This window comes from Paraburkholderia sp. J7, assembly GCF_905220155.1.
In the GTDB taxonomy this organism is placed as follows: domain Bacteria; phylum Pseudomonadota; class Gammaproteobacteria; order Burkholderiales; family Burkholderiaceae; genus Paraburkholderia.
On the sequence record NZ_CAJMYZ010000006.1, the window covers coordinates 346,029 to 402,137 of the forward strand.

Here is a 56,109-nt window from a genome sequence, read left to right on the forward strand (position 1 = left end):
CCGCGGCAATGCCGGTGAAGCCGAACACAGCGGCAATGATCGCGATGATGAAAAACACGATGGCGTAGTGAAGCATGGCGTAGTCCTCCTTGTGGCCGGATGTGCTGCGCTATGTCGCGCCTGCATCGGTGCTAGCGCAAGCAGCGGACCTGATGGCGGACACATAGGGAGGCACAAATGACCGGGCACGCGACGTGCTGGACAGTGGCCACCTTTGACACCGTGGAGGACTTCCTCATGAAACGCCTGATTGCCCTCTTTCTCGTTACCGCTTCGCTGGCAGCGCTTTCGGCCTGCAACACGATGGCGGGTGCCGGCGAGGACGTTTCCGCGGGCGGCCACGCCCTCACGAACTCCGCGGAAAAGGCCAAGTAATCGCGTCTGGCATCGATCGGTCAGCGACGAAGATGCGGCCGCTCCGAACCACACATGCGGGGCGGCCGCGCACGCCAATGTGGCGCGATGAGGCGAAGCGCGTCGCCGCGAAAGGATGAGCTTAGGAGGACGTGCGGCGGCGGTCGTCGAAGAGAAACGACAAACCCACGCTACCGAGAATCAGCACGGTCGCGACGACGGTGCCGCTCGTGACCGGCTCGCCGAGCAGCAGCGCGCCGAGCGCGACGGCAACAACGGGATTCACGTACATGCAACTGCTCGCCACGAGCGGGCTGGTATTGCGGATCAGATAGCCATACGCGACATAGGCCGCCATCGTGCCGATGAACATCAGGTAGAAGAACGCCACGAGCGGCAGAACGTGCAACTCGCCCATGCGCTCGCCGCTAATCCACGCGACCGAGGTTGAAATGGCGCCGCCGAGGCCGATTTGCAGCGCCGTCGCGATGAACAGATCGGTAGGCAACCTGAGCTTGCCCGCCAGATGTGCGCCGATCGCCCAGAAGAGCGCGCCACACAGAATCGCGAGGCTGCCGCCCGCCGAACCCGAAGCACCGCCGCCATGACTCAGGATCGCAATGCCGACGAGGCCGAGCGCGACCGCGGCCCATTCGGCCTTCGCCACGCGCCGCCCGGTCACCGCCGAGATCACGGTCGCGAAGAGCGGCACTGTGGCGACCATCACGGCCGCCGTGCCAGTGCCCACGGTCCGCATGCCGTAGGCGAGCATGCCGCTCGACAGGCCCACGAGCAGCGTGCCCACCACGCCCGCGTTGCGCACTTCGAGGAGGGTCGGCATGACGGGTCGCCGGCGCATGGCAAAGACGAACAACCCGATCCCGGCAAGCAGATTGCGCAAACCGGAGAGCAGCAGCGGCGGGAACGATTCGAGCGCAACCTTCACGCCGAGATACGTCGAGCCCCAAACGAAGTAGACGACCGCGAGCGAGAGCGCGACGCGCCCGGCGCGCGACTGCGGCAACCGCACGCCGCGCACGAAACGCCATAGCGCGGCGGCGGCCTGAAGGACCGTTGACATGAAGGATTGGGGGTTCACGCGGGAAGGAAAACGGGGAGGCATCGTCATTTTGCCGCGGCACATGAAGGGCAGAACCGCGGGCGCCCCGGCGGCAAGGCGGCGGGACGGGTGAAGCTCGACGGCATGGTGCAGATGCGCAAGAACGCGAAAAAGGACGGAGTGCGAAGGACACCCGGGACGGGCGAACCGCATTATGCAACAACGCCGGTCGTCGCGGATGCTTTCAGGATGCTTTATGCGCGGTGTGTCGTTGTGTTCGCGTCACAGTGCGAAGCGCGAGCCGGAATGGCCGATCGCGCACCCTATCGCGGTGCTGCGACAGCGTCGCGCCAGGTTCGTGAGATCGTGCTAGCATGGTCGAATCTTTCGTTTAACTTTCATTTACTTCATTTCTAACACGCCGTTCGCCATGTTTTTGCTTGTTTCGCGTCCCGTCCCCGTCTTGCCGCCGCGCAGTTTGCGCAGCGCGCCGGCGCGTGCGCGAGCCGGCCGCGAGCGAACGGCGGCGCGGCCGCTGTCCACCCGAGCGCGCGCCCTGCCTCCTCTGTCCGCCCCGCTTTCCGCCGCCCGGCGTCCGCACTGAACCTGCCTCCCCAAGCCATCGGAGCCGTTCGGTCGGGCTCCGGGCCGATCCGTTGCGCCCCGCTGCGGCCCGCGCGCCATTGCGCGATTTCGCCCGCCAGCCCTCGCCCGTCCCTCGACTTTCATCTGGATCGCAAGGAGAACCGTCATGTCGAAAAAAATCCGCTACCTCACCGAACTCGACGTCGCCCGCCTCGAGAAATGCGCCGCTGAACCCGGCGCCGCACTGGCCCGTCAAACCATGCTCGACGACCTGCTCGAACACGCCGTAATCGTGGAGCCGCGCGACGTCGCCGCCAATGTCGTGACGATGAACTCGCAGGTGACGCTCGTGGACGAGCGCAACGGCGAAGCCCTCACGTACACCGTCGTCTATCCCCATGAGGCGAACGTCGACGCCGGGCGGCTGAACGTGTTTTCGCCAGCGGGTCTCGCGCTGCTCGGCGCCAAACGGGGCAACGCCGTGCGCTTCACGACGCCGGGCGGCGCGGTCGAAACACTGAAAATCGAACGCATCCTGTTTCAGCCAGAAGCCTCGAAGGATTTCACGCTGTAAGTTCCGCGCGCGTGACACATCTCGCGCGCGAAGGCACTTGCCAGATCGTCGCAGCGCGGTGTATCGTTTGGCCTTGCTTACGCGGGGGTCCTGCGTTATGCGCCGCATCGAACGAAAGTCGTGCTGCGTATTTCGCGGGTGAGAAATACCCTTTGAACCTGATCTGGATAATGCCAGCGCAGGGAAGCGTCCGGACTTCGCAACATCGCTCAACGCCTCATCCATCACAGCGAAGTCCGTCCACGTTCCGTCTCGTCTCCTGCTAAGCCGCTGTTCCCACTTTGCATTGCATGGAGAGAGAGACGCATGAACGCGAATCCGAAGTTCATTTCCGCCAACGCGCACGTCGACGAAGCCGCGATCGCGCCGCTGCCCAATTCCCGCAAGATCTACGTGACCGGATCGCAGCCCGATATCCGCGTGCCGATGCGCGAAATCACGCAGGCGGATACGCCCACGGGCTTCGGCGGCGAGAAGAACCCGCCGATCTACGTCTACGACACCTCGGGTCCGTACACCGACCCGGAAGCGAAGATCGACATTCGCGCGGGCCTGCCCGCGCTGCGCCAGAGCTGGATCGAAACGCGCGGCGACACCGAAGCCCTGCCGGGCCTCTCCTCCGAATACGGCCGCGAGCGCGCCGCCGACCCCGCAACGGCGGAGCTGCGTTTCCCGGGCCTGCATCGCACGCCGCGCCGCGCGAAGGCCGGCAAGAACGTCACGCAGATGCACTACGCGCGCCAAGGCATCATCACGCCGGAAATGGAGTACATCGCGATTCGCGAGAACCAGCGCCGCGCCGAGTATCTGGAAAGCCTCAAGGCCAGCGGCCCGAACGGCGCGAAGCTCGCGGCGATGATGGGCCGCCAGCATCCGGGCCAGGCGTTCGGCGCAGCGGCTTTCGGCGCGAACGCCCTTCAGGAGATCACGCCCGAGTTCGTGCGCGAGGAAATCGCGCGGGGCCGAGCAATCATCCCGGCGAACATCAACCACCCGGAAAGCGAGCCGATGATCATCGGCCGCAACTTCCTCGTGAAGATCAACGCCAACATCGGCAATTCCGCGGTCACGTCGTCGATCGGCGAGGAAGTCGACAAGATGACGTGGGCGATCCGCTGGGGCGGCGACACGGTCATGGATCTTTCGACCGGCAAGCACATTCACGAAACGCGCGAGTGGATCATCCGCAACTCGCCGGTGCCGATCGGTACGGTGCCGATTTACCAGGCGCTCGAAAAGGTCAACGGCAAAGCCGAAGACCTCACGTGGGAAATGTTCCGCGACACGCTCATCGAACAGGCCGAGCAAGGCGTGGACTACTTCACGATCCACGCGGGCGTGCGCCTGCAATACGTGCCGCTCACCGCGAACCGCATGACGGGCATCGTCTCGCGCGGCGGCTCGATCATGGCCAAGTGGTGCCTCGCGCATCACAAGGAGTCCTTCATTTATGAGCATTTCGAAGAGATCTGCGAAATCATGAAGGAATACGACGTGAGCTTCTCGCTCGGCGACGGCCTGCGCCCCGGCTCGATCTACGACGCCAACGACGAAGCGCAACTCGGCGAACTGAAGACGCTCGGCGAACTCACGCAGATCGCGTGGAAGCACGACGTGCAGGTGATGATCGAAGGCCCGGGCCACGTGCCGATGCAGCTCATCAAGGAGAACATGGATCTCCAGCTCGACTGGTGCAAGGAAGCGCCCTTCTACACGCTCGGGCCGCTCACCACCGACATCGCGCCGGGCTACGACCACATCACTTCGGGCATCGGCGCCGCGATGATCGGCTGGTTCGGCACGGCCATGCTTTGCTACGTCACGCCGAAGGAACACCTGGGCTTGCCGAACAAGGACGACGTGAAGGAAGGCATCATCACGTACAAGCTCGCGGCGCATGCGGCCGATCTTGCGAAGGGTCATCCGGGCGCGCAGGTGCGCGACAACGCGTTGTCGAAGGCGCGCTTCGAGTTCCGCTGGGAAGACCAGTTCAACCTCGGTCTCGATCCGGACAAGGCGCGCGAGTTCCACGACGAAACGCTGCCGAAGGACTCGGCCAAGGTCGCGCACTTCTGCTCGATGTGCGGCCCGCACTTCTGCTCGATGAAGATCACCCAGGACGTGCGCGACTTCGCCGCGAAGCAGGGCGTGAGCGATGACGAAGCCCTGAAAAAAGGCATGGAAGTGAAGGCGGTCGAGTTCATCAAGCAAGGCGCCGAGATTTATCAGCGCCAGTAAGCTCACCGCGTCCCAGGCGGGCCCTTGCGGCCCGCCGATACATTTTCTAACGACTCCCACAACTCTCTGACAAGCGCACACACCCGGATACGGGTCGGCTGCCTAGGATGAGGGTATTGGAGGCGCGGCGTGTGCGCGAAGCGCAAGTCGCACCTCACACTCAAACGCACTATGCGTAGGGAGTCGACCCATGACAACACTCAAACGCGCAGGCATGCTGCTCACGGTAACGACACTCGTCGCCGTGCTGGGCAGCCTGACTGCATGCGACAACATGTCGAGACGCGACCGCGATACGGTCATCGGTGCGGGCGTGGGCGGTGTGGCCGGCGCTGCGATTGGCGGCAATGCACTCTCCACCGTGGGCGGCGCGGCAGTCGGCGGCTTGATCGGCAATCAGGTTGGCAAGTAAGCATCAAGGCAAGCACTAAGGCCTTAAGGCCGGACGAACCGACGATGCGGCTACGCGTTTAGCCTCACGATCGGTGCGACGGCACGCAACAGTAACGACATGACAGGCAACACGCCATTCAAGGCGTGCATCAGGGAAGGATGCGCGGCGCAGACCCTCACGGGCTGCGCCGCGTTTGCGTGGGTCAAGCGTCAACGCACGCGCGAAGTGAAACATGCGCTTGAACGATTGGCTTGAAACATTCCGTTAACGAGCCGCAACGCAAAACCCACAGGTACGGCGTAAGCTCGAACGATCAAACGGCCTGAGCCTGAACGCGATAACCCTGCGCGGCCGTTCGCCATTCGCGGAGCCCGCCATGAAACGTCCGTTAGTGCTTGTGATCGCCGCCGCGACCCTGCTCCCCGCGCTTTCCGGCTGCTACTACTACGCCCCCTACGGCTACCCGCCCTACTACTACGGCACCGTGCCCGTAGCCGCCACCCAGCAGGAAACCGCAGTCGTGCAAACCGCGCCGAACCCCGCGCCACTCGCCGTGCCCGACGCACAGTATCCCGGTCCGCTCTATTCCACGCAGCCCGTTGCGATCGCCGTGCCTGCGTGGACCGCTTATCCGGCTTATCCGGCCGCCTACCCCGCGTATTACCCTTACCCCGCGTACGGCTGGGGCTGGGGCGCGCCCGCCGTCTCATTCGGCTTCGGCTACTGGAGCGGCGGCGGCGGACACTGGCATCACTGACACTCACGCGCGATACTGCGCTGCGACACGCACCGCAAAACGGTGCCGGACCGTACTTTCCCTCCTTGACGCTCCCGTCTCGTTATCTATCCTCCAAGTGGGCTAGCGGGGATTGAAGCACCGCCTTAACTCGGCCGCCTGGCCGGGCACCGAACTCCACAGCCGACGACGCGCCCCGGCGCACGCTGCCGCATTGCTGCGCCGATAACGAACCAGCATAAAGGAGACGTGATGTTCCACCAGCTGCTGACCCCTATCGGCAATTCGCTGCTGTTTTCGTTTCTCATCGCCGTGCTGCCCATTGTCACCGTGCTGGCCCTGCTGGGCTGGGCGCGGCGGCCCGCCTGGCAAGCCTCACTCGCAGGACTCGTAGTCGGTCTGATCGTCGCGATCGCCGGCTGGCAGTTTCCAGTCAATCTCGCGATCAGCTCGGTGCTCGCGGGCGTGGTATTCGCGCTATGGCCGGTGATGTGGATCGTCGTCACGGCGATCCTGCTCTACAACATCGCGCTGCGCTCAGGCCGTTTCGCGGCGTTTCGCATGTGGCTGCTCGACAATCTGCCCAACGACCGGCGCATCGTGCTCGTCGTGGTCGGTTTCTCGTTCGGCGCGCTGTTTGAAGGGATTTCCGGCTTCGGCACGCCCGTCGCCATTACGAGTTCGCTGCTCATCATGCTCGGCTTCCCGGCACTCGAAGCCCTGACCTTTACGCTCATCTTCAATACGGCGCCTGTCGCGTTCGGCGCGCTCGGCGTGCCGATCACCGTGCTCGGCGCCGTGACGCACCTGCCCGCCGATCTGCTCGGCCAGATGGTCGGCCGCCAGTTGCCGTTCTTCGCGTTGCTGCTGCCGTTCTACGTGATCGCGATCTATGCGGGCGTGAGCAGCATGCTGCGCATCTGGCCGGTGCTGCTCGTCGCGGGCGGCAGCTTCGCCCTCACGCAGTTCGTCACGGCCAACTTCATCAACTACAGCCTCACCGACGTGCTCTCGTCGCTCGTCTCGCTGATCCTCACCATCCTGTTCCTGCGCGTATGGAAGCCTGTGCCCGATCCGCGCTTCGCCATCAAGGTCGATCGCGCGAAGGAGACACGCGGCGCCGTGACGGGTGCACAGGGCTGGTATCCGTGGATCATCGTCGCGGCCGTGGTGATCATCTGGACCGTCGCGAAGATCTTTACGATCGGCGACGTGAAAGTGCCGTGGCCGGGCCTCGACAAGGCCGTGTTCATCACGCTCTACAACACGCCCTATGGCGCGATCTGGGACTTCCAGCCGCTCGCCACCGGCACGGCGATCCTCGTTGCGGCCATCATCACCGCGTTCGTCGTGCGCCTGAAGCCCGCCGATTTCGGCAGCGCGATCGTCGATACCTGGGGGCAGACGCGCATCGCCATCCTCACGGTCGCGACCATCGTCGGGCTCGCGTTCCTCATGAACTATTCGGGGCTCACCTATACGCTCGGTCTCGGCGTGGCTTCGGTCGGCGCGTTCTTCCCGCTGGTTTCAGCCTTTCTCGGCTGGGTCGCGGTGTTCCTCTCGGGCAGCGACACGTCGGGCAATGCGCTGTTCGGCAACCTGCAGGTGGTGGCCGCGAAACAGCTCAACCTCAATCCCATCCTGATGGCGGCGACGAACTCGTCGGGCGGCGTGATGGGCAAGATGATCTCGCCGCAAAACATCTCAACCGGCGTCGCCACCACGGACCTCAAGGGCCAGGAAGGCCATGTGTTCGCGAAGACCTTCAAGCACTCGATCCTGTTGACGGTGCTGCTCGGTATCCTCGTGTGGCTGCAGCAGAACGTATTCACCTGGATGATTCCGCACTGAGCCGAACTGCGCCCGCATGAAAAAACCCGCCTGCGCGGCGAAGCGCAGGCGGGTTTTTCTTTTGCCACACAAGCCAGCGGTTGCTGGCTTGAGCGCAAGGCTTAATGCAGTTCGTCGACCACGAGGCTCATGATCTCCTGCGCCGGGCGCGACGAGTCGATCTGGCCGCTGTCGTCAACGATCGCAATGCGCGTCTGGTTGTCCGTCACGGCGCGCACGTTGAGCTTGTACTGCTTGGCGATCTTTTCCTTGCGGCCGTGGAAGATCTGGTTCCAGAAACCCTGTTCGTCCGAGCTCAGATCCTTCGGATCGACGTAGCGCACGTAGTAGATGCCCTTCGTGCGATCGCGGTCGTCCACCGTGAAGTTGGCGCGATCGAGCGCAATGCCCACGCGCACCCAGGCGCGGTCGTACGGCTCGCCGAGCGTGAGTTCGGTCGACGTGTACTGACCCGACGTACCCTGTGCGCCCGATTTCGAGCCGCTGCCCGATTGCTGACCGACGGCGGCGACGTTTTGCGCGGCCACGGCGGCCGCGGCGGCATCCGGAGCCTTCGACTTCGCGTCGGTGCCCTTGCTGTTGGCCTTGGCGTCGGCTTCGGCTGCGACCTGCGCGTCGGGCACGCCCGGCTTCGCATTCGCGAGCGTCATCATGAGGCGCTTGAGGTACTCGGCTTCGAGCGCCGGGTCATTGGGCTTCGGCACCCACTTGCTGGAGTCGTTATTGGTGCCCGAAAGCTGTTCGCTCAGCCCCTTCTGGCTGATGAACACATAGGTGCCACCTGTAGGCGACGTTTCGAGGCGCGTGCGGTACTTGTTGCGCTCGGCGGTCACGTACGAGTTGCCCGTGGCCCACGACAGCGTGTTGCGGATCAGACCGTCGCTGATCTTCGGATGGGTTTCGTTCCAGTCCGTTTCCATCACGCCCTTGTCGCGCTGGTCAACGACGAGCAGGAAGCCCTGTTCCTGCCAGAAGCGGCGCACCTGCGCCCAGACCTGGTCGGGCGTGCGGCTGTCGATGACAAGCCAGCTTTCCGTGCCGTCACGCTGGATATGCATGCCCGGCACTTGCGGAACCACCTGGCTCTGGTCGGACTGCGGCGCCGCGGCCTGAGTCTCCTTGAGCGAGGACAGCGAGGTTTCGCCGCCCTGCGGCGCGAGCGAGCGCTGGTCAGACGCTTCGTCGAGCATGTTCGGCGGCACAGCGAGCGAGGACTGCTTCGCCTTGGCGTCACTACGGTAATCGATCTTGCCTGGCGTCGGCGAGCTGCAGCCGGCGACCAGCCCGCCCGCCATCAGAAGCGCAAGCGCGCGTGCGGCAAGACGTTGATGAAAATCACTCATGTTCGGGTAATCCCTTCGGCTACGCCACGGCCAGTTTCCGTGGATCAACCAAACATTTTACCGGTCCGGCGGCCCGATGTGCAAAAACCACGGAGTCGCACTGAATCCGGGTCCAGCTTCAGCCGCGGCGAAGCACGCGTGACCGTACCCGTGACAGCTAAAACCCGCCTATCCGTAACATTCATCCACATTCGATTCGGCACTACGAACCTGCTGAATCGCCAGCAATTCCCTTTTAGATCAATGCCCTAACTCGAAGCCACGTCAAGACGTCCTTTTGCGCTGCGCCGGCCTTCCGGTCTGAGACGCTTGCGAGAACGACCCCGGTGCTAATTTCACAGCGAAATCTCAAAAAAGAAATTCATAAAAAGCGGGACCGGAGAGCGTCATGAAAACTTGCAGCCTCACCCAGGCGGGCCGCGCCGCGGCCCTCGCCTGCGCGCTCAGTTGCCTGAGCTTCGCCGCCACACCCGCTCGCGCCGCGCTCGGCGACACCGCAGCGGTGCCGGCCGGCGCCACGCAGCGCGTTGTCGGCGGCGGCGCGGCGCGCGTCGTCAGCGATGTCGACGACGGCGGCACGACCATCAACGAATACGTGGGGAACGCCACCGGCACGGTCTTCGCGTACACGTGGCAGGGGCCGGCTCAGCCTAACGTGGAAACGCTGCTGGGCCGTTACGCAGCGGACTGGCGCAGCGCCGCCGCGGCGCTTCACGCCGCCGGCCGCGACGGCCTGCATGCCGCGCGCGTGGACGGCGCGCAGGTCGTGGTGGAGACGGCCGGCCACATGCGCGCCTACGTGGGGCGCATGTGGCTGCCCGCCGCGCTGCCCGTGGGCGTAAGCGTTGGGGACCTGCAATGAAGGCCCGCACCCAGCGCCGATCGCGCGCGCGCGGCATCGGGCAGAACGTCGCCATCATCGTGCTTTGCACCTTGCTGACGGCTTGCGGCGGCGGCGGAAGCAGTGGCACCGCTGCCGCGAGCACAGGCGCCAGCGCACCCACAAGCGCCCCGTCATCGGCAAGTGCGGCAGGCCCCGCGAGCACGCCGTCTGCCACGAGCACGAGCGGCACGGTCCCGCAATCGACCACGCCCAACGTCGTGGCCGTCACGGTCGGCCCGACGGCCACCTCGACGCGCAACATGCTGATGGCGAGCGTCACGGTTTGCCTGCCGGGCACCACGAACTGCGCGAGCGTCGCCAACGTGCAGGTCGATACTGGCTCGCAGGGCCTGCGCCTGCTGGCTACCGCGCTGCCAGCTGGCTTCGTGTTGCCCGCCGTGCCAGCCGGCACGAGCGCCGACATCGCGGGTGAATGCGCCGTGTTCGGTACGGGCTACACGTGGGGGGCGGTGCGCAGCGCCGACGTGAAACTCGCGGGCGAAGTGGCCGCCGCCCTGCCGATCCAGCTGATTGCCGACCCGGCCGTGCCCGCCTCCGCACCGGCCGGCTGCGCCGGCAGCGGTCTCGCGATGAACAGCGCCACCACGCTGCGCTCGAACGGCATCCTCGGCGTGGGACCGTTCAGCGCCGACTGCGGCGCGACCTGCGTGACGGCGGCAGCCACGCCGTGGTACTACGCGTGCCCGGCGAGCGGCTGCACGGCGAGCGCGCAACCGCTCGCGCAGCAGGTCAGCAACCCGGTGGCGGCCTTTGCCACCGACAACAACGGCGTGGTCATCGACCTGCCTGGCGTGGCGGACAGCGGCGCCTCCGAAGTAAGCGGGTCGATGATCTTCGGCATAGGCTCGCAGGCGAACAATGCGCTCGGCAGCGCGAGCGTACTGCGCGCGAACTCGGGCACCGGCTACGTGAAAACGACGACATCGGACGGCACCGTCTACTCGCTGAGCTATCTCGACACCGGCTCGAACGCGCTCTACTTCAACAGCACGACGATGACGCGCTGCGGCTTCTGGTATTGCCCGAGTTCGCCCGCAAGCTTCGGCGCGACGATAGCCGGTATCGACGGCGTGGGCGCTTCGGTGACCTTCTCCGTGGCGAGTTCGACCACGCTGTTCGCCACCGGCAACTGGGCATTCGGCAATCTGGCTGGCTACAACGCGAGCGCGTTCGGCTGGGGGCTGCCCTTCTTCTTCGGACGGCGCGTGTTCACGGCGATCGCCTCGCAGGTCACGCCTGCCGGCAATGGTCCGTTCTTCGCGTTCTGAGCGCGACGGCGGCGGCAACGGCCGTCACAAACGACGAAGGCCTCTCGCGAGGCCTTCATGCGCGCAGATTTCGCGGACGGCGAAACGGCACGGCAAACAGCGTGAATTCGCCTTAGTCGTTCGCGGCGTTCGGGTCGGGCGTGGTCTTTGCGAGCCGCGCCGGCGCGAGCCAGCGGAACGTCGCGAGGCCCGATTCGTTGAAGGTGCACTCCGCTGCCGTCGGTGTGACCGCGGCCTTCTTGATGCCGAGCTTTGCAGCCAGCGCCGCAACCGGCGTGGTCGGCTTGCCCCCCGCGACGCCGTCCTGAGCGACGGGAGCCGTGGGAACCGAAATCGTGCCGGGCAGCGCCCCCGCCTGCACCGACGGTACCGCGATCAGCGGCGCCGCCTGGGCGGTCTGCCCGGTCGCTGACACGGCTGCCGATGCAGCCGAAGCCGCCGACGCAGATGGCGCCGACGCAGCCACAGCGGCCGACGCCGCGCCGTTCTCGAGCCGCCCTTCGATCACCACGCGCGCGCCACGATACGTCGTCGCGCTATGCGTCACCTTCAGGTCGCCGAGCGTCGTATCGGCAAGGCGGTTACGCATCTCCTCTTCGCAGGTGCTGGTGTTGCGGTACTGCGCCGCGCATCCCGCGAGCAGGGTGACGGCGGCCGCGAGGCCGACGAAGCATGCGTTACGTTTGTTCATTGCTCATCCGTTTTTCAGGCTGCGGCAATTGTAGCGTACGGGGCGGGGAATCCCTTACGGCGCTCGCCCCCGCGCGCGACCCTGCTATCATCGCCGCTGTATATCCGTACAGTGCCGCGCGTGCTTCCCGATTCTCCCGATCCGTTTTACTACCTCGCGAACTTCGAGCGCGCGCTAGCGTGGCTCGAGGCACGCTGCGCCGACCTGTTCGACGCCGCCGAGCGCCGCTTCGCCGACGATTTCGCCCGCATGCCCCAGGCGTCGCGTGCGCTCTTCGTGCGCATGCTGATGCGCAAGGGGCCCCATTTCCGCGCAAGCCGTCTCGCGTACGACGAAATCGGCTGCCCGCGCGACGCAGCGGCCCCGCTCGTTGCGGCGGGTTGGCTCGACGCAGCGCCCGCGCTCGATCTCGAATCGCTCGCCGCGCTCGTGACGAAAGCCGAACTGCAGGCGCTCGCGGCGCGCCTCGGTGTCGCGCTGGCACCGCGCGCCACACGCACGGCCGCGCTCGAAGCGCTCGAGGCGCACTACGCCGCCGCACCCGACCCGCGCGACTGGCATGGGTGGTTTCCGTCCTCGCCCGACACCGTGCTGCTGTTCGCGAGCGCCCCGCTCTGCGAGCGCCTGCGCCTCATGTTCTTCGGCAACCTGCACCAGGACTGGTCGGAGTTCGTGCTTGCCGACCTCGGCGTCTATCGCTACGAAAGCGTGCCCTTCGATCGTGACTCGCGCGCGTTCCAGCGACGTGAAGACATCGACACATATCTCGCGCTGCGCGATTGCCGCGACGGCCTCGACAGCACCACCCAGGCCTTGGACTTCGACGCCGCCGTCGCTATCGGCACGACACTCGATGCGCTCGACGCGCTGGCCCCGCGCACGCATGCCAACGCCTGGCTGCGCGCTCGCCACGACAAGCTGCGTCACGCCATAGGGCTCGCGGCCGAGCGGGCGGGCGAACCCGAACTCGCGTGGCGCGCTTATCTGGACTGCGGCCATCCTGAATCGCGCTACCGCCGCGTGCGCGTGCTCGAACAGCTAAGCCGCCGCGAGGAAGCGCTCGCGCTCGCGCAGACCATTGCCGATGCGCCGGAAAGCGAAGAGGAAGCGCAGCGCGCCGCGCGCACACTCGGGCGTCTCGCGCGCACGCGAGCGAAGTCGAAACCGAGCACCGAGCCGGGCTTCGTGCAGCTTGAACTCACGCTGCCGGCGGCGCCCGGGGAACTCCGTGTGGAGGAAGCCGCACGCCTCTCGCTCGCTACGCCGCAGGCGCCGGTGTTTTACGTCGAGAACACGCTGATCAACGCCCTCTTCGGCCTGCTCTGCTGGCCCGCGCTGTTCGCGCCGCTGCCCGGCGCGTTCTTCCATCCGTTCCAGCGCGGGCCCGCCGATCTGCACGCCGCCGATTTCGTCGCACGCCGTGCTTCGCACTTCGAAGCATGTCTCGCCGAACTCGAAACGCACACCTACCGCGACTCGATCCAGCGGCGCTATGCACAAAAGGCCGGCATCCAGTCGCCCTTCGTCGCGTGGCCCGCACTGAGCGACGAACTGCTCGCACTGGCGCTCGATTGTTTTCCCGCCGCGCATCTGCGCTTGTGGTTCGAGCGGCTGCTGCGCGAACCCGTTGTCAACCGTTCGGGCCTGCCCGATCTCGTGCGCTTCTGGCCGCACGAACGGCGCTATGAACTGATCGAGGTGAAAGGCCCCGGCGACCGCCTGCAGGACAACCAGCGTCGCTGGCTTGCCTATTGTGTGCAGCACGACATGCCGGTTTCCGTGTTGCAGGTGCGCTGGCCCGATCTGGCTGACGAGACCGACGAAAACGCTGCATCGGCGTTGCGCGCGCCATGAGCTACACCGTCGCCGTGCGCACGCTGTGCGAGTTCACCGCGAAGCGCGGCGACCTCGACTTGCGCTTCACGCCCTCGCCCGATGCAAGCGACGGTCGCGCCGGCCACGCGGCCATCGCCGCGAGGCGTGCGCCCGGCTACGAAACCGAGATCGCGCTCTCCGGCACGTTCGAATCGCTTACCGTGCGCGGCCGCGCCGACGGCTACGATCCCGCGCGCCGCAGGCTCGAAGAATTCAAGACCTATCGCGGCGACCTCGAAGCGATGCGCGAAAATCAGCGTGCGCTTCACTGGGCGCAGTTGCGCGTCTACGGCGCGCTCCTCTGCGACACGCTCGGCCTCGAGGCGCTCGAACTCGCTTTGGTGTACTACGACATCGGTTCGGGGCGCGAGACGGCGCTGGTCGAGCAGGCGAGCGCGTCGGAACTGCGCGCCGCGTTCGAAACGCAATGCCGCCGCTTCGTCGCATGGGCCGAGCAGGAAAGCGCGCACCGCACCGCGCGCGACGCCGCGCTGGCCGCGCTGTGCCTACCGCACCCGCAATTTCGCGCCGGCCAGCGCGATCTCGCCGAAGCCGTCTGGCGCGCGGCCACGCAGGGGCGATGTTTGCTCGCGCAGGCGCCGACCGGCATCGGCAAAACCATCGGCACGCTCTTTCCGCAGTTGAAGGCCTGCCCGCGCGCGGCCATCGACAAAGTCGTGTTTCTGAGCGCGAAAAGCTCGGGCCGCCAGTTGGCGCTCGATGCGCTCGCCACGCTGACCACCGCACCCGAGCAGGCCACCGACAATACGCAGCGAACGCCCCTCCCCTTGCGAGTGCTCGAACTCGTTGCGCGCGAGAAGGCTTGCGAGCATCCCGAAGCGGCATGTCATGGCGAATCCTGCCCGCTCGCGCGCGGCTTTTACGACCGCCTGCCGGCCGCGCGCGCGGCGGCGCTCGAACGCGTGCGGCTCGATCGCGCAGCACTGCGCGCGGTGGCGGGCGAGCACACCGTCTGCCCTTACTACCTTGGCCAGGAACTGGCGCGCTGGAGCGACGTGATCGTCGGCGACTACAACTACTGGTTCGACGCGAGCGCCATGCTGTTCATGCTCGGCGCGCACAACCATTGGCGCGCGAGCGTGCTCGTGGACGAAGCGCACAACCTGCCCGAGCGCGCCCGCGCAATGTACTCGGCGGAACTCGTGCAAACGCGCATCGACACCGTGCGCCGTGCCGCGAGCGCACCGCTCAAGCGCGCGCTCGCGCGGCTACAGAAGCTCTGGAATGCGCAAAACGCGGTACAGCCCAACGCCTGGCGCGCGAGCGACACCTTGCCCGAAGGCCTCGTCGCCGCGCTCGGCGAAGTAATCGGCGCGATTGGCGATCAGCTCGCCGAGCCCGCGCTCGTGCGCGACCCCGAGCTCGAACGCTTCTATTTCGACGCCCTGCACTTCACGCGCATTGCCGAACGCTTCGATACGCATTCGCTCTTCGACGTCACGCCGCTTGCGCAGCAGAGCGCGCGCCGCCCGCGCTCGACGATCGCGATCCGCAATATCGTGCCCGCAGACGCGCTGCGCCCGCGCATCGCCACGGCGCACAGCATGACGCTCTTTTCGGCCACGCTCTCGCCCACGCACTACTACAGCGACATGCTTGGCCTGCCCGCCAACACGGTGAGCATCGACATCGACACGCCGTTTCGCGCCGAGCAGCTCGACGTCCAGATCGCCCGCCATATCTCGACGCGTTTCAAGGACCGCGAGCGTTCGCTCGAAGCGCTGGTCGCACGCGTATCGCTGCAATACGCCGAGCGCCCCGGCAACTATCTATGCTTTTTCAGCAGCTACGACTATCTGCAGCAAGCCGCCGATGTGTTCATGGCGCGCCATCCGCAAGTGGACGTGTGGCTTCAGTCGCGCACGATGGACGAAGCGGGCCAGCAGGCCTTCGTCGCGCGCTTCGTGGAAGGCGGCTGCGGCATTGGCTTCGCGGTGCTCGGCGGCGCGTTCGGCGAAGGCATCGATCTGCCTGGCACGCGCCTCATCGGCACATTCATCGCCACGCTCGGCATGCCTCAGGTGAACGCCCTGAACGAGGCAATGCGCGCACGCATGGATACGCTTTACGGCGATGGCTTCGATTACACGTACCTGATTCCGGGCTTGCGCAAGGTCGTGCAAGCCGCGGGCCGCGTGATCCGTACCGAACACGATCGCGGTGTCGTGCATCTGCTGGACGACCGCTTTGCGCAGCCCGGGGTGCGTGCGCTGCTGCCGGCGTGGTGGCGCATCGCTTCCGGTTGATCTGGATTCCTTATCGTATCCGCATGAAGAAAGCTGGCGCACCTTTCGGTGCGCCAGCCGTTTTTCATACGATCAGGCAGGCTTCGCCTTTCCTCCTCCCTTCCCGCTCTTCTTCGGAGGCGGCGGTGGCGGATCGCCTTCCATGTCGTCTGCAGCGATCTCGCTCGCGACTTCATCAACCGGCGGTGACTCCGCTTTCTTCGTCTTCTTCGCGGGCTTGCTCTCCTTCACGTCGGGCGGCACGGCGACCTTGCTGATCGTCACTTCGTCGTTCGTCTTGTCGTAACCGATCTCGACGGTATCCCCCGTCTGCAGAGCGTCGCCGAGTATCTCCTTGGCAAGGCGCGTTTCCACTTCCTGGCGAATCTGCCGCTTGAGCTCGCGCGCGCCGAACTCCGGCTGATAGCCCGCCTCAACGAGGTGATCAATGAGCGTCTGCCCCATAATCAACGTGATGCCCTGTGCAGCCGCCGTGCGTGTGACGCGTTCGAGCTGGATCTGCACGATCGCGCGGATGTTGTCGCGCGAGAGCGCATGAAACACGATGATTTCGTCGATGCGATTGAGGAACTCGGGCCGGAAATGGCCCTTGAGCACCTTCATGAGTTCCGCGCGGATCGTCTTGTCGTCGAGGCGCGACTTCTCGGGGCGCTCGAGGTTGTCCATGATGATCGACGCGCCCAGGTTGCTCGTGGCGATCAGAATCGTGTTGCTGAAATCGACCACGCGGCCTTTGCCATCCGTCAGGCGCCCGTCGTCGAACACCTGCAGCAGCACGTTGTAGACATCGGCGTGCGCCTTCTCGATCTCGTCGAGCAGAATCACGCTGTACGGGCGTCGCCTCACGCGTTCGGTGAGCTGGCCGCCCTCGTCGTAGCCCACGTAGCCCGGCGGCGCGCCGATGAGCCGCGCCACCGCATGGCGCTCCATGTACTCGCTCATGTCGATGCGGATGATGGCCTGCTCGTCGCCGAACACGGTTTCCGCAAGCGCCTTCGCAAGCTCGGTCTTGCCCACGCCAGTCGGCCCGAGGAACAGGAAGGTCGCAATCGGCCGGTTCGACTGACCGAGGCCCGCGCGCGAAAGACGCACGGCGTCGCTCACCGCGACTACGGCGTCTTCCTGGCCTACCACGCGCTCGCGCAGCGTGGCTTCCATCTTGAGCAGCTTCTGGCGCTCTTCCTGAGTGAGGTCCGCGACCGGTATGCCGGTGAGCCGCGAGACGACCTCGGCAATCGAGGCCACCGTGACTTCAAGCGTTTCCGAACCCGTCTTGCGCTGCCACGCTTCGGTCAGTTCGTCGAGCTTCGCCTGCTTTTCGTTGATGCGCTCTTCGAACCCCTTCGCTTCGTCGAAGCGCTTGCGCGAAGCCGCGTAATCCTGCTCGCGCTTGAGCTGAGCGATCTCCGCTTCGAGCTCCTGCATGTCGGCGGGACGCGAGGTCGCGCCGATGCGCACGCGCGCCGCTGCCTGATCGATCAGATCGATCGCCTTGTCGGGCAAAAAGCGCGACGTGATGTAGCGATCCGACAGTTCGGCCGCGGCCACGAAGGCGTCGTCGGCGAACGTGACCTGGTGGTGCGCTTCGAGTTTGTCGCGCAGGCCGCGCAGGATCACAATGGTTTGCTCGACCGTGGGCTCGGGCACGAGCACGGGCTGAAAGCGCCGTTCGAGCGCCGCGTCTTTCTCGATGTACTTCTGGTACTCGTTGAGCGTCGTCGCGCCAATGAGGCTCAACTCGCCGCGCGCGAGCGCAGGCTTCAACACGTTGGCAATATCAAGGCCGCCTTCGCCGCCTCCTTGCCCCGCGCCCACGATCGTGTGCAATTCGTCGATGAAGAGAATCAGCTCGTCGTGCTTGGCGGTCACTTCGTCGATCAGTTGCTTTGCGCGTTCCTCGAACTCGCCACGGTATTTCGCGCCCGCGACCATCGAGTTGATGTTCACTTCCACGAGCCGCTTGCCGCGCAGCACCTCGGGCACGTCGCCGTTGACGATGCGCTGCGCAAGCCCCTCGACAATGGCGGTCTTGCCGACGCCCGGCTCACCGATCAGCACCGGGTTGTTCTTCTTGCGCCGCGCGAGCACCTCGATGGTGTTCTCGATTTCCAGCGCGCGCCCCAGCACCGGATCGAGCTTGCCCTGCCGCGCCATGGCCGTGAGGTCGCGGCCGAACTTGTCGAGCGTGGGCGTGCCCGTGGGCGCATCCACGCGGCCATCTTCCGCGCCCTTGCCCACGACCTTCACGACCTTCTGGCGCAGCGCCTCGGGCGTGACGCCGTATTTCTTGAGCAACGTGCCCGCAATGCTGTCGGGTACCGCAGCGAGACCGATCAGCAGATGCTCCGGGCCGACGTACGAGTGGCCGAGATCGCGCGACGCCTGGAACGCGAACTGAAACGCTTTTTTCAGGCGCGGCGAAATCGTCATCTTGTCGATGGGCGCGTCGGGCGCAGCCGTGCCCTTTTGCGCATGCTGATCGATATAGCCCTGGATGTCCTGCGGCGAGAGCTTCAACTCCTTCAGGAGTGCTGCGCAAACATCGGTGTCGGCAAGCACGTACAGCAGATGTTCGGTGTCGAGTTCATTCCGCTGCAATTCATGGGCTTTTTCCGCGGCGCGCTGCAGGATTTCGAGCGTCTGCTCGCTGAACGCATCGGTCGCGTCCACGGATTCGCGCGGCACCTCGGCGGCGAGATCGTGCTCGTCGTCATGTTCGTCGTCGCCGCCTTGTCCGCCGAAAAAGCGAGACAGGCCGCTGCCGCCCAGCAGCGAGTCGAACGGGTTGAGCATACTTTGGTGACGCATCAGTTGGCGGTAGTCGTAGTCGCAGATCGACATGGACTTGCGCTGCCCGTTTTGCACGACAGTCACGCGCGCGACTGCGGGCCGGGCATTACAGATTTCGCAAAGAGTGGGCATGGTCGGCTTGTCTCCGGAGGATCGGAATCGCGCCGTCGAAGTTGGCTAAACCCTGCCACAACCTTGCAGCGCGATTCGGTGCAACGCGGCCGCTAATGCAGCGGTTGCACCAGCAAAGCGACAAATCGGCGAGCACGCGCAGCAACGCAATTGCAGCGCAGTGCTGTGGCTGACGATGACCTTGCGGACGGATTGCGTTGTGCGCTTAGCGTAGCGTCACGCGAGTCTGCCGTCCGACACAGGTGCAAACGATTGTGGCAGGAAACGATTGCCAACGCGTCGAACCTGCTCCGCTCGGTGTGCGGTTGACGGTCGAATACATGAAAGAAAAAGGGCGGGACATCAGTCCCGCCCTGAGAACGCGCTCGGGGCGCGTGAGGAGAGCAACTGCGCGCGACGTCATCCGATGCGTTGCGATGTCACGCGCGGTGCAAGAACACTGTCATCAAACTCACTGCGCAAGCACGTTTGCAATCGTGTTCACCGCCTGTTTCTCAGCGGCGGTTCGACCCCGACACAACATCGATCCACACGGCGAGCACGAGAATGCCGCCCTTCACAATCATCTGCCAATACGCGTCCACGTCGAGCATCGACATGCCGTTATCGAGGCTCGCCATCACGAGCGCGCCGATCAGCGCGCCATACACGGTGCCGGAGCCGCCACGCATCGACGTGCCGCCGATAAAGCAGGCCGCGATCGCGTCGAGTTCGCCCATCGTGCCAGCCGAAGGCGAACCGGCCGCGAGACGCGCCGTATTGACGATGCCCGCAAACGCGCACATAAGACCCATGAGCGCAAAGATCGCGAGCTTCACGCGGTTCGTGTTGACGCCGGAAAGACGCGTGGCTTCGAGGTTCGAGCCCACCGCATAGATGCGGCGGCCGAACACGGTTTGCGTGGCGATCCATGTGAAGATACCGAGCAGCGCGAGCAGCAGCAGCACGGGCACCGGAATGCCGCCGTAGCTGTCGAGCATCAGCACGAACGCAAGCAGGATCGCGCCCGCGCCGACGATCTTCACGGCGTCCTGCCAGATCGGCACGACGCTCAGCTGATAGCGCCTGCGGTTCGCACGTTGGCGCACCGTGAGCACGGCAAGCAGCACGAAAAGTGCGAGCGCGAGCACGTCGCCGGCCGCGCGCGGCAAATAGCCCTGGCCGAGAAACACGAAGTGATCGGACACCGGCGCGATGGTCGAACCACCCGTGATGCCGAGCAGCACGCCGCGAAACGCGAGCATGCCGCCGAGACCCACGATGAACGACGGCACGCGGCGGTAGGTCGACCACCAGCCGTTGAACAGGCCCACCAGCACGCCGAGCGCGAGCACCACCGGCACCGTCACACCGATGTGCCAGCCGCGGTTCACGTCGAGAATCGCGGCCACGCCGCCGAGGAGGCCCAGCAGCGAGCCCACCGAGAGATCGATCTCGCCCGCGATGATGACGAACACCATGCCGCACGCGAGCATCCCCGTGATCGACATCTGCCGCAACAGGTTCGACACGTTGCGCGGCGTGACGAACGCGCCATGCGTGAGCAGCGAGAAAAACAGCCAGATCACCGCCACTGCGAGCAGCAGCGCGAGGATCTTGTAGCGAGCGAAGAGTTGCTGAAAACGCATGGCGAAACCATTGCCGCCTGGCTGCTGTTCTTCGCGCGCGTTTTGGGTCGTGACGTCGGGGGTCATACTGCACTCGCTGTATCGGGTTGGGCGCGCACGCTCTGGATCGCCGCGCCAAGAATGTCTTCCTGCGTGAGGTCGTCATTGACGAAGTCGCCGCGCAACTCGCCTTCGCCGATCACGAGCACGCGGTCGCTGATGCCCAGCACCTCCGGCAACTCGGACGACACCATCACGACCGCCACGCCGCGTTTGGCGAGCTGGAAGATCAGCTTGTAGATCTCGTACTTCGCGCCGACGTCTACGCCACGAGTGGGTTCGTCGAGGATCAGCACCTTGGGGTCGGTGAGCAGCATCTTGGTGAGCACGGCCTTCTGCTGATTGCCGCCGGAAAGGCTCGCAATCGACAGCATCGGGTTCGCCGCGCGCACCGAAAGACGCTGCATCTCCGTGCGGATCGTGTCGAGTTCGGCTGCTGTGTCGATGCGTCCGTGCTTCGAGAAACGCTGCAGCACCGAGAGCGTGATGTTGTGGCCCACGCCCAGTTGCGGCACGATGCCGTGGCGCTTGCGGTCCTCGGGCACCATGGCAATGCCCGCATCGATTGCGTCGAGCGGCGAGCGGATTTTCAGCGGCTTGCCTTCGAGCAGCACCGTCGCCGTGCATGCGCCCGCATAGGCGCCGAAGATCGCCTGCATGGTCTCCGTGCGGCCCGCGCCCACGAGCCCGGCCACACCCACGATCTCGCCGCGCCGCACCGAGAACGACACGTCGTCCACGCGCTTGCGGCGCGGATTCGTCACGTCGTAGCAGGTCACGTTGCGGGCCTCGAACACGACCTCGCCAATGTCGTGCGGCTCGCGCGGAAAGAGATTGCGAATTTCGCGCCCCACCATCATCGCGATGATGCGGTCGGTAGTGAGCGTCGCCATGGGCTCGGTCGCCACGTGACGGCCGTCGCGGATCACGCTCACCGTATCGCACACGGCCTCGACCTCGTCGAGCTTGTGCGAGATGTAGACGCACGCCACGCCGCGGCGCTTCAGGTCGCGCACGATATCGAGCAGGATCTTCGTTTCGGCCGCGGTGAGCGAAGACGAAGGCTCGTCGAGGATCAGCAGCTTCGCGCGCTTGTTCAGCGCCTTTGCGATCTCGATGAGCTGCTGGTGGCCGCCGCCATAGTTCATCACCGGCTGCGCCACATTGATGGCGTCGATATTCAGCTCGCGCAGCAATTCGTCGGCGCGCTGATACATCGCCGCGTAGTTCATGCGGCCGCCCGGCAGCGTGATTTCGTTGCCGAGAAAGATGTTTTCGGCCACCGAAAGCTCGGGCACGAGCATCAGTTCCTGGTGGATGATGACGATGCCCGCCCGTTCGGTGTCGCGCACGCTGTGCGCTTCGAGCGGTGCGCCTTCCCAACGGATTTCGCCGCTCCAGGTGCCGTGCGGGTACACACCCGAAAGCACTTTCATGAGCGTCGATTTACCGGCGCCGTTCTCGCCGCACAGGCCCACGCATTCGCCGGGCTGCACCGTGAGGTCGATGCCGTCGAGCGCTTTCACGCCCGCAAAGGACTTGACGATGCCGCGCATCGTCAGCAAGGGTTCGGTCATACGCTGGTCACTCGCTGCGAAGGCCCGCGCGACGCCATCGCCACATTCGTGGCGCGCGCGGGCCGTCAGGCCATAGACGTTACTGGCTTGCCAGTTGCGCCTGCGTGTAGAAGCCGTCCTTCACGACGACATCCACGTTGGTCTTCGTGAGCAGCGTCGGCTGCAGCAGCACCGTATCGACCTTCTTCTTGCCGTTGTCGTACTGCGCGTTGTATGCCGGCTTCTGGCCCTTCGCGAGATCGACGGCGAGCTTCGCGGCTTCGCCCGCGATGAGCTTGAGCGGCTTGTAGACCGTCATGGTCTGCGTGCCGGCCACCACGCGCTTGACTGCCGCGAGGTCCGCGTCCTGGCCCGACACCGGCACCTTGCCCGCGAGATGCTGCGCGGCGAGCGCCTGGATCGCGCCGCCCGCCGTGCCGTCATTCGAAGCGACCACGGCGTCGATCTTGTTGTTGTTCGCGGTGAGCGCGTCTTCCATGATGCGCAGCGCCGTCGAAGCGCTCCATTCCGGCACCCACTGCTGGCCGACCACCTTGATGTCGCCACGGTCGATAGCGGGCTTGAGGACCTTCAGTTGTCCTTCACGCAGCATCTTCGCGTTGTTGTCTGTGGGCGCGCCGCCCAGCAGGAAGTAATTGCCCTTGGGCTGCGCATCGAAGACGCCCTTCGCCTGAAGCTCGCCCACCTTCTCGTTGTCGAACGAGATGTAGGCGTCGATATCGGCGTCGAGAATCAGGCGGTCATACGAAACGACCTTGATGCCCGCCTTCTTCGCTTCGGCGACGACGTTGCCGAGCGTTTTCGAGTTGAACGGCACGATCACGATGACGTCGACGCCACGCGAGATGAGGTTTTCGATCTGCGAGATCTGGCGTTCCTCGCTGGCGTCGGCCGACTGCACCGACACTTTCGCGCCAAGCTTTTCCGCGGCGGCGACGAAGTAATCGCGATCGCGCGACCAGCGCTCGACACGCAGGTCGTCGATACAGAAGCCGATCTCGGGGTGATCCTTGCTCGCGTGTGCGAGCGGTGCGGCGAGCGACAGGCTCGCGAGCACGGCCCCGCATACGAGCGAACTCAGAACCGAACGACGTTTGGCGAAATTCATGTCTCCATGCTCCTCTTGATGCCGTTGCGCAGGCGCGCGCGTACGCGTCGCCGCCGCGGCGATGGTTATCAGGCGGTTGCCGATGTAATTGCGGAACACACGCGAAAAGGCACGGCGTGCGGTATAACCGTAGGACTACCAATCGACTGCACGACTACACTGGCCGTGCAGCCTTTTCTGCACCGGCGCCCTCTCTCAGGCGCCGGTTGCGAAAACCGGTTCGAGCGCGCGGTACAGCGCGCTAAAGGTTGGACGGCGTGCCTCGCGATACCACGCGTGGCGTGCGGCGTCGGGCTCGCGTATTGCGAGCACAGGTGGCTGCGGGCACACCTGCTCGAGCGTCGCGCCCGGTTCAAGCGCGAGATGTGCGAGGCGCGCCGCGCCCAGCGCCGGGCCGACCTCGCCGCCGGCGCGCAGCGTAAGCGCGCGGCCGCTGATATCGGCGAGCATTTGCGTCCACCAGGCGCTGCGCGAGCCGCCGCCAATGACCGTGATCGTCTCCGGCACGAGCCCCGCCGCGTGCAGCGCATCCATACCGTCGAGCAGCGCGAAGCCTACGCCTTCCAGCGTCGCGTTGGCCAGATCGGCGCGCGCGGTCTGCGGCGTCATGCCATAAAACACGCCCTTCGCGTTCACGTTGTTGTGCGGCGTGCGCTCGCCGCTGAGGTACGGCAAAAACCACGGCCGGCGCGCGTCGCGCTCGGCGTTCGAGTTTGCTTCGGCGTCGGCGAGCAACGCGGCAACGCTTTCGTAACCGGTCAGTTGCGCGGTGAAGTCGAGGCAACTGGCCGCGTTCAGCATCACGGACATCAAGTGCCACGTGTGCGGTAAAGCATGGCAGAAGCTGTGCACGGCGGAGTCGGGATTGGCGAGAAAGCCGTCCGAGACCGCGAAATAAACGCCCGACGTGCCGAGCGAAAGCATGGCGTCGCCGGGCCGCACGATGCCCACGCCCACGGCGCCCGCCGCATTGTCGCCGCCGCCCGCCACGACCGGAATTTCGCGCAGGCCGAATTGCCGCGCGAGTTCGGGCCGAAGCCGGCCCGTTACCTGGTTGCCTTCGACTACGTCCGGCATCTGCGCACGCGTGAGACCGCACGCCTCAAGCAAGGTCTCGCTATAGTCGCGCTTCGCGATATCGAGCCACAGCGTGCCGGCGGCGTCGGACGGGTCGGTCGCGAACACGCCCGTGAGCAGCCAGCGCAAATAGTCCTTCGGCAACAGCACATGCGCAATGCGCGCGAAGATCTCCGGCTCGTGCTTGCGCACCCATAGCAGCTTAGGCGCCGTGAAGCCCGGCATTGCAAGATTCCCGGCAATGGCATGCAACTGCGGTACGGCGCGCTCCAGCTCGATACATTCGGCGTCCGAACGACCATCGTTCCACAAGATAGCGGGACGCAGCACCTGTCCACTCGCGTCGAGCAGCGTCGCGCCGTGCATCTGGCCGGTCAGGCCGAGGGCTTCAATCCGCGCCGGGTCGATACCGCGCCCACGCGCCTCGTCGATGAGCGCGCGCAATGCGGCCTGCGTGGCGAGCCACCAGTCTTGCGGCGCCTGCTCGGACCAGCGCGGCTGCGGCCGGCTCACGGTGAGCGGCGCGCTCGCGCTGCCGAGCACGTCGCCGGCGCGATCGAGCAGCACGGCCTTCACGCCCGACGTGCCGAGGTCGATACCGATAAACATGTCTCCGTCCTTCTTTTTTGCGCCAGTTTGCCTTGTGTGGGAAGCAGCGCAATTGCGAATTTGACGGCGCGCGCTAATGTTTTTTCAGGCGTTTCTTTTCGCGCGCCGTGGTACGGCTAGCGCTGGCCGTAGATGGCCTGGTTCACGACATTCTCGAGGCGCTCCTGTTGGCCGCTCGCGTGCTGCGGATTCATGCCGTGCGCGAGCGCGTCGGCGGCGAGCGACGAAAGCGAATAGCCGCCCGAGAGAATCTTGCGGCCGAACTCGCTGTCCCAGCCCGCGTAGCGCTGGCTGCGGAACTGTTCGAGCCGGTCGTTTTCCACGAGCGCCGCACCGCGCTCAAGCGCAAGCGCGAGCACGTCGATCGCGCCCACGTGGCCGTAGAACATGTCTTCCGGATCGGCGCTTGCGCGGCGCACCTTCGCGTCGAAGTTCATGCCGCCCGTCGTAAAGCCGCCGTGGCGCAGAATCTCGTAGAACGCGAGCGTGAGTTCTTCGACGCTGTTCGGGAACTGGTCGGTGTCCCAGCCGTTCTGCGGGTCGCCGCGATTCGCGTCGACGCTGCCGAACACGCCCAGCGCGAACGCCGTTGCGATTTCGTGATGGAACGAGTGGCCCGCGAGCGTCGCGTGATTCGCCTCGATATTCACGCGGATTTCGTTTTGCAACCCGTATTGCGTGAGGAAGCCGTGCACCGTGGCGACGTCGTAGTCGTACTGATGCTTGGTCGGCTCCTGCGGCTTCGGCTCGATCAGCAGTGTGCCGGTGAAACCGGTGCGGTGCTTGTGCTCGACCACCATCGCCAGGAAACGCGCGAACTGTTCGCGCTCGCGCTTGAGGTCGGTATTGAGCAGCGTGTCGTAGCCTTCTCGGCCGCCCCACAGCACGTAGTTCTCACCGCCGAGCTTGCGCGTCGCGTCGAGCGCATGGCAAACCTGAGTGGCGGCATACGCGAAGACTTCGGGGTTGGGGTTCGTGGCGGCGCCGCCCGCGTAGCGCGGATTCGAAAACAGGTTTGCGGTACCCCACAGCAGCTTCACGCCGCTCGCTTGCTGGCGCTCGCCGAGGTAGTCGACCATGCGCTTGAAGTTTTCCGTGTAGTCCTTCAGGTCCTTGCCTTCCGGAGCCACATCGGTGTCGTGGAACGTGTAATAAGGTGTGCCGAGCTTCGAGAAAAATTCGAATGCTGCGTCGGCCTTCTGGCGCGCGCGTTCCATGGCGTCGCCGGGCTGCTGCCACGGGCGGTGAAACGCGCCTTGCCCAAAAATATCGTTGCCGGGCCAGACAAACGAATGCCAGTAGCACACCGCGATGCGCAGATGCTCTTCGAGCGTCTTGCCGAGCACCTTTTTGGTCCGGTCGTAGTGATGGTACGCAAGCGGGTTGTCCGACTGCGGGCCTTCGTATCGAATAGCGGGGATATGTTCGAAATACGACATGATGTCTCCAATGTTGTTGCAGCGCAGCGGCGCGGCGTGCATCCCTCTGTGTGACGCCATACTGCCCGCGACGCGCAAAGCGCGGCAATTGCGAAATTGCGTGAGACCTTTAATGTTTCCTGCCGACTGGCGCGGCCGGCGCGCCCGCGCCCGCGAATCTGGGCCTAAAATAGCCGGACGCTTAAAACGACGCGCCAGAGGCGCGAAAGACATCGTAGCGCGGCGCTCATTTGCGCGCACCGCGCCCGAAATGGAGACATGGCGGTTTTTTCGCAGGCGTTGCGCGCCGGGCGACCAGCCGCCGACACGACATGACCCGTGCCCCCGCTTCCCAGACGCCCCACCGTATCGCGCTGCTTTTCAACGCGAACAAGGTGTACGACCGCGAGATCATTGCGGGGATCGGCCACTATCTGCGCTCCACACGCGTGGCGTGGGACCTCTTTCTCGAAGAGGACTTCCGCTGCCGGCTCGCGGGCATCGAGCGCTTCGACGGCGACGGCATCATCGCCGACTTCGACGACCCCGCCGTGGCCGACGCCCTGCGCGGCTGCCCGCTGCCGGTAGTCGCCGTGGGCTCGTCGTTCGAAGACGCCAGCCAGTACCCGGCCGACATACCCTATATCGCGACCGACAACCGCAAACTGGTCTCGCTCGCGTGGACGCACCTGATCGGCGCAGGCTTGCCGAATCTCGCGATGTACAGCCTGCCCGTCGCGCAGGAAAACCGCTGGGCGCAGGAGCGCGAGCTGGCATTCCAGGCGCTCGCCCGCGAAGAAGGCCTGCAGGCGCCGATCTATCGGGGTCAGGCCACCAGCGCCAGCGCCTGGAACCAGCACATCGAACAGTTGAGCGCGTGGCTGCACAGCCTGCCCAAGCCCGTGGGCGTGATCGCTGTGACCGACGCGCGGGCGAGGCATTTGCTTCAGGCATGCCTGATTCACGGTATTGCAGTGCCCGAGCAGGTGGCGATCATCGGCATCGACAACGACCCGCTCACCCGCACGCTCACGCGTATTCCGCTTTCGTCGGTCATTCAGGGCACGGAGGAAATGGGCAAGACGGCCGCCCACTTGCTGCACCAGATGCTGCGCGGCGCGCGCTTTCCGGGGCAGCGCATTCTGGTTCCGCCCGTCGGCATCAATGTGCTCGAATCGACCCGGCATGAACCGTTGTCGAGCCCGCACGTCATGCGCGCGCGCCATTTCATCCGCCAGTACGCGTGCCAGGGCATCAAGACCGAGCAGGTGGCCGACTATGTGGGCGTATCGCGCTCGTCGCTGGAAGAATATTTCCGGCGTGAACTCCGGTGCACGGTCCACCAGGAAATCTTGCGCCACAAGCTCGATGCCGCGAAGGCAATGCTCGCGAGCCGCGACGCTTCGAGCGCGGAGGTGGCGATCCGCTGCGGATTCACGTCGCTGCAATATATGTACGCCGTATTTCGCCGTGAGTTGGGATGCACGCCGCGCGAATATCAGGACAGTGTCGCGAACGCTTCGGGCCCACGCCTGTCCACTTGATAAAGCGGCTTCGGCCACCCCGGACAATCACGCTTTCTTCATACGTTCTCTTCACCTCATGAACACTCTTGCTGCCCATCCGACTTCCGAACCGTGGGGCGCCCTGCCCGGCGGCGACGCCGTGCGGCTCTACACGCTGCGCAACGCGCAGGGCATGAAGGTGACGGTCAGCGATCTTGGCGCGACGCTTGTCTCGTGGCTCGCCCCCGATCGCGCCGGCCGCCTCGCAGACATCCTGCTCGGCCACGACACGCCCGCCGACTATCTCGCGGCCAGCACGTACATGGGCGCGCTGGTCGGGCGCTGGGCCAACCGCATCAGGAGTGCGCACTTCACGCTGGACGGAATCGACTATCCGCTCGATCGCAACGAGAACGGCAATCTGCTGCACGGCGGCGTGAACGGCTTTCACCGGCAGATTTGGCAAGTGGAAGAGGATCGGGGCGCGCTGGTGCTGCGGCTCGATTCGCCGGAAGGCGATGGAGGCTTTCCGGGCAACGTGAGCGTGCAGGTGCGCTATACGCTCGACGACGACGGCACGCTCACGATCGAATACGAGGGCGTGGCCGATGCGCCCACGCCGCTCAATCTCACGAGCCACGGCTACTTCAACCTCTCCGGCGAAACGAGCCCGGACATTCGCGGCCACGTGCTGACGATCGACGCCGACGCGTTCCTCGAAGTCGATCCTCAATTGATTCCCGAGCGCATTGCCGACGTCTCGGGCAGCGCGTTCGACTTCCGCCACGGTGCGCCGCTGGGCGCGCGGCTCGACTGGCCGAACGACCAGCTCGAACGCGCGCGCGGTTTCGACCACTGCTATGTGCTACGCGCGCCCGAAAGCACGGCGGGCACGCTGCACGCCGCGCCGGGCCGCTGGCCCGTGCGGCCGGTCGCACGCGTGTACGAGCCGGGCAGCGGGCGCGAGCTCGCCGTCTCGACCGACCAGCGCGGCCTGCAGCTTTATACGGGGAATTATCTGGAAGGTCAGCCTGGACGCCGCGGCGCGACGTGCGCGCGCTACGCGGGGCTGTGCCTCGAAGCGGGCGGCTTCCCGAACCAGATCAACATGGAAGCGCCCGCGTGCGACGAAGTGGTGCTACGGCCCGGCAAGACGTATCAACAGGTCACGCAATACCGCGTTAGCGTGCTCGACTGAAGCCAGCCGGGCGCAATCGGTCAGGCGGCCTTGTCGTACTGATAGACACCGCGGCCGGTCTTGCGGCCGAGTTGGCCCGCCGCGACCATCTCGCGCAGCAGCGGGCACGCGCGATACTTCGAGTCGCCGAAGTCCTTCAGGAACACGTCCATCACCGAGAGGCACACGTCGAGGCCGATCAGGTCCGCCAGCGCGAGCGGGCCGATCGGGTGACTGGCGCCGAGCTTCATGCCGGCATCGATTTCCTCGGCGCTCGCAATGCCTTCCGCAAGCACGAAGAACGCCTCGTTGATCATCGGCACCAGAATGCGGTTCACGACGAAGCCAGGCGCGTTCTTCACGGCGATCGGCGTCTTGCCGAGACGCTGCGCCATTTCACGCACCGACTCGGCCACCTCCGCGCGCGTTTGCAGGCCGCTGATCACCTCGACGAGCGGCATCATCGGCACCGGGTTGAAGAAGTGCATGCCGATGAAGCGCGACGGGTCGGCGAGCGTGCTCGCGAGCGCCGTGATCGAGATCGACGAGGTGTTCGACGCGATGATCGCGTCGGGGTGGGCTGCGGCCTCGATCTGCTTGAGAATGCGCGTTTTCAGCTCGGCATTCTCGGTCGCCGCCTCGATCACGAGATCGACGCCCGCGAGACGCTGATAGTCGGTAGTCGTTTCGATTCGGGCGAGCGCGGCGTCGCGCACGCCCGCATCGAGCTTGCCCTTCGAGACGAGCCGCTCCAGGCTGTGCGTGAGCGTCGCGACGCCCTTGGCGAGCGCCGCATCGGTGACGTCGATCATCACCGCCTTGAGCCCCGCCACCGCCACCGCCTGGGCGATGCCGTTGCCCATCGTGCCTGCGCCCACGATCCCTACCGTTTCGATTGCCATGCCTCTTCCTCACTCCTTGTCTGCGACCCCGGCGAGTCGCTATGGGAAATGCCGGTCATGCGGCGCTACGCGTGGTGCACCGCACCAATACCCACAGTGTAACGGGTAGTGGGAATTGGCCGGAACTCGCGTGACGGGGGGCCCCCAGCCGAATGCCTGCGCAGCGGCGCGAAAAGACGCTGCCCGTCAGACACCGCCGAGACGGCCGTAGTCGATTGGCGTGCGCGTATAGAAGAGTTCGACGCCACCCGCTTCCAGCGTGACGAGGAGCGCGTCGATGGAGGGCTCGTCGGCAACGATCAGCACCACAGCGGGCTCGTCGGCAAGATCGAAGAAGTGAGCGGCATGCATCTTTCCGTGGGCGTCGAGGCCCTCGTAGCCTTCCAGCACGGTCACGCCGAAGACACCCTGCGCACGCGCGGCGTCAATGATCCAGGAGACCGCGGACTTGTGGCCCTTCTTGTGTTTGCGGCTCGTGTAGAGCGTCAGTTGACTGCCTGCCGGCATGGGGCCCTCCATGCGCTCGGAAGTACGTCGAATTGTCGGATTAGCGCCGCGCGACGGGCGGCATGCAAAAAAATTCTAGCACGCGTCCTGTTGCGTGCCCGCGCACCGACGGGCTCGCGGCCGTCCTGGAAGTTGTACTGGAAATAGCTCTGACTCCGAACTGCAACGACGTCGACGTCGCGCGCTCGGCGTTTGCCGTACAGGCGAGAGAAAGTGAAAACCCACGCCCGCCTCGATGAAGGGCTTGATGCTCGGCTGTACCCAAATTGAGGACAGACGGCGCGCGGGCACCTCGCATAATCCGCGTGAATTGTGATTCGCGGCAAACAACAACGCCATAAGCCTTGCCACGCTCACGTCCCGGTGCTTAGGAGGAGACACATGAGCCCAATCCCGCAAGGGCATGCTTCGTGCGTGCCGCACACGTCCGCGCAAACGCAGTCAAACTGCGCAGCCGCCACCGAACAGGTCACCCGCAAGGTCTCGCGCCATTTGCTCGGTTTCCTGTTCCTGCTGTTCGTCGTGTCGTTTCTCGATCGCATCAACATCGGCTTCGCAGGCCTGACGATGATGAAGGACCTCGGCCTGTCGAGCACGCAGTTCGGCTTCGCCACCACCCTCTTCTACGTCGCCTATATCGCGTGCGGCGTTCCGGGCAATCTCATGCTCGCGCGCATCGGCGCGCGCCGCTGGATCAGCATCATCATGATTGCGTGGGGTCTCGCCTCCACCGCGACGATGTTCGCCACCAACACAACCACGCTCTACTGGCTGCGCATGCTGGTTGGCGTGACCGAGGCAGGCTTCTTGCCCGGCATGCTGCTCTATCTGACCTGCTGGTTCCCGAGCGCGTGGCGCGCGCGGGCGAATGCCCTCTTCATGATCGCCATGCCCGTGACGGCCGCACTCGGCTCCGCAGTCTCGGGCTATATCCTCAAGCTCGACGGCCGTGCAGGACTGGCCGGCTGGCAATGGCTCTTCGTGCTCGAAGGCATGCCGGCCGCGCTGCTCGGCTGCGTGGCGTTCTTCTACCTGGATGACACGCCGCGCGCCGCGCGCTGGCTCAGCGCGGAGGAAAAACGCACGCTCGAAGCCGCGCTCGCCGAGCCGGCCGACGACGCGCTCGCTTCGACCACGGCGCACGCAGCGAACGAACGCAGCCTTTGGCAGCAACTGCGCTCGCCGGTGGTTCTGCGCTTCGCGGCGGCGTACTTCTGCCTCGTCAACACACTCGCCATGGTCGCCGTGTGGGCGCCGCTGATCGTGAAGGGTTTCAGCGCAGGGGCGAGCAACGTCACCGTGGGCCTCGTCGCGACGATTCCGCAGCTCGTCACGATCGTCGCGATGATCGCGTGGGGCCGCCGCTCGGACCGGCGCCAGGAACGCAAATGGCACCTTGCCGCGCCGATGCTGCTCTCGGGGATTGGCTGCGTGTTGACGGCGCAAGGCGGCGCACCGCTCGTGCAGCTGCTCGGCGTGTGCCTCGCATCGGCGGGGTCGTACACGGCGATGTCGATCTTCTGGACCACGCCCGATCAGGCGTTCACGCCGCAAGCGCGCGCGGTGGGCATCGCGGTGATCAATGCGATCGGCAATATCAGTTCGGCGGCCAATCCGCTCGTCGTGGGCTGGCTCAAGGATGCGACGCACAGCTATGCGGCGGGGCTCATCTATTCCGCGGTGCTGCTCGTGCTGGGAGCGATGATTGTTGCAACGTTGCCGATTGGGCGCAACGGTCGTGAGAAGGAAGTCAAAGCCGCGCCGCGTGTGGTGGCTTGAGCACGCTGGAAGGTGTGAAAAACGCGCGACGCCAGTCGCCGCGCGATTTCGTAGATCCTGCGCGCAAGGCAGTGTGCTGCGCGGCGCGCACAGCGCACGCAACGCACTATGCGCTGTCTTGCTAGCGCTCCGCGCCTGCTCCGCTGCGACGCGCGGTGAAGCCCGGCAAGCGCTTCACGAAGCCAGTCGCGAGCGCCGTGCCCACGAGAATCGCCGCGCACGCTTCGACCATGCCCATCGACACGCGCTCGCCGAGAAAGAGCGCACCCCACAGAATGCCGAAGATAGGGATCACGAACGTCACCGTGATTGCGCGCGCCGGGCCCACCGCTGCGATCAGCCTGAAGAACAACAGATAGGCAACACCCGTGCACGCTACGCCCAGGCCGAGCACCGCGCCCCACGCATGCAGCGAAATGGGCGCAGCGGGCCAGGTGACCAAAGCAATAGGCGCGAGCACGAGAGTCGCGCCCGTCATCGTCCCGGCAGCGACCGTGAGCGGATCGGCGCCCGTGAGATGGCGCTTCGTGTAGCTCGCAGCCACACCGTACAGCGCCGCTGCGACCAGCGCCGCAAGGGCGGCGAGTACGGCACTCGTGGAGGACGCGCCGTCGCCGGCGTGCGTCACGACCTGATCCCAGACGAGCGCGAGCACACCCGCGAAACCGATTGCCAGCCCGACCACACGCAACCCGCTCAGGCGATCCTTAAGCCAGACATACGCAACGACTGCGCCCCACAGCGGCGTGGTCGCATTGATCACGGACGTAACACCCGCGGAGAGCGTGAGCTCGGCCCATGCGAAGAGGCAGAACGGCGCGGCCGAATTGAGGATGCCGACGACGAAGAGCGGCCATGCGCGTTCGCGCAGCGTGCCGAGCGCTTCACGTGCAGGGCGCCGCGAGAACAGCACGAGCAGAAGGAACAACGCGCCGATGCCAACGCGCAGCGCCATGAGCGGCGCGACGCCGAAATCGGTCACGCCGACACGGATGAACAGAAACGACCCGCCCCATAGGGCGGCGAGGATGACCAGCTGCACGAGTTCGATCGGGTTCATGTGAGGTGACGCTGTATGGGGTTGCGCGCGGGCGCGCGATGCGACGTATCACCGGCGCGAAGTACGCGTATCGTAAGGCGAGCGGCACGCGCCGTATAACGAAGGATTCTCACCGATATGTGAGAAAAATTGACAGCCGGATCTTGCGGTGTCATTCGTGCGTCTGGCAATGGCCCCGTTCGCCTGTTGTACGCTGCACATCGTCCAACCCTTGCGCTCGCTCATTGCCCGCACGGCCATCCTATGGCAAATTCACCGCAATTTCGCAAATTTGCTAATATTCTCGCGGCATGTAGACAATCACGTACTACAACGAAGCCACGCGGCGTCAGGTTGCCCGTCTGCCCACAGGCATTCTTGCCAGCTATCTGCGACTCGCTAACGCAATGCAGTCGCATGGCGCAGATTTGCGCATGCCACATTCAAGGGCGATGGGTGGCGGCTTGTTTGAACTGCGGCCACGCGGGCCGGAAGGCATTGGACGTGTGTTCTACTGCACGCAAGTCGGCCACCGGATTGTTGTGCTGCACTCGTTCGTCAAAAAGACGCGAGAAACACCTGAGGCCGAATTGAGCATTGCCCGCAAACGCATGAAGGAGGTCCAAGAAAATGGCTAAGTCCTGGCCGAAACGTGAGGGCGTCGAACAATACCAGCCTGTCCCACATGACGAGGCGTTCGTGAAAGCGCTGCTGGCGAAGCCCGAAGTCAAGTCGGCTTATGACGCGCTCGACGAAGAGTTCTCGGCACTGGATGTCTTGCTGACCGCACGAAAGGAAGCCGGCCTGACACAGGCTCAAGTTGCCGAACGCATGGGCACGACGACATCGGCTGTCTCGCGCCTCGAGGCGTCGCTGGCAAGCGAGAAGCATTCGCCCTCTTTCGCGACGCTGCGCAAATATGCTGCTGCCTGCGGCAAGAGCTTGAGGATCGCGCTCGTGTAGTCAGGTCACGAGAAGGCGCTCATGCAATGTCGCGCCAAAAGACAAAGCCCGCGTAATCTTTCGATTACGCGGGCTCTATTTCCTGGTCGGGGCGAGAGGATTTGAACCTCCGACCACCTGCACCCCATTTTGTTAATCCCATTTTCCCGGACGTTCCCAAAGCTTTCCGCAAAGCACACAAATCGCCGTATAATCAGCACTCTACAGCGTTTTTCGCTTTCCAGACGTTCCCGTTCATCCCCGGCCGATTTTTCGAAGCGGTGGCGGTACGGGTGGCGGTACGGAATCAGAGAGGGTCAGCGATGAAGGTCTATACGGTCAGGGAACTAGAGGCAATCACGGCGGCGCGCAAGGGTGAAACCATTCGCGAACCGGGCGGGCTTGTCGGCAAGGTGCACGTATCGAAGGCGGGTGCCGTGACAGTCTCTTATGTGTTCGAATACAAGTTCGCGGGCGCGAAGCGCCGATTCGGTTGCGGCACATGGCCAACGGTCAAGCTTGTGGACATTCGCCGCACACATACCGATGCGCGCGCATTGCTCAACAGCGGCGTCGATCCGCGTGAAGCACGCGAAGCCGCCAAACTTGAAAATCAGGTTTCGCTCGAAACCCGGATTGAAGAAGCCGAAGCCGTGCTTTCGCGCCCGACCTTCGAACAGCGCTATGACGAATGGAAACTTGCCGCCTTGAGCAAGCGCAAGGACGGCGGCGCGGAAACCGACCGCGCCTTTCAAAAGGATGTCATTCCGGCAGTCGGCGCGAAGGCAATGGAGGACGTGCGGCGCGCTGACCTGATGACGATCCTTGACGGCATCATTGCGCGCGGTGCGAACCGGCTTGCCAACCGTTGCCTTGGCGACCTGAAGCAAATGTTGAACTGGTGCGTTGACCGCGAGATTGTCGCCGTGAACGTCCTTCAGACAATCACGAAGAAGAAGGTCGGCGGCGCGGAAGAAGAATCCGACCGCGTGCTTTCCGACCGCGAACTTCGCGCCCTGCCCGTCGCCCTGAAGAACGCGAACCTGAAGGATTCGACGCGACACGCGATCTTGCTGATTTTGGCGACCGCCGTTCGCGTCGGCGAAGTCATCCGGGCAAAGAAGGCGCACGTCGATCTAGACAAGCGGGAATGGCGGATTCCGTCCGGCAATTCGAAGAACAGCGACGCACACACGGTCTATTTGTCCGACTTCGCCGCGCATCATATGCGCCGCCTGACAGAGCTTTCCGACAGCGATGAATGGCTTTTGCCCGCGCGCAAGCGCGACGGCACTGAAACGCACGTTGATCTGAAGTCGATTTCGAAACAGATTGGCGACCGGCAACTGAAGTTCTTCGACCGCCCCGCGCACGCCAAGCGTTCGGTCAAGTTCGCGAACGCGCTTGTGCTTGTGCCCGAGGCTGAAGAATCGTGGTCGCCGCACGACTTGCGGCGCTCGGCCGCGACGCTGATGCAGGGTCTAGGCGTGCTGCCGGTTGTCATCGACGCGTGCCTGAACCATCGCGAGCAAAACCGCATCAAGCGCACGTATCAGCGATACGATTACGCCGACGAACAGCGCGAGGCGTGGCGTTTGCTAGGCGACCGGCTCGAACTGCTGTTGCGGCCCGACGCTGACAACGTGGCAATCCTGAAGGTCAACTCAGCATGAAAAAACCCGGCCTAGCGCCGGGTCTTGCCTTTCTGACGGCTTCGCGTCCGTCACCCTTATTTCCACGCGTCACTGACCCGGACGCGCCAGCGGTACAGCGGCTCGATTTCCGGGCCTGCCGCGTCTTTTCGCTAGACGAAGAAAAGCCCGTCGACGCGGGCTTTCTGTGACGCGGGGGTCGTCATGGGTGGCCCGCCCACTCAGCAGCCAACGCCATAGCAGCGGCGCTGCTGCTGCATCAGTGCCTGCTGCTGCTGCATGTAGTCGGTCTGCTGCCTCATGTACTCGGTCTGCTGGCGCTGCTGCTCCAGCATCTGCTGCTCGTAGGCCTGCTGCTGGATCTGCGCCTGGTGCTGCGCGGACTGCTCGTATATCTGTTCACGCGTCGCCTGTGTGTTGCGCAATGTTTGCTGCATCTGCTGGCCGATCACATACCATGGGTTCGCGTCGGCGTCCTGTGCAAAGGCCGGGGTAGCGGTGAGGATGACCGCGGCCGCGAGGATCAGGGTGGTACGTTTCATGGTGAATTCCAGTCAAGCAATCAATCAGTCAGAAGTTCTTTCCAGCTTCGGCTATCTTACGTTTTACTTTCAATAATGAAATGTGGCTGATCGTCACACGCTCTTGCCGTTTGAGCGTCACCGCGCCGGGCCGCCGCTCCGCTCGCGCGGGGTGCCGGGTGAGATCGCGCCGCTCAAGGTTGGCTTCCGCGATGAAGGCATCCTGATCTTCCCCATTGAGGGTGATTGTGTGCGGCACTACGCCGGCCCGCACGCTCACGAGAATCGCCCACGAGCGGCCGGCGAGGCCCGGTTGATATCAGCACACCAACGAGGGCGCGAGCCGCTCCTACCCGGGCCGGGCGTGCTTCTTCTTTGGCCGTTCGGCCTTGCGTTCGGTAGGTGACACGGCAGGCTTCGACGGCGCGGGCTTGCCTTTCTGCGCGTCCGGTTGCGCGGGTCGATAGTGCGTCTTGCCGGTCGGGGCGGTGATCGCGCCGAGCATGTCGGCGCTTACCTGTGACACGTGACGCGGCCCGAGGTCTTCGGCAAACTCGCCCGCGAACCAGTCGCGATCGAACGGGGCAAACTTCACGCGTGACATGGTGCAAGCCTCACAGCAGGAAGCGCGGTTTTCCGGCCGGCACCCCGCGCGGTGCCTTTGCCCTTCGGCCTTCTCGCTCGCTCGCGAACCCACCTACTGCAAAAGGCCGGAAGCGTATCCGATGATTCCGGCCTACCGTGGCGTGATGCCTGAATCTCGATTCGCATCGCGCCCTGGTCCGGTCTATCCTTTCGTGTCTCGCGCCCACGGCCGGCGCGCCGTCACCGATGCGCTTGCCTTCGTGCTCGCGGCATCACGGGTGAGCCGTGAGCTATGCGCGAGATGCAACTTCGTCGCGAGACTCATCATCGATGCGCTGCTCGTCGTGAAGACACGGAAGGCCGGGCTCACCACGCGCCGGCCGTCCGCTTCGATGAGCGCGCCTTCGGCCGCGAGCCGCCGTGCGGCTTCGGCATTGAGCGCCACGGTCTCGCAATAGGTGCCGAGCAGCGCCGCGTCGATGGCACTGTAGAAATCGGCCGGCAAGCCCGCTAACACGTCACGCCATACCTTGCGCGCCGGGGCCGAGAGCGCCTTCGGCGGCCGCATGCGCTCGGGCACCACCAGTGCAAGAGAAACGGTCTCGGCTTCTTCGACAGTCGACCTTCGTCCGCGATGAGTCACGTTGTTCCCCTTCGGCTTCGGGGCACGGCCGGTTGCGGCCGGGTAGCGCACCGGTCAAGCCGGTTTGCAGCCGGGTCATGGCCCCATGAAAACGCTTCGAATTATGCGCCTGTATGGGGCCAGCGGGCATTCGGCGAAAGTCGGGATTTAGAAAAGAAAATGAGGCGTGCGGGGTGTCCGGCGATCGTTACATTTTCCGAAAATACCCCCCGGCTACCCTTCGCCCGCTCTCGCCGCGTGCGCCCGTCGTCGATGTCACCGGTACACGAGCCCGGCGTGCCGTCCGGCTTCGAACAGGTCGAAGGCGTGCAGCGGGTCGGCGGTGCCCGGTGCGCTGCGGCCGTTCGTGTGCGGCGCGGCGGCCGGCTCGCGATCGAGTGCGAGGCCGATCAGCACGCCGTCGACCAGACGCACGAGTAGCACGTCCTGTCCGTGCAGGTTGGAGATCAGGTCGCACGCGCCGGCGCAGGTGCCGTGTCGAGCGGCGCGTTGCACCATGCGCACGAGGCCGCGCACGAAGGCATCTTCACGCTCGGCTTTGGTGAGTGTGCCGAGCTTCGAGGGAAGTCCGCGCTTCACAACGGCATCGCGCACGGTGTCGAGAAAGCTATTGTCGACGGTCGCCACGCTCAGCATGCGTGCGCTCTTCGGGTCGATCATGGTTGCGCTCCTTCCTGCGGTACGTCGATCCAATGCCCGAGACCACGGCTCCGAAGCGTGCGCCGGATCGCGCAATCAAGCATGCGGTCGGACTCAATCAGTGTCGGCTCGCCGTGCTCGCGCTCCTTGAAGCGTTGCTCATCGGCGGCGGCCGGCGCGGCTTCCTCGAGTATCGATGTCCACAGCGCGAGATGTGCATCGGTGAGCCGTCGCGGCAAGGAATGCACGCTCATGTTCATGCTCCGATCGCGCGGCGGGCGGCGGTCTTGCCGGTGCTCGCCGGGGTGAAGATCAGGCCGGTGAGCACGCTCACGCAGCCGGGGCGCATCACTCTCCAATGGATGTATTCAAGACACCGGAGTGCGACCATGTTCTGTTGCCACGTCGAGTAGAGAGTCGTGTTGCTGTCGACATCTTCAACTTCGATAGTTGCCTGAGCCGAGCTATCGGCCACCACCACGCGCGGATCGGACAGCGCGATAGCCGAAGGATCGCAGAGAATCAGCGTGCCGTCCGGCACGCCCGGATGCGTGACCACAGGTAAGCCCTGAAAGTACGAAGAGCCGATCACGAGCGAGAGCGCGCCGGCCGCCATACCCAGTCCCGCGAGCGCGACGCACATCGACGGCGGCATCAGCCACACGCTTGTTTGCAGGTTGCCTTCGTAGGCTGCAAGCATCGCCGCGATATCGGCCTGAATGCTCGCCGGGTCGGTGCCGCTTGATGCGATGGGTGGCACGCCGGCTGTGACACTCGCGGGCTTGTCCGGGCCGCCCTGATTCGAAGGATCGACAAACGCACGGCCTTCTTCGAGCGCCACGGCGCGCGCCAGATCACGGCTAAGCGCCGCGTCCGCGCCGGGGTCGAGGCGGCGCACGGCTTCGTCCGTCGCGAGGGTGAGCGCGGCGCACTTTGTCGGCGGGAGCGAGAAGATATCGAAGCCCGCCGCGCTCGTTTTGATCTTTGCGCCTTCGGCCGTCCAGTATCCGGTCGATCCGGCATCCTGCGCGAGCGTCTTGACAAGGAAGGGCGCGCGGAAAAACGGGCTTGCGGCATCGATTTGCGAGATCAGCGAAACGGGCTTCAGAATCCATGCAACGAAGGCCGCACCGGCGGTCGTGAAGTCGGGATCATCCGAGATCGCGCCGCTATCGAGCACGCCGGAAGCGGCCTTCTCCAGAATGCGCAGCACCGCGCCGGGGCCGTAATGGGCGCGTGCATAGGCGGCGGCATTGACGGGCTCACCGCGTGCGACAGCATATGCGCGGCACACCCGCGCCACGTCATAACGTGCTGTATCCATGTCGGCTCCTTCGTATCGGGCCGGTTGATCGGGCCTTCAGCATCGCGCGGGCGTGAGCGAAGCACCAGCCACGAAAAGGCGCGTTCTCACGCGATATCACGGCTTCGCACAGATCGCACGATCAGTCACGGAAACCGCCTTCGAGAAAGGCCGCGAGGTCTTCGATGCGATACCAGCGCCGGCCGTTGAGCGTCCGATATCTCGGCATCGGCTTGCCTTCCATCAGGTGCCGGCGCAGCGCGCTGCCGTCCGCGTACCGCAGTGCCCGCGCCGCGTCGCGTTCGCAGACCGCATCATCGGCGGCGGTGCGCACGTGGTGTTCGACGCACCACGCGCGGATCATCGCGGTGGTGCGTTCGACAGGATCATCGGGATTCGTCACGTTTCACCCGTCGTCAGTGCCCGGCGGCGCGCCGTTCATTCGTCACCGGTGCCGGTCAAGTTGTCGGTCTGCCCTTGAATCAGCCTCAGACCGGGTCTGGTCGAGAGCGCGTCTAGCTGGGCGAGTGTGAGTCCCGGCAAGAGCGCTTCTACGGTCGGCATGCTCTCCAGAAACTCCTTCGCCTCGGCGCTCGTGAGTGCGCCAGCAATGAGTTTGATTTGCGCCTCGGCTCCCCATGTTTCGATCTTCCGGTAAGCCTCCTTGCGCCTGGCGTCAATGTTGGCATTGCCAAGCCCGCGCAGTTCGGCGCGGCGGTCTTTCACGGAATTCTCGCCGCGATAGTCGAAATGTACGTATGCCTGTGGGCCGAAAGAACGACGGATGCCGCGCGCCTTGCACATGGCGTCGATCTTCGCTTTGGTTTTCCCGATATCGGCCTCGGCCTCCCGCATGATTTCAGCCAGGTCCGCGTCCTCGGCGGTGAATTCCTTCGATAGCTGCCCTTCCATGTCCGCCTTTTGCGCGGCGGCGTATTCGTCGACGTTTGCCCTCGCAACCTTCATTTGCAGCTTTACGGCGTCGCGTAGTGCGTCGCGCTCCTTCGCGGTCATCGGTGCGGGGCTTGTTGCTACATCGGTCGTCGTCGTCTTCTTCATCGCATCTCTCCTTCATGCCTGCTTCGAAACGGGCCGCACGCGGATCACCTTGCGGCCCGGTCGCCGTTCAGCTCACGGCGGGCAGCGAGCGCACCACGCTGTCATTGCCCCGTTTGCGCTCGGCCGGGGCAGCAATTGCCTGCACTGCGGCCAGCACTGCGGCCTTCGCCTGCGCTGCGGCCCGTGCCTGCGCTGCGGCCTCTACCTGCGCTATGGCCTCTACAAGGCCCGGTTCGAGGCGCGCAAACATCATCGCGCGGCATTCCTTGAGGTTTGCACGGGGCGCTATCCGCGTCAGAAACGTACGCATTGCCGCTAATTCTTCGGCTTCCCTGTCTTGCTGGTCGTCCATCTTCACTCTCCTTGCGTAAGTGCCGTGCGCGGCACGGCGGCTATGAATGGGCTTCAGAAAGCGTCGTCCGGATCGTCATCGAGCCGGTCATCAGCGAGCGCGGCGGCCGGGTCACGTTGCGCGGCGGGCCTCGCCCCATTTAGCGGCACCGGGGCGTCGATCACGGTCAGTCTCCCTTGATGCCGGTGCTCGCAAGGTCTTCGAGCAGTGCGCGGACCACACGCAGCGAATCGATCGCCACGGTGAGCGCGTCACGGTCGACATCGAGAAGGCAGCGCGCCCGGCACTCGCTCACGGTATCGAGCGCGAGCAGCACGTGATCGATCGCATGCGAGATACGGGATTCACCGGGTGTCACGTTGCCTCCTTTGGCCGGTTCACGGCCTTTCATCGAAGTAAGGGGTGAAGCTTTTCTTAGTGACTGTTATTTACCTTCTTTGCCTCCTTAGCCTAAGAAGGCAAAGGGGCCAAACTTTTACCCCACTTCACGCGCGCGCATAGGGACTACCCCGGCAGCGCCCACGCCCACGGCGAGCCGGTGCCGCCGGTCTTGCGCTTCTGCACGTCGAGCTTCTTCGCCGCCTTCTCGATTGCATGCCACGGCACGCCCGCGCCGCGCGACTCCCGGAACACGTCGCCGTACAGGCGCGGCCCGTCGATGAGCAGATCGTGAAGAAACTGTTCGGCTTCGGTGCGGGCAGAGTTTTCTTCTTCGAGCATGCTGTCGACCGAGTCGATAATCTCGTCGGCGGACAGGTCCAGATAGCTGCCCCACTCGATGCGCAGCGCCGGGATACCATCGCCCACCGTTGTCTCGACCGTGCGGAAGGCGTAGCCGCCGTGCTCGGGTGCGATGTTGCTTTTCGCCCGTGCGATCACGCGCGCACCGGTCTTCTCGTTATGCGCGAGCACGTAGGTCATCCGCGAGACGGCTGTCCACGCCTGCGAGCCGATCACGCGCTCGACGGCGCGCCGCGAGCCTTCCTTCGAGCTTTTGGAAAAGTGCGTGATGCCGATCACGGCAGCCCCGGTCGATTGCGCGAGGTCGATCACCGGTTGCAGCGCGCGTCTCACTTCGGTCGGCTTGTTCGCATCGCCGCGCACCACGTTCATGATCGGATCGATCAGCATCGCCCCGACATCGCGGCCCGAGCAGTCGAGTGACGCCAGATGCACCGCCGGGTCGAACGGCACCTCGGCGCCGTCCGGGGTCCGGCCGATCGCGAGGAATACCCGGTTCATATCGGCACCGGCCGCCATCAGGCGCGGCACAAGCGTGTCGCTCACGCCGTCCTCGCCGGTCCATATCACAACATCGCGGGCGCGTTCGCACTTCGAGCCATCCGGCCATGTGCCGCCCGTGGTCACGATCGCCGCAAGGTCGAGCCCGGTCGTCGTCTTCGCGCTGCCGCCCATGCCCGCGAACAGTGTGAGCTTCGCGAACGGAATCCAGCCGGGCCACAGCCAGTCGATCCGCTCGGGCGCAATACCGGCGAGCGGCTTCACTGCACCACGGGCATGAGTGCCCGCCTCGCGATGATCTTCATGGCGTTCCTCCCTGAGCGGATCGATCTTTACCGCGCGGTCGAGCACGATGCGCTTCAGTTCGTCGGGGTCGTCGCCGTTTGCCCGTAAGCAATCCCAGGCATCAAACCCACGCGGCGAACCTTCGGGCATCGTCGCGAGCCATCCGTCGCACGCTGCCGCCGCCTCGCGCGCCGCGTCCTCGACACCCGCATCCGACACGATAACGATCCGGGCGTGAGGCCAGCGGTGCCGAGCCGCACGCGCCGCATTGCGCAGGTTGCTGACCGGCCCGGCCGCGAGCGCCACGCATTGCGGCTCGGCGCGCCAGCACGCGGACATCGTCGCGAGCCCTTCGCCGACCAGCACGAGGCCGTCGAACTCCGGTGCCGGCTCGTCGCCGCCGATGTTGAAGGCGGCCCCTTTCCACGTGCTGCCCGGCAGCAGCACCTTCGCGAACTTCGCGTTCGCGTCGGGCGCACGCTCGATGCGCTGCACCGCGAGCAGTGCACCGTTTGTGACCGAGTGATACGGCACGGCGAGATAGTCACGGCCTTTCCAGTGCACGAGCTTCAGGCGCGCGAGCACCTGCGGCGCGGTGATGCCCTTGCTGTCGAGATAGGGATCGCGCACGAGACCGTTCGCACCGGCATCCCACACCTTGCGGTACGCGGGCGGCGCGCCGGTCTCCGCCTCCGCCTCCGGGTGCGCGTTCATACGCGCTCCGACCGGTATCCATTCGCACCCGCGATCCAGTAGAGCGTGCGCGCGGTGATGCCACCTTCGGCCCGGATCGAGCGCCACGTGGTGCGGAACACCCGCTCGTTGTACCCCTCGCCGGATTCGGACCACTCACGCGCTGCGAACTCGCTGCCGCCCGCCGCTTTGAACGCGGTCAGGATGCGCACCCACGGCAGGTAGTCGAGTGGCGTCGGGATGCTGAACAGGGCCGCGACCGGATCGTCGCGATAGCGCGTGCTATTCATGGCGCACCCCGCTCAGACGGTTTCAGCGTCACGCGCGGCGGCGCGCTTGCCGGCTCTCTTCGCGGTGGTCTTCGCCGCGCGGGGCTTGCGGATGCGCACGGCCTTCGACGCGGCCGGTGCGGCTTCGGTTGTGCACACTGCGGTTTGCGGCTCATCGCGCACTTTCGCTTCACGCGCCACGGCTTCGGCTCCGACAAGGCGCGCGGCTCCGGCGGCTTCGATCCTTGCCGCGATCCACGTGTCTATCTGCGATTCGATCCACGCGACGCGATTGCCGCCAATCGGAATCGGGCGCGGGAACGTGCCTTCAGCCATGCGGCGATAGACGGTCGTCGTTCCCATGCCGGTCCGCGCCCGGACTTCGGGCAAGCGAAGAAGGCGTTCGCGCGCGTCAAGGAATGTGCGGTTTTGAGCGGACATGTCCCGAGTCTCCAGAGAAGCCCCGGCGAATGCCGGGTATAACTCGCATTGTTGGAGACCGGGAGGGCGATGTATGCCTTAAGTTATCGCGGTTTCGTGAGGTGTTCGGCGGGGTTTGTAAGCCACAAGCGCCCGACGTTTGCGAGCCATGCACGGTCGACCGTCTTGAAAGAGGCGTGATGCATCTCGGCAACGCGCTGTTTCGCCCGTTGAAGCGGCATCACCGGGTGCGTCGTACAGAGGGTGAAAACGTGATTCGCAAGTTCGAACGACCGCATTGCTTCGCGGCCAACCAGTTCTTCGCGGCTGAATTCTGGTAGCCACCGCATTGGCATCACGGCGCGTTGCGGCATCCCCGCAAGCAAGTCTTCGTGGATATCGCGCAGATGTTCGAGAAGCCACATCGGCGGATACTTTCCGGCAGTCACTTCGTTGCAGAAGTACAAGAGCCAGTGCATCACTTCATCCGGGTCATCGCGCGAGCCATCGCGAACAGCGTTGAAGTGTGCTTCGAAGTCGTACTGTCGATAGGCGTCGCGCTCCTCTGCGCTCAGCGCGCCTGGAATGAGCGCGAGCGGATTAACCCGGTCTTCCTTTCTCCGTCGCCCCATAATCGCCCCACAAAGTGAAAGGTCATTTTCCGGGCGCTCCCGAGCGTTTTCAACCGTGCCCGACGTCGTGGTGGCGGTATGGTGGCGGTATGGCGTCGGAAAAGAAAAAAGGACTTACGGCGATTAACCGTAAGTCCTTGATTTCTTTGGTCGGGGCGAGAGGATTTGAACCTCCGACCACCTGCACCCCATGCAGGTACGCTACCAGGCTGCGCTACGCCCCGAGAGCTAGAAAGTATAACAGAGAGTTTCTCTAATTAGAACCGCTTCGCACGTAATTCGTGAACGACTCACATGCATGCGTTCAGAGACGTGCATCAGCGCCCGAGCGCATCGAGCACATGCAGCAATTCCTTGCGCAACTGATCGACGTCCACAAGCGCCGTCGTGCCTTCAGAAGCTTGCGCACCCACGGCTTCCGACTGCCCGGCTTCGTCGGCCGCTGCCCCATGCGAATCAAGCCGATTGCGCGCGCCGTTGATCGTGAAGCCCTGCTCGTAAAGCAGTTCGCGAATGCGACGGATCAGCAATACCTCGTGATGCTGGTAATAGCGGCGATTGCCGCGCCGCTTCACCGGCTTCAACTGCGTGAACTCCTGCTCCCAATACCGCAGTACGTGTGGCTTCACGCCGCACAGCTCGCTCACCTCGCCAATGGTGAAGTAGCGCTTGGCGGGTATGGGAGGCAAGACGACCTTTTCGCTTGTCGATGTCATCGCCGGTTTGCCGTCGTGGTGGTTGCGCAATGAGGCGTCGCCGCCTGGGTCCTTGAAGTCCGCTCTTTCTACTTATTCGTTCACGCCCGCCATATTGCCACCGCCGCGGGCAGACAAGCTCAACGCATCAACGCGGGAAGCTCGCCTCGGCGCCGCTCTCCACGAGCGCCTTGAGCTTCTGGCTCGCATGGAACGTCACCACGCGACGCGCCGCGATGGGGATCGCCTCACCCGTTTTCGGATTGCGGCCGGGGCGTTGCGGCTTGTCGCGCAACTGGAAATTGCCGAAGCCGGACAGCTTCACGCTGTCGCCGCTTTCCAGCGCGTCGCGAATCACTTCGAAGAAGGCTTCGACCATGTCTTTCGCTTCGCGCTTGTTGAGCCCAACATTGTCGAACAGCAGCTCTGCGAGTTCGGCTTTGGTCAGCGTGGGCGTGTCGTTCGTGGCGCTTGCCGACGAGGCAGGAATGTCGCGAATCATGGCGCTACGCTGTGCCGCAAGAAGGGCTTCGAAATCACTCGAGTTCATTTCGTTCATCTATCTATGAAATGGCGCGCTTCCGGTTGCGAAGTTGATCTGCAACCTCGCAAACCAGAAAGCGATGTCGGTACGTGATGAGCCGAGGAGCTTATCCGCGCAACCGGGCGCCATACACTCGAGCCAGGCGATCCACCAGGGACTTGATGGCCGCATCGACCGTTTCGTCCTGAAGGGTTCCGCCAGTATCTTGCAGGGTCACCCGGAAGGCAAGGCTTTTCTCGTCCGCGCCAAGTCCGGAAGTATTTGATTTTGCACGAAATTCATCGAAAAGCGCAACCCTCTGCACAATCCGGCAAGCCTCGTCTTGCATGCCTTTCTGGAACTCGTCGAGCAGTGCTTGCACCTCGATCTTTTGATCGACAACAAGAGCGATGTCGCGACGGACCGGCGGGAATTTCGAGACTTCGGTAGGCGTGGGCAGCTCGCGCGCCATCAGTGCGTCGGCCTCGACCTCGAAGAGCATCGGTGCGTGCGGCAGGTCGTACTTCTGCATCCAGCGCGGATGCAGCTCGCCGATCCAGCCCACCGACTTGCCTTCGACTTCGATGCGCGCGCTACGTCCCGGATGCAGCGCCGGGTGCTCGGCCTTCACGAAACGCGGCGCCTTGGCCGCGCCAAGCGATGCGAACAGCGCTTCGAGATCGCCCTTCACGTCGAAAAAGTCGACGCCGCGCGTTTGCGCGCCCCACTGCTCTTCGAGCGCGGGACCGTAGGCGAGTGCGCCAATCATCTTCGGTTGTGCGAAACCTTCCACCGCCATCTCGCCGGCCTTGATCGACGGATCGTTCAGGAACACGCGGCCTGCTTCGAACACGCGCACGCGGTCGGCGCGGCGGTTCAGGTTATGGCGCAGCACGTTGATGAGGCTGCCGAACAGCGTCGTGCGCATGACCGAGAGCTGGCTCGCGATCGGGTTCAGCAGCTTCACGGGATTCGCGTTGCCCGCGAAGTCCTGCTCCCACTCGGCGTCGACGAAGCTGAAGTTGATCGTTTCAGCGTAATCGCGCGCGGCAAGCGCGTGACGAATGGCGTGAATCGAGCGGCGCGTTTCGTTGGTCGCGCGCATTTCGCTGCGCGCCACCGGCGGCAGCGCGGGAATCTTTTCGACGCCATAGATACGCGCGACTTCTTCGATCAAGTCTTCTTCGATCTCGATGTCGAAACGGTACGGCGGCGGCGTCACGCTGAAGCGCTCGTCGCCCGCATTGTCCACGCTGCGCGTGAACGTGAGACCAAGGCGCGTGAAGATTTGCGCGATCTCGTCGGCACTGATCTTCACGCCGATGATGCGGTTCGCACGCGCGACGCGCATCGTCACCGGCTCGCGCGTGGGCACGTTCACGGTTTGATCGTCGATCGGGCCGGCTGCGCCGCCGCAGATGTCGAGGATCAGTTGCGTGATGCGCTCGATGTGCTCGACCGTCGTCGACCAGTCCACGCCGCGCTCGAAACGATGGCCTGCATCGGTCGAGAAGTTGTAGCGGCGCGAGCGGCCACGAATGCTGTCCGGCCACCAGAATGCGGCTTCGAGATAGATGTTCGTGGTGTCGAGCGTGACGGCCGTGCTGTCGCCGCCCATGATGCCTGCAAGGCTTTCGATCTCGCGGTTGTCGGCGATCACGCCGACCGTTTCATCGACTTCGACCGTATTGCCGTTGAGCAGCTTGAGCGTTTCGCCCTTCTTGCCCCAGCGCACGTCCATCGAACCGTGGATCTTGTCGAGATCGAACACGTGCGACGGACGGCCCAGTTCGAGCATCACATAGTTCGAGATGTCGACGAGCGCCGAGATGCTGCGCTGGCCCGAGCGCTCGAGGCGCTCGACCATCCACAGCGGCGTTTTCGCGTGCGCGTTCGCGCCGCGGATCACGCGGCCCGAGAAGCGACCGCACAGGTCCGGCGCCGAGATCGTCACGGGCAGCTTTTCATCGAGCTTCACTTCGACCTTCGGATACACAGGCGCCTGCAGCGGCGCGCCGGTGATCGCAGCGGTTTCGCGCGCGATGCCGTACACCGAAAGGCAATCGGCCTTGTTCGGCGTGAGCTTGATTTCGAAGATGGTGTCGTCGAGGTTCAGCGCTTCGCGGATGTCCTGGCCGATCGGTGTGTCTTCCGGCAGGATCATCAGGCCGCTGTGGTCTTCCGAGAGCTTCAGTTCGCGCGCCGAGCACAGCATGCCCTGGCTTTCCACGCCGCGCAGCTTCGAGAGCTTGATCGCGAAAGGCTTGCCGCCCTCTTCCGCGGGCGGCAGTTCGGCGCCCACGAGCGCCACGGGCACCTTGATGCCCGGCGCGACATTGGGCGCGCCGCACACGATCTGCAGCGTCTCGCCGGTGCCGGCATCGACCTGCGTGACGTTGAGCTTGTCCGCGTCCGGGTGCTTCACAACTTCGAGCACGCGGCCCACGACGATCTTCGTGGTGGGCGGCGCCGCCGGGCTCAGGCCTTCGACTTCGAGGCCGGCCATCGTGAGCGCGTGGGCCAGTTCATCGGTCGTGAGCTTCGGATCGACAAAGCTTCTCAGCCAGGATTCGGGGAATAGCATTTGGTTTTACGTTCCAGACAGATTGTGACCGTCGCGAAGCGGGTTCTCGCGCACCTTCATCCAGTGCTGCGTCCGCCTCGCGCTCTGCAAGCGAATGCGTCGCCGTTTCAGGCGAACTGACGCAAAAAGCGCAGATCGCCCTCGAAGAACAGGCGCAGATCCTGCACGCCATAACGCAGCATCGTCAGGCGTTCGAGGCCGCTGCCGAACGCAAAGCCGATGTAGCGCTCCGGGTCGAGGCCCATGTTGCGGATCACGCTCGGATGCACCTGGCCCGAACCCGAGATCTCGAGCCACTTGCCGGCGTTCTTGCCTTGCTCGAACATCATGTCGATTTCGGCCGAGGGCTCCGTGAACGGGAAGTACGACGGACGGAAGCGCACCTTGATGTCGTCACGTTCGAAGAACTTCTTGAGGAAGTCGGTGTAAACACCCTTCAGGTCAGCGAAGCTGATGTTCTCTTCGATCCACAGGCCTTCGACCTGGTTGAACATCGGCGAGTGCGTGGCGTCGCTGTCCACGCGATACGTGCGGCCCGGCACGATCACCTTGATAGGCGGCGTGTGCGTGCGCGCGTAGCGCACCTGCATCGGACTCGTGTGCGTGCGCAACAACAGCTGACGGCCATCCGCGTCCTTGCCGTCCACGTAGAACGTGTCCTGCATCGAGCGCGCCGGATGGTTTTCCGGGCTGTTGAGCGAGGTGAAGTTGTACCAGTCGGTTTCGATCTCGGGACCGTCGGCCACGTCGAAGCCGATCGAACCGAAGATGCGCTCGACCCGTTCCCACGTCTGCATCACCGGGTGCAGGCTGCCCGTGCCCGTGCCACGGCCCGGCAGCGTGACGTCGATCGCCTCGGCGGCGAGACGCTGGTTCAGGAGCGCGTCGGCGAGTGCCTGGCGGCGCGCGTTGAGTGCGGCTTCCACCTGCTGCTTGACGGCGTTGATGCGCGCGCCTTCGGTCTTGCGCGTTTCCGCGTCGAGCTTGCCGAGACCCTTGAGCAGTTCGGTCAGCGCGCCGGACTTGCCGAGAAAGCGGGCCTTTTCGTTTTCAAGCGTGTTGACGTCGGGGGCGGAAGCGAACGCGCCTTGCGCGTCGGCGACAATCTGGTCCAGATCCATTGATCCCATCTTTTCAGCGTCAGAGTTTGAGACTTAGCGCAGCGATGCGCCATCACGACCCGCGATGATCGAGCGTGGTAATGACGGCGCGAAGGCACTGCATGAAGCGGCGCAAGAAGCGTAATTACCAACAAAAACGGGGCTCGGTGAGGAGCCCCGTTTTTGTTGCAGCATCACCGAAACAACCGGACGCTGCTGCAACGAACCTGCGCAATACCTGCTATCAGGCAGCGACGGCGGCCTTCACCTGCTTGACGATCGCAGCAAATGCAGCCTTGTCGAACACAGCCATGTCAGCCAGAACCTTACGGTCGAGTTCGATCGAAGCCTTCTTCAGGCCGTTGATGAACACGCTGTAGGTCATGTCGTGCTGACGCACCGCCGCGTTGATACGCGTGATCCACAGTGCGCGGAACACACGCTTCTTGTTGCGGCGATCGCGGTAGGCGTATTGGCCAGCGCGCATGACCGCCTGCTTGGCGATGCGGTAGACGTTATTGCGACGGCCGCGGTAACCCTTGGCCAGGTTGATGATCTTCTTGTGGCGGGCCCGTGCGGTAACCCCACGTTTGACTCGAGGCATGTTTCGCTCCTATGAGTTATCGGTTGAGGATTACGCGAACGGCAGCATTGCGCGCACGGAGTTCAGATCGGAATCATGAACGGCCGTTGCACCACGCAGATGACGCTTGTTCTTGGTGGTCTTCTTCGTCAGGATGTGACGCTTGAAGGCTTGACCGCGCTTGACGGTACCGCCCGGACGAACCACGAAGCGCTTTGCAGCGCTCTTCTTGGTCTTCATCTTCGGCATGACAGACTACTCCATTATTTGATGGACATGGGTGTGCGGTTGGCGCGGTGTTCACACACCTTGCCGGGACTTCCGCCCTTCGAAACCCACTCCACTTGTTTTGGCGACTGGCTGGCTTTTTGAAAAACAAGCTTGCCGCCGCTTTCAGGAAAAACGCCCGTTTGCCGCACTTCACGTGCAGCGCGCGGGCGCCGTTCCGGAACCTGCTTGCCGCCTTCGACGCAATAGCGTCGAAGACGTCATTGAAAACTGCTTTCGGCCGCCGCGCATCGAACAACCGCGCGGCGCGCCAATTACTTCTTCTTCTTCGGCGAGAGCACCATGATCATCTGGCGCCCTTCCATCTTCGGCATTTGCTCGACCTGACCGACTTCATCGAGGTCGGTGCGCAGGCGCTCGAGCATGCGCATACCGATTTCCTGGTGAGCCATTTCGCGGCCCCGGAAACGCAACGTGATCTTCGTCTTGTCGCCATCTTCGAGGAAGCGGACGAGATTACGCAGCTTGACGTTGTAATCGCCGTCATCGGTACCCGGACGGAATTTGACTTCCTTGACCTGGATGACCTTCTGCTTGAGCTTGGCCTCGTGCTGCTTCTTCGATTCCTGGTACTTGAACTTGCCGTAGTCCATCAAGCGGCATACGGGAGGCACCGCCTGAGGAGCAATTTCAACCAGATCGACGTCCTGCTGTTCCGACATGCGGAACGCATCGGCCAGCTTTACGATGCCGAGCGGCTCGTTCTCGATTCCGACGAGACGCACCTCGGGTGCAGTGATTTCACCGTTGATGCGATGCGACTTATCCGTAGCGATGTTACGTTTCCTCTAAAAATTAAAAAAACGAGCCGCGCTGCCGCAGTGGCTTACCTGAACGTCTTGACGTCTTCCGCAAGACGCGCTGTAAAGGCATCGACAGGCATGACACCCAGATCGACGCCGCCACGGGCACGCACGGCTACCGTTTGTGCTTCACGCTCCTTGTCGCCGACGACAAGCAGGTACGGGACCTTCTCAAGCGTGTGCTCGCGTATTTTATAGCTAATTTTCTCGTTGCGCAAATCGCCCACCACTCTAAGCCCTTGTTTTTGCAACGATTGGACCAGATTCGCGGCATATTCGGCCTGACTTTCCGCGATATTCATCACAACGGCCTGCACCGGAGCGAGCCACGGCGGCATCGCGCCGGCATGGTGCTCGATCAGAATCCCGAGGAAACGCTCCATCGAACCGAGAATGGCGCGGTGCAGCATGATCGGGCGGCGGCGGCTGTTGTCTTCGGCCACGTACTCGGCGCCGAGGCGCTCCGGCAGCACCATGTCGAGCTGCAGCGTGCCGCACTGCCACGAGCGGCCGAGCGCGTCCTTGATGTGGTACTCGACCTTCGGACCGTAGAATGCGCCCTCGCCCGGCAGCTCTTCCCACTGCAGGCCGCAGGCCGTGAGCGCCTCGCGCAGGCCCTGCTCGGCGCGATCCCACGTCTCATCCGTCCCCGCGCGCGAATCCGGCCGCAGCGAAAGCTTGATGTCGATGTGATCGAACCCGAAATCCTTGTAGATGCTCATCGCCAGCGTGTTGAAGGCGATCGACTCGCTGATGATCTGATCTTCCGTACAGAAGATGTGCGCATCGTCCTGGACGAAGCCGCGCACGCGCATCAGGCCGTGCAGCGCGCCCGACGCCTCGTTGCGGTGGCACGAGCCGAACTCCGCGTAACGCAGGGGCAGATCGCGATACGAGCGCAGGCCGTGATTGAACACCTGAACGTGGCCCGGGCAGTTCATCGGCTTGATCGCGTAGTCGCGCTTTTCCGACTCCGTCGTGAACATGTTTTCACGATAGTTCTGCCAGTGACCCGACGCTTCCCAGAGCGAACGGTCCATGATCATCGGCGTCTTGATCTCGTCGTAGCCGGCCACGCGCAGGCGGCCGCGCATGTACTGCTCGACCTGTTGCCAGAGCGTCCAGCCCTTCGGGTGCCAGAACACCATGCCCGGCGACTCGTCCTGCATGTGGAACAGGTCGAGTTGCTTGCCGAGCTTGCGGTGGTCGCGCTTCTCGGCTTCTTCGAGCATGTGGAGGTACTGGTCCTGGTCTTCCTTCTTCGTCCAGGCCGTGCCGTAGATGCGCTGCAGCTGCTCGTTCTTCGAGTCGCCGCGCCAGTACGCGCCCGCGACCTTCATGAGCTTGAAGACCTTGAGCTTTCCCGTGGACGGCACGTGCGGGCCGCGGCACAGGTCCGTGAAGCCGCCGTGCGAGTACAGCTTGATCTCTTCCGCGCCCGGAATCGACTCGATGATCTCGGCCTTGTACTTCTCGCCAATGCTCTTGAAGTAGTCCACGGCTTCGCCGCGCGTGACAACGCGGCGCGACACCGGCTCGTCCTTCTTCGACAGTTCCTGCATGCGCTTTTCGATCTTTTCGAGATCTTCGGGCGTGAAGGGACGGTTGTACGCGAAGTCGTAGTAGAAACCGTTGTCGATGACCGGCCCGATCGTGACCTGGGCTTCCGGATACAGCTCCTTCACCGCGTAGGCGAGCAAGTGCGCCGTGGAGTGACGGATGATGTCGAGGCCATCGGCATCCTTGTCCGTGACGATGGCGAGCGATGCGTCGCGATCGATCAGCGTCGACGTATCGACCAGTTCGCCGTCGAGCTTGCCGCCGAGCGCCGCCTTGGCGAGGCCGGGGCCAATCGAAGCCGCCACTTCGGCGACCGTGACGGGATGATCGTACTGTCGAACCGAACCGTCGGGCAGACGTATCGCAACCATGTTTTTCTCCAGAAGTGCCGCGAAGGCACATCGTATTGTTCGTGGGAACAGACCGCGGAAAACTTCGCAGCGAAAAAAAATGCGGCCCCGCTTTCGAGGGGCCGCATTCACTTTTCAAACCAGACTGCAGAGGCGAAAGAGGTCCTCGACTAGCGTCGCTCCGAAGTAGTTTCGGTAAACGTTCGCGGTGTCATAACCGTAGTCGCCTTGAGCGCAGAGCGCCTTTTACTGCATGCGAAGCCTCGGCAAAACTACCGCCGCGACCTCGATTTCGTTGGTAGGCTCGATTGGACTCGAACCAACGACCCCCACCATGTCAAGGTGGTGCTCTAACCAGCTGAGCTACGAGCCTGAAGAAGAAAGATTATATGAAGTACCCGCAGACTTGGCAAGCTTTTTTTGCAGCGCGCCAATTCTGCCCGCCTCAGCCCTTGCGCGACGCCCGCTGCACCCCGCCCACCTCGCCCAGCAGCACGCAGGCGCGCTGGATCTGCGCGGAATTCGACACTTCCACCGTGAACTGCATGTACGCCGCATTGCGGCGCGACTGCGTCTTCACGCCGATCACGTTCATCTTCTCGCGCGCGAACACTTCGGAGATGTCACGCAGCAAACCCTGGCGGTCGGTGGCTTCGATCGAAATATCGACCGGGTAGACCGACTGGCCGCGCCCGCCCATCACGTCAGCCGACCAGGTGGTGTGCAGCACGCGCTCGGGCGCACGGTCGGCCATGCGCAGGAACGTCGGGCAATCGCTGCGATGGATCGACATGCCCTTGCCGCGCGTGACGAAACCGCTGATCGCGTCGGGCGGCGCGGGCCGGCAACAGCGCGCGAGCTGGGTCAGCAGCGCATCCACGCCGACCACCAGCACGCCCGACGACCCGCCATGCGCGACGTTCGCGCCGCTCGCGCGCTTGGTGAGCTGCTCGGGCGTTTCCTCCTCGGGCTCGGCCGCGGGCGCGTCGTGCAATGCGTGCTCGACGTTGCGCAGGCTGAACTCTTCCTTGCCGACCACGCTGAAGAGGTCGTCGGGCGACTTGAAGCCGAGCTTGGCCGCGAGCTGATCGAGATTGACCGACGTGCGGCCCTCGCGCTGCAGCGTCTTTTCCACCATCGCGCGGCCGTTGGCGATGTTTTCCTGCGCCTCGATCGCGTTGAACCACGCACGCACCTTCTGGCGCGCACGCGGGCTATGCAGATAGCCGAGCTGCGGATTGAGCCAGTCGCGCGACGGCCCGCCCTCCTTCACCGAGACGATCTCGACCGTCTGGCCGTTGCGAAGCTGGGTGTTCAGCGGCACCATCGCGCCGTCCACGCGCGCGCCACGGCAGCGATGGCCCAGTTCGCTGTGCAGGTGATACGCGAAGTCGAGCGGCGTCGCGCCTTGCGGCAGCGCGATCACGCGCGCCTGGGGCGTGAGAACGTAGATGTGGTCGTCGTCGAGCGTGGCCTGGCGCAACTGCTCCCACGGCTGGCGAGCGTCCGAGACATCGTCCTTCCAGGCAAGCAGCTGGCGCAGCCACGCGATCTTCTCGTCGTAGCTGCTGCTCGCGCTGAACTGGCCGCCGTAGCCCTTCGCACCGGCCTCCTTGTAGCGCCAGTGCGCGGCCACGCCGTACTCGGCGAACTGGTGCATCTCCTGCGTGCGGATCTGCACCTCGAACGCGCGGCCGTCGTCGCCGATCACGACGGTGTGCAGCGAGCGATACCCATTGGGCTTGGGTCGCGAGATGTAGTCGTCGAATTCCTTCGGCACCGGTTGCCACAGGTTGTGCACGATGCCGAGCACCGTATAGCAATCCTTGATGTCGGGCACGATCACGCGGAACGCGCGCACATCGTAAAGCTCGGAGAAGTCGATCTCCTTGCCGCGCATCTTCTTCCAGATGCTGTAAATGTGCTTGGGCCGCCCGCTCACCTCGGCGGGGATATGCGCGGCGGCAAGCTCACTCTGCAGCCGCGCGATCGCCTCGGCCACGTAGCTCTCGCGTTCCACGCGCTTTTCGTCGAGCAGCTTCGCGATGCGCTTGTAGGTAGCGGGCTCCTGAAAGCGGAATGCGAGATCTTCGAGTTCCCACTTCAGTTGCCAGATGCCGAGCCGGTTGGCGAGCGGCGCGTAGATTTCGAGCGACTCGTGCGCGATCTCGGGCGCGGGCGTGATCTTGGCCGCCGCATAAAAGCGCAGCGACTGCAAGCGCGACGCGAGCCGGATCAGCACGACGCGAATGTCCTGCGCGAACGCAAGCAGCATCTTGCGCAGCGACTCGACCTGCGCGCGCCGCGCCGCCTGGGCGTCGCGCCCTTCGCGGCCGGCTTCGGGCACGGCCTGCTGCGCCGCCCGCAGGCTCACGCTGCCAAGCCGCAACAGCTTGCGCACGTCGAACACGAGCTTCGCGACTTCCGCGCCGAAGCGCGCTTCGAGCGTGGCTTCCGGATCGTCGAGATGCGGCGCGAGATTGAAGAGCGCCGCGGCGAGCACCGCAGGCGGATCGACGTTGAGCCGGCTCATGATGGACGCCGTGCCCTGCGCGTGCTCGATGAGCGGCTCGCCGGTGGAAAGACGTGCGTCACCCGCGTGCTCGCGCACGAACGCAAGCGCGTCGTCGAGCGACGGCAGCGCGCCGGTATCGGCGGAAACCGCGGGGGCGGGAGGTACGGTGTCGCTACTCATGAGGCGATGCCCGCCGGCATGCCGGACGGGCGACAACGAAAAGGATCAAACACACTCGGTGAAACTACGCCGACTGAACGATACGCGCTCAGTCACACTCAATCGCGCTGCGCAGCCACCACGACGATCTCGACGAGGCATTCCGGATTCGCGAGTTTCGCTTCGACCGTCGCGCGCGGCGGCGTCGCGCCTTGCGCCACCCACTTGTCCCACTCGGCGTTCATGCCGGGGAAATCCTTCATGTCGGCGATATAGATCTGCACC

At 64.4% G+C, this 56,109-nt stretch carries 54 protein-coding genes, 2 tRNA genes and 1 riboswitch (2 of these 57 running past the window's edge); of the genes, 16 read left to right on the forward strand and 40 right to left on the reverse strand.

Going from position 1 to position 56,109, the window contains the following annotated elements; genetic code table 11:
• Positions 1-76: the 5' end (the start) of a DUF1328 family protein gene (locus U5A58_RS12875; protein ID WP_158757523.1), read on the reverse strand. It extends 86 nt beyond the left edge of the window; 76 of the gene's 162 nt are visible here — the first part of the coding sequence; the start codon lies at positions 74-76; its stop codon lies beyond the left edge, outside the window.
• Positions 77-237: 161 nt separating this feature from the next.
• Between U5A58_RS12875 and U5A58_RS12880 the strand changes: the two genes are divergently transcribed.
• Positions 238-375 (forward strand): entericidin A/B family lipoprotein, encoded by a 138-nt coding sequence (locus U5A58_RS12880; protein ID WP_042264962.1) that lies wholly within the window; start codon positions 238-240, stop codon positions 373-375.
• A 121-nt stretch (positions 376-496) separates the two neighbouring features.
• Here the strand turns inward: U5A58_RS12880 and U5A58_RS12885 are convergent, their stop codons facing one another.
• A complete protein-coding gene (locus tag U5A58_RS12885; RefSeq protein ID WP_321961696.1) occupies positions 497-1,435 on the reverse strand; it encodes an EamA family transporter in 939 nt (312 codons plus the stop codon).
• A 730-nt stretch (positions 1,436-2,165) separates the two neighbouring features.
• Between U5A58_RS12885 and U5A58_RS12890 the strand changes: the two genes are divergently transcribed.
• The 5 genes from U5A58_RS12890 (at position 2,166) to U5A58_RS12910 (ending at position 7,792) form a co-directional block, all read left to right on the forward strand.
• Positions 2,166-2,573 (forward strand): GreA/GreB family elongation factor, encoded by a 408-nt coding sequence (locus U5A58_RS12890; protein WP_321961697.1) that lies wholly within the window; start codon positions 2,166-2,168, stop codon positions 2,571-2,573.
• Positions 2,574-2,646: 73 nt separating this feature from the next.
• Positions 2,647-2,776, forward strand: a riboswitch (TPP riboswitch).
• A 103-nt stretch (positions 2,777-2,879) separates the two neighbouring features.
• On the forward strand, positions 2,880-4,811 hold the full coding sequence (thiC, locus tag U5A58_RS12895; RefSeq protein ID WP_321961698.1) for a phosphomethylpyrimidine synthase ThiC: 1,932 nt from the start codon (positions 2,880-2,882) through the stop codon (positions 4,809-4,811).
• Positions 4,812-5,001: 190 nt separating this feature from the next.
• Positions 5,002-5,223, forward strand: a complete 222-nt coding sequence (locus U5A58_RS12900) for a glycine zipper 2TM domain-containing protein (protein ID WP_321909049.1) — start codon at positions 5,002-5,004, stop codon at positions 5,221-5,223.
• Positions 5,224-5,581: 358 nt separating this feature from the next.
• Positions 5,582-5,962: a hypothetical protein gene (locus U5A58_RS12905; protein ID WP_321961699.1), complete on the forward strand. Its 381-nt coding sequence runs from the start codon at positions 5,582-5,584 to the stop codon at positions 5,960-5,962.
• Between the two features lie 231 nt (positions 5,963-6,193).
• Positions 6,194-7,792 (forward strand): L-lactate permease, encoded by a 1,599-nt coding sequence (locus U5A58_RS12910; protein ID WP_321934938.1) that lies wholly within the window; start codon positions 6,194-6,196, stop codon positions 7,790-7,792.
• Between the two features lie 101 nt (positions 7,793-7,893).
• Here U5A58_RS12910 and bamC read toward each other — a convergent pair whose 3' ends face one another.
• The gene (gene bamC, locus U5A58_RS12915; protein WP_321961700.1) at positions 7,894-9,135 is read right to left on the reverse strand and encodes an outer membrane protein assembly factor BamC; all 1,242 of its coding nucleotides are present in this window, start codon (positions 9,133-9,135) and stop codon (positions 7,894-7,896) included.
• 388 nt (positions 9,136-9,523) lie between these two features.
• Between bamC and U5A58_RS12920 the strand changes: the two genes are divergently transcribed.
• Together U5A58_RS12920 and U5A58_RS12925 are read left to right on the forward strand one after the other, a co-directional pair.
• On the forward strand, positions 9,524-9,997 hold the full coding sequence (locus U5A58_RS12920; protein ID WP_321961701.1) for a DUF2844 domain-containing protein: 474 nt from the start codon (positions 9,524-9,526) through the stop codon (positions 9,995-9,997).
• Positions 9,994-11,307, forward strand: coding sequence for a DUF3443 domain-containing protein (locus tag U5A58_RS12925; protein WP_321961702.1), 1,314 nt, complete (start codon positions 9,994-9,996; stop codon positions 11,305-11,307). Before U5A58_RS12920 ends, U5A58_RS12925 begins: the two co-directional genes overlap by 4 nt.
• Before the next feature lie 112 nt (positions 11,308-11,419).
• Here U5A58_RS12925 and U5A58_RS12930 read toward each other — a convergent pair whose 3' ends face one another.
• The gene (locus tag U5A58_RS12930) at positions 11,420-11,998 is read right to left on the reverse strand and encodes a hypothetical protein (RefSeq protein ID WP_321961703.1); all 579 of its coding nucleotides are present in this window, start codon (positions 11,996-11,998) and stop codon (positions 11,420-11,422) included.
• A gap of 120 nt (positions 11,999-12,118) precedes the next feature.
• Here U5A58_RS12930 and U5A58_RS12935 point away from each other — a divergent pair, with 120 nt between their 5' ends.
• On the forward strand, positions 12,119-13,852 hold the full coding sequence (locus U5A58_RS12935) for a VRR-NUC domain-containing protein (RefSeq protein WP_321961704.1): 1,734 nt from the start codon (positions 12,119-12,121) through the stop codon (positions 13,850-13,852).
• Positions 13,849-16,140, forward strand: a complete 2,292-nt coding sequence (locus tag U5A58_RS12940) for an ATP-dependent DNA helicase (protein ID WP_321961705.1) — start codon at positions 13,849-13,851, stop codon at positions 16,138-16,140. Before U5A58_RS12935 ends, U5A58_RS12940 begins: the two co-directional genes overlap by 4 nt.
• Before the next feature lie 72 nt (positions 16,141-16,212).
• Here U5A58_RS12940 and U5A58_RS12945 read toward each other — a convergent pair whose 3' ends face one another.
• From U5A58_RS12945 to xylA, 6 genes are all read right to left on the reverse strand, one after another.
• Positions 16,213-19,062 carry an ATP-dependent Clp protease ATP-binding subunit gene (locus tag U5A58_RS12945; RefSeq protein WP_321961706.1) on the reverse strand — a complete coding sequence of 950 codons (2,850 nt, stop codon included), beginning with the start codon at positions 19,060-19,062 and terminating at the stop codon, positions 16,213-16,215.
• 494 nt (positions 19,063-19,556) lie between these two features.
• The gene (locus tag U5A58_RS12950; RefSeq protein WP_321961707.1) at positions 19,557-20,756 is read right to left on the reverse strand and encodes a sugar ABC transporter permease; all 1,200 of its coding nucleotides are present in this window, start codon (positions 20,754-20,756) and stop codon (positions 19,557-19,559) included.
• Positions 20,753-22,306 (reverse strand): D-xylose ABC transporter ATP-binding protein, encoded by a 1,554-nt coding sequence (gene xylG / locus U5A58_RS12955; RefSeq protein WP_321946906.1) that lies wholly within the window; start codon positions 22,304-22,306, stop codon positions 20,753-20,755. The genes U5A58_RS12950 and xylG overlap by 4 nt, the downstream gene beginning before the upstream one ends.
• A 79-nt stretch (positions 22,307-22,385) precedes the next feature.
• A complete protein-coding gene (gene xylF / locus U5A58_RS12960; protein ID WP_321961708.1) occupies positions 22,386-23,414 on the reverse strand; it encodes a D-xylose ABC transporter substrate-binding protein in 1,029 nt (342 codons plus the stop codon).
• Positions 23,415-23,609: 195 nt separating this feature from the next.
• On the reverse strand, positions 23,610-25,100 hold the full coding sequence (gene xylB / locus U5A58_RS12965) for a xylulokinase (protein ID WP_321961709.1): 1,491 nt from the start codon (positions 25,098-25,100) through the stop codon (positions 23,610-23,612).
• A 116-nt stretch (positions 25,101-25,216) separates the two neighbouring features.
• Positions 25,217-26,539, reverse strand: coding sequence for a xylose isomerase (gene xylA / locus U5A58_RS12970; RefSeq protein ID WP_321961710.1), 1,323 nt, complete (start codon positions 26,537-26,539; stop codon positions 25,217-25,219).
• 311 nt (positions 26,540-26,850) lie between these two features.
• On the opposite strand from xylA, the gene U5A58_RS12975 reads away from it, so the two are divergent.
• Both U5A58_RS12975 and U5A58_RS12980 read left to right on the forward strand, forming a co-directional pair.
• Positions 26,851-28,062, forward strand: a complete 1,212-nt coding sequence (locus U5A58_RS12975; RefSeq protein WP_321909077.1) for a DNA-binding transcriptional regulator — start codon at positions 26,851-26,853, stop codon at positions 28,060-28,062.
• Positions 28,063-28,120: 58 nt separating this feature from the next.
• Complete coding sequence (locus U5A58_RS12980; RefSeq protein ID WP_321961711.1) at positions 28,121-29,221, forward strand: aldose epimerase family protein; 1,101 nt, start codon at positions 28,121-28,123, stop codon at positions 29,219-29,221.
• A gap of 20 nt (positions 29,222-29,241) precedes the next feature.
• On the opposite strand, the gene U5A58_RS12985 is transcribed toward U5A58_RS12980, so the two are convergent.
• Positions 29,242-30,102 (reverse strand): 3-hydroxybutyryl-CoA dehydrogenase, encoded by an 861-nt coding sequence (locus tag U5A58_RS12985; protein ID WP_321961712.1) that lies wholly within the window; start codon positions 30,100-30,102, stop codon positions 29,242-29,244.
• 186 nt (positions 30,103-30,288) lie between these two features.
• On the reverse strand, positions 30,289-30,609 hold the full coding sequence (locus U5A58_RS12990; protein WP_321909081.1) for a DUF190 domain-containing protein: 321 nt from the start codon (positions 30,607-30,609) through the stop codon (positions 30,289-30,291).
• Between the two features lie 381 nt (positions 30,610-30,990).
• On the opposite strand from U5A58_RS12990, the gene U5A58_RS12995 reads away from it, so the two are divergent.
• Positions 30,991-32,388: an MFS transporter gene (locus tag U5A58_RS12995; protein ID WP_321961713.1), complete on the forward strand. Its 1,398-nt coding sequence runs from the start codon at positions 30,991-30,993 to the stop codon at positions 32,386-32,388.
• A 121-nt stretch (positions 32,389-32,509) separates the two neighbouring features.
• On the opposite strand, the gene U5A58_RS13000 is transcribed toward U5A58_RS12995, so the two are convergent.
• A complete protein-coding gene (locus U5A58_RS13000) occupies positions 32,510-33,448 on the reverse strand; it encodes a DMT family transporter (protein WP_321961714.1) in 939 nt (312 codons plus the stop codon).
• A 341-nt stretch (positions 33,449-33,789) separates the two neighbouring features.
• On the opposite strand from U5A58_RS13000, the gene U5A58_RS13005 reads away from it, so the two are divergent.
• The 3 genes from U5A58_RS13005 to U5A58_RS13015 all read left to right on the forward strand — a co-directional run bounded on the left by U5A58_RS13005 (position 33,790) and on the right by U5A58_RS13015 (position 36,042).
• Positions 33,790-34,065, forward strand: coding sequence for a type II toxin-antitoxin system RelE/ParE family toxin (locus U5A58_RS13005; protein WP_415774218.1), 276 nt, complete (start codon positions 33,790-33,792; stop codon positions 34,063-34,065).
• Positions 34,058-34,390, forward strand: coding sequence for a helix-turn-helix transcriptional regulator (locus U5A58_RS13010; RefSeq protein ID WP_321961715.1), 333 nt, complete (start codon positions 34,058-34,060; stop codon positions 34,388-34,390). Before U5A58_RS13005 ends, U5A58_RS13010 begins: the two co-directional genes overlap by 8 nt.
• A gap of 302 nt (positions 34,391-34,692) precedes the next feature.
• Positions 34,693-36,042 carry a tyrosine-type recombinase/integrase gene (locus U5A58_RS13015; protein ID WP_321961716.1) on the forward strand — a complete coding sequence of 450 codons (1,350 nt, stop codon included), beginning with the start codon at positions 34,693-34,695 and terminating at the stop codon, positions 36,040-36,042.
• Positions 36,043-36,242: 200 nt separating this feature from the next.
• Here the strand turns inward: U5A58_RS13015 and U5A58_RS13020 are convergent, their stop codons facing one another.
• The 27 genes from U5A58_RS13020 to U5A58_RS13150 all read right to left on the reverse strand — a co-directional run.
• Entirely contained in the window at positions 36,243-36,563 is a 321-nt protein-coding gene (locus U5A58_RS13020; protein ID WP_321961717.1) for a hypothetical protein, read from the reverse strand.
• A gap of 28 nt (positions 36,564-36,591) precedes the next feature.
• Positions 36,592-36,822 carry a hypothetical protein gene (locus U5A58_RS13025; protein ID WP_321961718.1) on the reverse strand — a complete coding sequence of 77 codons (231 nt, stop codon included), beginning with the start codon at positions 36,820-36,822 and terminating at the stop codon, positions 36,592-36,594.
• Positions 36,823-36,891: 69 nt separating this feature from the next.
• The gene (locus U5A58_RS13030; RefSeq protein WP_321961719.1) at positions 36,892-37,146 is read right to left on the reverse strand and encodes a hypothetical protein; all 255 of its coding nucleotides are present in this window, start codon (positions 37,144-37,146) and stop codon (positions 36,892-36,894) included.
• 183 nt (positions 37,147-37,329) lie between these two features.
• Entirely contained in the window at positions 37,330-37,770 is a 441-nt protein-coding gene (locus U5A58_RS13035; protein ID WP_321961720.1) for a P27 family phage terminase small subunit, read from the reverse strand.
• Between the two features lie 255 nt (positions 37,771-38,025).
• The gene (locus U5A58_RS13040) at positions 38,026-38,430 is read right to left on the reverse strand and encodes a hypothetical protein (protein WP_321961721.1); all 405 of its coding nucleotides are present in this window, start codon (positions 38,428-38,430) and stop codon (positions 38,026-38,028) included.
• Positions 38,427-38,663: a hypothetical protein gene (locus tag U5A58_RS13045; RefSeq protein ID WP_321961722.1), complete on the reverse strand. Its 237-nt coding sequence runs from the start codon at positions 38,661-38,663 to the stop codon at positions 38,427-38,429. Before U5A58_RS13045 ends, U5A58_RS13040 begins: the two co-directional genes overlap by 4 nt.
• 2 nt (positions 38,664-38,665) lie before the next feature.
• The gene (locus U5A58_RS13050) at positions 38,666-39,733 is read right to left on the reverse strand and encodes a phage major capsid protein (protein ID WP_321961723.1); all 1,068 of its coding nucleotides are present in this window, start codon (positions 39,731-39,733) and stop codon (positions 38,666-38,668) included.
• Between the two features lie 121 nt (positions 39,734-39,854).
• Entirely contained in the window at positions 39,855-40,115 is a 261-nt protein-coding gene (locus U5A58_RS13055; RefSeq protein WP_321961724.1) for a hypothetical protein, read from the reverse strand.
• A 35-nt stretch (positions 40,116-40,150) separates the two neighbouring features.
• Positions 40,151-40,771, reverse strand: a complete 621-nt coding sequence (locus tag U5A58_RS13060; protein WP_321961725.1) for a hypothetical protein — start codon at positions 40,769-40,771, stop codon at positions 40,151-40,153.
• Positions 40,772-40,838: 67 nt separating this feature from the next.
• Positions 40,839-41,123: a hypothetical protein gene (locus tag U5A58_RS13065; RefSeq protein WP_321961726.1), complete on the reverse strand. Its 285-nt coding sequence runs from the start codon at positions 41,121-41,123 to the stop codon at positions 40,839-40,841.
• A 166-nt stretch (positions 41,124-41,289) separates the two neighbouring features.
• Positions 41,290-41,481, reverse strand: a complete 192-nt coding sequence (locus U5A58_RS13070) for a hypothetical protein (protein ID WP_321961727.1) — start codon at positions 41,479-41,481, stop codon at positions 41,290-41,292.
• Positions 41,482-41,627: 146 nt separating this feature from the next.
• Positions 41,628-43,364: an AAA family ATPase gene (locus tag U5A58_RS13075; protein ID WP_321961728.1), complete on the reverse strand. Its 1,737-nt coding sequence runs from the start codon at positions 43,362-43,364 to the stop codon at positions 41,628-41,630.
• The gene (locus tag U5A58_RS13080; RefSeq protein ID WP_321961729.1) at positions 43,361-43,633 is read right to left on the reverse strand and encodes a PriCT-2 domain-containing protein; all 273 of its coding nucleotides are present in this window, start codon (positions 43,631-43,633) and stop codon (positions 43,361-43,363) included. The genes U5A58_RS13075 and U5A58_RS13080 overlap by 4 nt, the downstream gene beginning before the upstream one ends.
• Positions 43,634-43,645: 12 nt before the next feature.
• Complete coding sequence (locus U5A58_RS13085) at positions 43,646-44,053, reverse strand: AlpA family transcriptional regulator (protein WP_321961730.1); 408 nt, start codon at positions 44,051-44,053, stop codon at positions 43,646-43,648.
• An 83-nt stretch (positions 44,054-44,136) separates the two neighbouring features.
• Entirely contained in the window at positions 44,137-44,457 is a 321-nt protein-coding gene (locus U5A58_RS13090) for a hypothetical protein (RefSeq protein ID WP_321961731.1), read from the reverse strand.
• A gap of 354 nt (positions 44,458-44,811) precedes the next feature.
• Positions 44,812-44,888: transfer RNA gene (locus tag U5A58_RS13095), tRNA-Pro, on the reverse strand.
• 93 nt (positions 44,889-44,981) lie between these two features.
• The gene (locus tag U5A58_RS13100) at positions 44,982-45,380 is read right to left on the reverse strand and encodes a MerR family transcriptional regulator (RefSeq protein ID WP_321909087.1); all 399 of its coding nucleotides are present in this window, start codon (positions 45,378-45,380) and stop codon (positions 44,982-44,984) included.
• A 127-nt stretch (positions 45,381-45,507) separates the two neighbouring features.
• On the reverse strand, positions 45,508-45,918 hold the full coding sequence (locus tag U5A58_RS13105; protein WP_028204248.1) for an integration host factor subunit alpha: 411 nt from the start codon (positions 45,916-45,918) through the stop codon (positions 45,508-45,510).
• 91 nt (positions 45,919-46,009) lie between these two features.
• Positions 46,010-48,466, reverse strand: a complete 2,457-nt coding sequence (gene pheT, locus U5A58_RS13110) for a phenylalanine--tRNA ligase subunit beta (RefSeq protein ID WP_321961732.1) — start codon at positions 48,464-48,466, stop codon at positions 46,010-46,012.
• 107 nt (positions 48,467-48,573) lie between these two features.
• Positions 48,574-49,587, reverse strand: a complete 1,014-nt coding sequence (gene pheS, locus U5A58_RS13115; protein ID WP_321961733.1) for a phenylalanine--tRNA ligase subunit alpha — start codon at positions 49,585-49,587, stop codon at positions 48,574-48,576.
• A gap of 223 nt (positions 49,588-49,810) precedes the next feature.
• Positions 49,811-50,170 (reverse strand): 50S ribosomal protein L20, encoded by a 360-nt coding sequence (rplT, locus tag U5A58_RS13120; RefSeq protein ID WP_004192938.1) that lies wholly within the window; start codon positions 50,168-50,170, stop codon positions 49,811-49,813.
• Positions 50,171-50,200: 30 nt separating this feature from the next.
• A complete protein-coding gene (rpmI, locus tag U5A58_RS13125; RefSeq protein WP_004191477.1) occupies positions 50,201-50,398 on the reverse strand; it encodes a 50S ribosomal protein L35 in 198 nt (65 codons plus the stop codon).
• A gap of 293 nt (positions 50,399-50,691) precedes the next feature.
• On the reverse strand, positions 50,692-51,213 hold the full coding sequence (gene infC / locus U5A58_RS13130) for a translation initiation factor IF-3 (RefSeq protein ID WP_158759059.1): 522 nt from the start codon (positions 51,211-51,213) through the stop codon (positions 50,692-50,694).
• Between the two features lie 50 nt (positions 51,214-51,263).
• Entirely contained in the window at positions 51,264-53,171 is a 1,908-nt protein-coding gene (gene thrS, locus U5A58_RS13135) for a threonine--tRNA ligase (RefSeq protein WP_321934955.1), read from the reverse strand.
• A gap of 275 nt (positions 53,172-53,446) precedes the next feature.
• Positions 53,447-53,523 (reverse strand) — tRNA-Val (locus tag U5A58_RS13140).
• A gap of 72 nt (positions 53,524-53,595) precedes the next feature.
• Positions 53,596-55,845: a bifunctional (p)ppGpp synthetase/guanosine-3',5'-bis(diphosphate) 3'-pyrophosphohydrolase gene (locus tag U5A58_RS13145; RefSeq protein ID WP_321934956.1), complete on the reverse strand. Its 2,250-nt coding sequence runs from the start codon at positions 55,843-55,845 to the stop codon at positions 53,596-53,598.
• Between the two features lie 98 nt (positions 55,846-55,943).
• Positions 55,944-56,109, reverse strand: partial view of a RidA family protein gene (locus U5A58_RS13150; RefSeq protein WP_158757491.1) — the 3' portion only. 188 nt of this gene lie beyond the right edge of the window; the window shows 166 of its 354 coding nt (coding positions 189-354); its start codon lies off the right edge, out of view — the gene reads right to left on this strand; the stop codon is at positions 55,944-55,946.

What these genes read in the sequence shown, in the direction of transcription:
- U5A58_RS12900 (WP_321909049.1), top strand. Translation starts at nt 5,002, where the DNA reads ATGACAACACTCAAACGCGCAGGCATGCTGCTCACGGTAACGACACTC.
- U5A58_RS13010 (WP_321961715.1), top strand. Translation starts at nt 34,058, where the DNA reads ATGGCTAAGTCCTGGCCGAAACGTGAGGGCGTCGAACAATACCAGCCT.
- U5A58_RS13020 (WP_321961717.1), bottom strand. Translation starts at nt 36,563, where the DNA reads ATGAAACGTACCACCCTGATCCTCGCGGCCGCGGTCATCCTCACCGCT.
- U5A58_RS13040 (WP_321961721.1), bottom strand. Translation starts at nt 38,430, where the DNA reads ATGATCGACCCGAAGAGCGCACGCATGCTGAGCGTGGCGACCGTCGAC.
- U5A58_RS13060 (WP_321961725.1), bottom strand. Translation starts at nt 40,771, where the DNA reads ATGAAGAAGACGACGACGACCGATGTAGCAACAAGCCCCGCACCGATG.
- xylA (WP_321961710.1), bottom strand. Translation starts at nt 26,539, where the DNA reads ATGTCGTATTTCGAACATATCCCCGCTATTCGATACGAAGGCCCGCAG.
- U5A58_RS13000 (WP_321961714.1), bottom strand. Translation starts at nt 33,448, where the DNA reads ATGAACCCGATCGAACTCGTGCAGCTGGTCATCCTCGCCGCCCTATGG.
- U5A58_RS12940 (WP_321961705.1), top strand. Translation starts at nt 13,849, where the DNA reads ATGAGCTACACCGTCGCCGTGCGCACGCTGTGCGAGTTCACCGCGAAG.
- pheS (WP_321961733.1), bottom strand. Translation starts at nt 49,587, where the DNA reads ATGGATCTGGACCAGATTGTCGCCGACGCGCAAGGCGCGTTCGCTTCC.
- U5A58_RS13105 (WP_028204248.1), bottom strand. Translation starts at nt 45,918, where the DNA reads ATGAACGAAATGAACTCGAGTGATTTCGAAGCCCTTCTTGCGGCACAG.
- U5A58_RS13065 (WP_321961726.1), bottom strand. Translation starts at nt 41,123, where the DNA reads ATGGACGACCAGCAAGACAGGGAAGCCGAAGAATTAGCGGCAATGCGT.
- U5A58_RS12995 (WP_321961713.1), top strand. Translation starts at nt 30,991, where the DNA reads ATGAGCCCAATCCCGCAAGGGCATGCTTCGTGCGTGCCGCACACGTCC.
- U5A58_RS13015 (WP_321961716.1), top strand. Translation starts at nt 34,693, where the DNA reads ATGAAGGTCTATACGGTCAGGGAACTAGAGGCAATCACGGCGGCGCGC.
- U5A58_RS12910 (WP_321934938.1), top strand. Translation starts at nt 6,194, where the DNA reads ATGTTCCACCAGCTGCTGACCCCTATCGGCAATTCGCTGCTGTTTTCG.
- pheT (WP_321961732.1), bottom strand. Translation starts at nt 48,466, where the DNA reads ATGCTATTCCCCGAATCCTGGCTGAGAAGCTTTGTCGATCCGAAGCTC.
- U5A58_RS13030 (WP_321961719.1), bottom strand. Translation starts at nt 37,146, where the DNA reads ATGTCACGCGTGAAGTTTGCCCCGTTCGATCGCGACTGGTTCGCGGGC.
- U5A58_RS13045 (WP_321961722.1), bottom strand. Translation starts at nt 38,663, where the DNA reads ATGAGCGTGCATTCCTTGCCGCGACGGCTCACCGATGCACATCTCGCG.
- bamC (WP_321961700.1), bottom strand. Translation starts at nt 9,135, where the DNA reads ATGAGTGATTTTCATCAACGTCTTGCCGCACGCGCGCTTGCGCTTCTG.
- rpmI (WP_004191477.1), bottom strand. Translation starts at nt 50,398, where the DNA reads ATGCCGAAGATGAAGACCAAGAAGAGCGCTGCAAAGCGCTTCGTGGTT.
- U5A58_RS12990 (WP_321909081.1), bottom strand. Translation starts at nt 30,609, where the DNA reads ATGCCGGCAGGCAGTCAACTGACGCTCTACACGAGCCGCAAACACAAG.
- U5A58_RS12880 (WP_042264962.1), top strand. Translation starts at nt 238, where the DNA reads ATGAAACGCCTGATTGCCCTCTTTCTCGTTACCGCTTCGCTGGCAGCG.
- U5A58_RS13080 (WP_321961729.1), bottom strand. Translation starts at nt 43,633, where the DNA reads ATGAATAGCACGCGCTATCGCGACGATCCGGTCGCGGCCCTGTTCAGC.
- U5A58_RS12905 (WP_321961699.1), top strand. Translation starts at nt 5,582, where the DNA reads ATGAAACGTCCGTTAGTGCTTGTGATCGCCGCCGCGACCCTGCTCCCC.
- U5A58_RS13075 (WP_321961728.1), bottom strand. Translation starts at nt 43,364, where the DNA reads ATGAACGCGCACCCGGAGGCGGAGGCGGAGACCGGCGCGCCGCCCGCG.
- U5A58_RS13145 (WP_321934956.1), bottom strand. Translation starts at nt 55,845, where the DNA reads ATGAGTAGCGACACCGTACCTCCCGCCCCCGCGGTTTCCGCCGATACC.
- U5A58_RS12950 (WP_321961707.1), bottom strand. Translation starts at nt 20,756, where the DNA reads ATGACCCCCGACGTCACGACCCAAAACGCGCGCGAAGAACAGCAGCCA.
- U5A58_RS12890 (WP_321961697.1), top strand. Translation starts at nt 2,166, where the DNA reads ATGTCGAAAAAAATCCGCTACCTCACCGAACTCGACGTCGCCCGCCTC.
- thiC (WP_321961698.1), top strand. Translation starts at nt 2,880, where the DNA reads ATGAACGCGAATCCGAAGTTCATTTCCGCCAACGCGCACGTCGACGAA.
- U5A58_RS12975 (WP_321909077.1), top strand. Translation starts at nt 26,851, where the DNA reads ATGACCCGTGCCCCCGCTTCCCAGACGCCCCACCGTATCGCGCTGCTT.
- U5A58_RS12925 (WP_321961702.1), top strand. Translation starts at nt 9,994, where the DNA reads ATGAAGGCCCGCACCCAGCGCCGATCGCGCGCGCGCGGCATCGGGCAG.
- thrS (WP_321934955.1), bottom strand. Translation starts at nt 53,171, where the DNA reads ATGGTTGCGATACGTCTGCCCGACGGTTCGGTTCGACAGTACGATCAT.
- U5A58_RS12985 (WP_321961712.1), bottom strand. Translation starts at nt 30,102, where the DNA reads ATGGCAATCGAAACGGTAGGGATCGTGGGCGCAGGCACGATGGGCAAC.
- U5A58_RS13085 (WP_321961730.1), bottom strand. Translation starts at nt 44,053, where the DNA reads ATGTCCGCTCAAAACCGCACATTCCTTGACGCGCGCGAACGCCTTCTT.
- rplT (WP_004192938.1), bottom strand. Translation starts at nt 50,170, where the DNA reads ATGCCTCGAGTCAAACGTGGGGTTACCGCACGGGCCCGCCACAAGAAG.
- U5A58_RS12885 (WP_321961696.1), bottom strand. Translation starts at nt 1,435, where the DNA reads ATGTCAACGGTCCTTCAGGCCGCCGCCGCGCTATGGCGTTTCGTGCGC.
- xylG (WP_321946906.1), bottom strand. Translation starts at nt 22,306, where the DNA reads ATGACCGAACCCTTGCTGACGATGCGCGGCATCGTCAAGTCCTTTGCG.
- U5A58_RS12920 (WP_321961701.1), top strand. Translation starts at nt 9,524, where the DNA reads ATGAAAACTTGCAGCCTCACCCAGGCGGGCCGCGCCGCGGCCCTCGCC.
- U5A58_RS13090 (WP_321961731.1), bottom strand. Translation starts at nt 44,457, where the DNA reads ATGTGGCTTCTCGAACATCTGCGCGATATCCACGAAGACTTGCTTGCG.
- U5A58_RS12945 (WP_321961706.1), bottom strand. Translation starts at nt 19,062, where the DNA reads ATGCCCACTCTTTGCGAAATCTGTAATGCCCGGCCCGCAGTCGCGCGC.
- xylF (WP_321961708.1), bottom strand. Translation starts at nt 23,414, where the DNA reads ATGAATTTCGCCAAACGTCGTTCGGTTCTGAGTTCGCTCGTATGCGGG.
- U5A58_RS13100 (WP_321909087.1), bottom strand. Translation starts at nt 45,380, where the DNA reads ATGACATCGACAAGCGAAAAGGTCGTCTTGCCTCCCATACCCGCCAAG.
- U5A58_RS12930 (WP_321961703.1), bottom strand. Translation starts at nt 11,998, where the DNA reads ATGAACAAACGTAACGCATGCTTCGTCGGCCTCGCGGCCGCCGTCACC.
- xylB (WP_321961709.1), bottom strand. Translation starts at nt 25,100, where the DNA reads ATGTTTATCGGTATCGACCTCGGCACGTCGGGCGTGAAGGCCGTGCTG.
- U5A58_RS12980 (WP_321961711.1), top strand. Translation starts at nt 28,121, where the DNA reads ATGAACACTCTTGCTGCCCATCCGACTTCCGAACCGTGGGGCGCCCTG.
- U5A58_RS13050 (WP_321961723.1), bottom strand. Translation starts at nt 39,733, where the DNA reads ATGGATACAGCACGTTATGACGTGGCGCGGGTGTGCCGCGCATATGCT.